This is a genomic window from Microbispora hainanensis (assembly GCF_006874475.1).
In the GTDB taxonomy this organism is placed as follows: Bacteria; Actinomycetota; Actinomycetes; order Streptosporangiales; family Streptosporangiaceae; genus Microbispora; species Microbispora hainanensis.
The window spans coordinates 1-56,520 of sequence record NZ_VIRM01000011.1 but is presented as its reverse complement, the minus strand read 5'-3'; the positions used below and the strand labels follow the sequence as shown (position 1 = coordinate 56,520).

Sequence of the window (56,520 nt, the reverse complement as noted above, 5' to 3'; positions counted from 1 at the left end):
GCCGCGTTCGAGGGCGGCCCGCACCAGCAGCCCGTGGGACCCCGGCGTGAGCACGATCAGCGCGTCGAACCCGCCCTTGTCGAGCATCGTCAGCGGATCGTCGTACGCCGGGACGCCCGCCTCCCGGCCGATCGTCTCGGCATGAGCGCGGTCGAGGTCGCACACGGCCGCGACCCGGAACAGGTCGCGCCGCCGTGCCAGCAGGGGCAGGTAGACGACCTGCGCGGCGACGCCCAGACCGGCGATCCCCACCTTCACCGTCTCCACGTCCTCACCCTCCTCCGCTCGGCGACCTGACCTGCACCTCCCCATCGGCGGCGGGGCGCAACCCCCGTCACGTGCACGGTGTCAGCTACACAGCGCGACCACCTCGTTGGCGGGCGTCTCCAGCCGGTGCACGCCGGGACCGGCGGGCAGGAGGACGAGGTCCCCCCGCACCACCCGCCGGCTCTGCGGCCCCCACAGCACGAGCCCGTCGGCGTCCACGGCGAGGAACTCGTCCTCCAGCCGCAGCAGCAGCGGCGCGCCGGGGGAGGCCGACACCGCCGTCCGGCCCTCCGCCACGGCCCGCACGATCGCTCCGGCCGCCTCCGGGCCGCGACCGTCTCCTTCGGCGAGCACCCACGTGGTCGGCGCGCCGGGCGGGTGACCCTCCTCGGGCCGGTGGTAGTCGCCGCCGCCCACCACCACGAGGTCGCCGGCCGGGTCTCCGCCCGAATCGCGCGCCCATGCCTGCGCCCAGGCCAGCGGCGCGCCCCAGGTGCGGTCCCACCAGCTCCAGTGCCACAGCTCGACGACGCGCGGCCGGTCGGCCATCGGGTGCCGCCAGGCGCAGTCGACCGCCACCGGGTGGTTGACCGACAGCACCCCGCCCCGGTCGCGTACGGCCTTCGCCCACTCGTCGGGCGGCTGCCGGAAGTCGATCCAGCCGACGTCCCCGAGAGCGCCGGCGTGCCCGAGATCGGTGGTCACCTCCTGCCCCGGCACGAGCACGACACCGGCCAGCGCCGAGGCCGCCGCCAGCTCCATGTGGTGGCTGACGGTGTTGTGGTCGGTCACCGCGAGGAAGTCCAGCCCGGCCGCCGACGCCACGCAGGCCAGCTCGTAGACGCTCAGCGTGCCGTCCGAGTGGTCGGTGTGCGCGTGCAGGTCCCCGGCGAGCCAGCGATATCCGGGCGGCGACGGCAGGCGGCGCCGTACGGCGGCGGGCTCGGGCGGGACGGGCCCGGGCACGCGGGAGAAGCGGGTGCGGCGCCGGCGCGGCCGGGCGGGCGGCCGCACGTGCCTGATCACCCGGATCTCGTACGGCAGGCCGCCGAGGGGCACCCGGTGCAGCCCGACGAGCACCCGCCACACGCCCGGCTCGATCACGCCGGGCAGATAGCCGGGGGTGGCCCAGGAGGGGGTGATGGTGTATTCGGAACGCGCGCCGCCCGACCAGCCGCGAAACCCGGTGGGCCCGGCGCAGCCGAGGTCGAGCACGCCGGCCGACCGGTCGTAGGACAGGCGCACCGTGAGGGCGGCCGTGCCGGGCCGCACCTCCACCGGAACCTCCGCCACCGGCCCGGCCAGCCGGTCGTCCAGCGTCCACGTCCCGTTGATCGCGGCCCTGGTCGTCACGCGTCACCCACCAGGGCGTCGTCGCGGTAGAGCAGCGCCCGGCCGGGGCGGGGCACCGCCCAGGCGGCCGTCCCGGGTGGGGGCTCGGCGCCCTCGGGGACCACCACCTGCAGCAGATGGCCGGTGCACTCCAGCGTGACGAGATGGGCCGTGCCGAGGTTCTCCACCACGGCCACCTTCCCCCGGAACGCCCCTTTCTCCCTGGGCTCCCGGGTGGTCAGGTCGGCGTATTCGGGCCGCAGGCCGTACAGGATCTCGCCGTCCGGGACGCCGTCCGGCAGGGGCAACTCGGCCCCGCCCACCCGCAGCACGCCGTCCTCCGCGACGCCGGGCAGCAGGTTCATCGGCGTGGACCCGATGAAGGAGGCCACGAACGTGGTGGCCGGCCGCCGGAACACCTCGGACGGCGTGCCGAGCTGCGTGATCCGCCCGGCCGACATGACGGCGATGCGGTCGGCCAGCGCGAGCGCCTCGCTCTGGTCGTGCGTGACGAAGACCGTGGTCACGCCCAGCTCGCGCTGCAGGCGTTTGAGGAACGTGCGGGCCTCCAGGCGCAGCCGCGCGTCCAGGTTCGACAGCGGCTCGTCGAACAGGAACGCCTTCGGACGGCAGGCGACCGCGCGGGCGAGCGCCACCCGCTGCTGCTGCCCGCCGGACAACTGGGCGGGCCTGCGGTCCAGCAGCTCCGACAGGCTGAGCCGGGACGCCGTCTCGGCGGCCTTCGCCGTGCGCTCGGCCCGCGGGACCTTCCTGATGCGCAGCGGATAGGCGATGTTCGCGGTCACGTCCATGTGCGGGAACAACGCGTAGTCCTGGAAGACCATCGCGACGTCCCGCCGTCCCGGAGGCGACCCCGTCACGTCCACGCCGCCGATCTCGATCCGCCCCGAGGTGGGGGTCTCCAGGCCGGCGATCGTCCGCAGCAGCGTCGTCTTGCCGCAGCCCGACGGGCCGAGCAGCGCGAAGAACTCGCCGTCGCCGATCTCCAGGTCGAGCGCGTCGACCGCCCGCACCCCGCCGGGAAACTCCTTGGTCAGGCCGCGCAACGCGATCACCGCTTGATCCCCCCGTGGAAGCGGAAGCCGTACCTCCGGCTGACGAACACGTACATCACCACCACCGGCAGCGAGTAGAGCAGCGAGAACGCCGAGATCACGTCGAGGCGCGGCGCGCCGCCCTCGGTATAGAGCGTGTAGAGGATGACCGCGCCGGGGGCCTTGTCCGGGTCGCGCAGCAGGATGAACGGCTGCAGGAAACTGCCCCAGACGTTGGCGACCGCCCACACCGCGATCGTCGCCAGGCCGGGCCGCACCAGCGGGATCACGACGTGCCGCAGCACCTGCCCCGCCGACGCGCCGAACACCCGCGCCGACTCCTCGTACGACGTGGGCGTGGCGTCCATGAAGTCCTTCAGGATGAAGATCGCGGCGGGCAGCAGGCCGCCCGACAGCGTGAGCACGACGCCGAGGTGGGTGTCGATCAGGTTCAGCCGGGTCGCCAGCTCGAACAGCGGCACCATCGCCGCCGTCCCGGTCACCACCGACGACAGGAGCAGCAGCACGTACAGCAGCGCGTCGCGGCCGGGCACCCGCGCCCGCGACAGCGCGTACGCCGCCAGCGCGGCCAGCGTCACGACCAGGGCCGCGCTGCCGCACGCCTGGATCAGCGAGTTGCGCAGCGAGCCCAGCGCGTACGGGTTGTCCAGCAGCGCCCGGAAGTTCGCCAGCGTGAACTCCGGCACCGATGTCGTGATCGACGGGTGCGCGTCGAACGGCGCCGAGGCGAGCCACAGCAGCGGCAGCGCGAAGAAGCCCAGCACCAGGGCCAGGAACGCGGCCCGCCCGATGGTCCCCAGCGCGTGGCGCACCGGCGTCACGACGGCCGCACCTCCCCCCGGGACCGCAGGAGACGCAGGTAGGCGAACGCCAGGACCAGGTTCACCACGAGGACCAGGAAGGACACCGCCGCGCCGAAGCCGAGCCTGCCGCCGCTCATCGCGACGTTGTAGATGTAGACGGGGAGGATCTCCGACCGCCCCTCGGGGCCTCCGGCGGTGAGCTGGAAGGCCGTGAAGTCGTTGAACGTCCACAGCGTGATCAGCAGCAGGTTCGTCAGCACATGCCCCTTGATGTGCGGGAAGACCACGTCCCTGAGCTGCTGGAGCGTCGAGGCCCCCGCGAGCCTGGCGGTCTCCAGCTGCGACGGCGGCACGTTCTCCAAGGCGGCGCCGTACAGCATCATCGAGAACGCCGTGCCGCGCCAGACGTTGAACACGATGATCGACATCATGGGGTGGTCGAGCAGCCAGGCGAAGCCGGGCGTGTGCAGGATCGCGTTCAGTGTCCCGCCGTCGCGGTCGAGCAGCGCGATCCACAGGAACGCGACGACCGACGACGGCAGGATCCACGCCAGCAGCACCAGCCCCTCGGTGACGCTCTTCAGCGGCCCGCGCCGGTCGCGCAGCACCCACGCGATCGCGAACCCGAGCACCGCCTGCCCGAGCACGGCCGAGCCGAGCACGAACTGCACGGTGAGCCACAGCGACGTGCGGAACCGCTCGTCGCCCAGCGCCTCGGCGTAGTTGGCCGCCCCCACCACCTGCGGATCGGCCGCCGCCAGGCCCGTGAGCCGATGGTCCGTGAGGCCCAGATAGACGGTCCACAGCGCGGGGAAGACCAGGAACACCCCGATCAGCACCAGCGCCGGCACCACGAACCCCAAGCTGTGCTTCCCGCTCACCATCGCCGCGCTGCGCGGCACCTCAGCCGGCGACATTGGCGGGGCCGCCGACGAGGGACTCGACCTTGCGCTGGTAGGCGGCGGCCGCCTCGTCCACGCTCGTGCCCGACACGACCGCGGCCGTGGCCTCCTGCAGGGCGACCGACACCTGCGGGTAGACGGCCAGCGGCGGCCGGTACGCCGTGAGGGGCAGCACCTCGTCGGAGACGAACTTCAGCATCGGGTCGGCCCCCAGCACCGCGTCGTTCACGTCGGTGCGCGACGTGATCCGCGCGGCCCCGGCGAGCTGCGACGTGGTGGCCTCGGCCGAGTGCATGAACGACAGCAGCTCCCAGGCCAGCTTCGGGTTCTTCGAGTTCGGGTTGAGCACCCGTACGGCGCCGCCGGACATGCTGACGAAGTCCTGGCCCCGGATGCCGGCGCCGGGGCGCTGGGCGGGGATCAGGGCGTATCCGACGACCGAGTCGCGGTCCTTCATCGGGGCGACCCCGGCCGTGGGCTCGATGACCGACCGCCAGAAGTAGTCGCCCTCCGCCAGGATCGCGATCCTGCCCTCGGCGAACTGGGCGAACGACTTGTCCCGCCCGCGCGCCTCCTGCTGGAGCCTGGGGTCGCCGAGGCCGCCGGAGTAGACCTGCCGATAGAAGCCGAGCATGTCCTTGAGCGCCTGGGAGGCGCCGGTCCACTTGCCGCCGGCGTGGATCTCCGCCCCCGCGCCCGCCAGCAGCGGCAGCGCGCCCTGCATGGTCGTCGCCTCGCCCATGGCGGTGCCGGCGTCGATCTGGATCGGGACGGGGACGCCGGCCTTCTTGAGCGCCGCGCCGGCGTCGAGGATCTCCTGCCAGCTCCGCGGCTGCCAGGGGTCGGGCAGGCCGGCCTTCCGGAACAGGGCCTTGTTGTAGAACAGCACCCGCCCGTCGGTGCCCTGCGGCAGGCCGTACCTCTTGCCCTCGAACGTGCCGAGGCCCTGCACGGCCTGCGGGATGCGGCTCCAGCCCTCCCAGGAGTCCGCCTCGGGACCGGCGGCCTCGGCGAGCGGCTTGATGTACCCGGCCTGGGCGAACTCGCCCACCCAGATGCCGTCGAGGTCGATGACGTCGGCGCCCGCCCGCGACTTGAGGTCGAGGGCGACCTTCGTCTTGTACTGCTCGTCGTCCACGCCGCTCGGCTGGAACACCACGCGGACGTCGCGGCCCTTGGCCTTCTGCGCGGCCTCGAACCGGGGGATGACCCACTCGGCCGTCCAGTCGGCGGTCTCGGCGTTCTTGCCGCCGGAGATCGAGTTGGAGGTGATGGTCAGGGTGACGCCCTCGCCCGCGGAGCCGCCGCCATCGCCGGAGCCGGTGCCGCATGCGCCCAGGGTCAGCAGGGCCGCCGCCGCCACCGCGAGTGCAGGTCTCATGATCGACCTCCCCGTAAGTCCTGACGTACGGACAAATCGACCCTCGCACGCGATTACCAACACGTAAAGAAACGGTTTGGTGAACGAGTAAGGGACGTGCGCCCGGCCTCTTGTGGGATGTCTGGTTCGCGCTGAGCTGATCGGGAAGAGTGCAACCAGTGCTGAGACCTGAGTATGGTCGGGCGTAACAACGCACGCTTGGAGGGAGTCGCGTGGCATCTCAGCCAGCCTGGATGAACAGCCTCTTCACACATACGGGATCGTCGTCGTTCTCGGAGTTCCTAGGCGTGCACGCGCCGAGCCTGCTGCCCGCCCGCAACGAGTCGCTGGCGGCGCCGGTGGGCGACGAGATCCCGCACGCGACCACCATCGTCGCGGCGACCTGCGCCGGCGGCGTGGTGATGGCGGGCGACAGGCGTGCGACCTCCGGGAACATCATCTCGCAGCGGGACATCGAGAAGGTGTTCCGCACCGACGACTACTCCTGCATGGGCATCGCGGGCACCGCCAGCACCGGCCTGGAGCTGGCCCGGCTCTACCGCGTCGAGCTGGAGCACTACGAGAAGACCGAAGGCCGCTCGCTGTCGACCGAGGGCAAGGCGCACCGCCTGGCCACCATGATCCGCGGAAACCTGCCCATGGCCATGCAGGGCCTCGTGGTCGTGCCCCTCTTCGCGGCCTACGACCCGGCCCACGAGGGCGGGCGGATCTTCAGCTACGACGTGGGCGGCGGGCCGTACGAGCAGAGGGAGTTCCACTCGATCGGCTCGGGTTCGATCTTCGCCCGGGGGTCGCTCAAGAAGCTCTACCGGGAGAACGCCAGCCCGCAGGACATCGTCCTGGCCTGTCTGCACGCCCTGTATGACGCCGCCGACGACGACTCGGCGACCGGCGGCCCCGACGTGATGCGGAAGATCTGGCCGATCGTGGCGGTCATCACCGCGGACGGCTACCGCCGCCTCCCGGACGACGAGGTCGCCGAGTTCGTGGAGTCCATGCTGGAGAGGCGGATGACCGCCCCCGAAGGCCCGATCGCGCCGCTGCGCTAACCCAAGAGAGGATCACCCCCGGTGTCCATCCCCTTCGGAGGATATGCCTCGCCCGAGCAGATCATGCGGGACAGGGCGGAGTATGCCCGCAAGGGCATCGCTCGCGGTCGCAGCGTGGTCGTGATGCAGTACGCCGACGGCATCCTGTTCGTGGCGCCCAACCCGTCCAAGGCGCTGCACAAGATCAGTGAGATCTACGACCGCATCGGCTTCGCCGCGGTGGGACGCTACAACGAGTTCGAGTCGCTGCGCCTGGCGGGCATCCGCTACGCGGACATCAACGGCTACACGTTCAACCGCACCGACGTCACCGGCCGCGGCCTGGCGAACCTGTACGCCCAGCACCTCGGCATGATCTTCACCGAGTCGATCAAGTCGTTCGAGGTGGAGATCGTCGTCGCGGAGGTCGGCGAGGCGCCCGAGGACGACCAGATCTACCGGATCACCTTCGACGGCTCCGTCTTCGACGAGCAGGGCATGGCCGTGATCGGCGGCCAGGCCGAGGCCGTCGGCGGACGCCTGAAGGAGCGTTACAGGGAGGGACTGCCGCTGCCGCAGGCCCTCGACGCCGCGCTGTCCGCCCTGACCGAGCCGGGCGGCGAGCGTCCTCCGGCGACCCAGATCGAGGTCGCCGTCCTCGACCGGAGCAGGGAGCATCGCAAGTTCCTGCGCCTGACCGGGCCCCGCCTGGAGAAGCTGCTGGAGGCCGCCAAGGAGAGCCAGGAGAGCGCGAAGCCCGCCGCCGAGGCCCAGACGGAGCAGGGCAACGGCGAGCAGGCACAGGGGGAGCGGGCGCAGGGCGAGCAGGCTCCCGGCACCGCCCCGCCGATCGCCCCCGAGGGCGACATCGACACGGGCTCCGGCGAGTAGTCCCCACCTCCCATCCCGTCCGTACGGCCGCGGCGCCGCGCCCTCGTCAGGGGGCGCGGCGCCGCCGCGTGGTGGGACCGGCCCGGGCACCCCGGGTCGGACAGGTCGGATCCGGGCACTCCGGATCGGCCTCCGGCGTGCTGAGGAGGCTCCGGCAACTCCGGCTTGAGCGCTTGGGCTCGGGCGTTTCGGCTCGGCCGACTCTTGACTTCGCTAGTCTCGTGCCGTTATGACGACTTTTGATCTCTTTCGGCGCGGGGCCGTTCCGGCCGTCGCCGTCACTCTCCTGTCGCTGACCGCGTGCTCCTCGGCCTCCGGCACCTCGGCCTCGCCCACCGTGACCGCCACCGTGACGGTGACGGCCCCGGCGTCGCCCGCGGAGCCGTCCGCCGACCCGGCGGCCTCCGAGACCCCGGCGGCCGACACACCCACCGACACGCCCACCGACTCGGCCACGGCCGCGCCGACGCGGAAGCCGGTCAAGGCCGGGCCGCCCATCACGGACAAGACGCCGGCTCCCTTCGGCGGGACCATCCAGTCGGACCCCAAGCACGACTTCACCAAGGGGCTCAGCCCCAGCAGCGACGGTGTCGTACGCGGTCAGCTCGTGGCCATGCACGACGAGAACGTGGCGGAGTACCGCCCCGTCAAGTTCGTGAAGGAGTACGGCGGCAGCACGACCGGCCACTTCGAGGGGCCGCCGGAGGGCGACGTGACGGCCTTCGCCGCGCCGATCGCCGGCAACGTCGTCTTCCTCAGCGCGGTCGGCTGCGACGGCAAGGACCAGACCATCGACGGCGCCTACCTCGGCACCGAGCGCTGTTCCCGGGACAAGCTGGTCCTGCGGGCCGACAAGGGCGACCTGCGGGCCCTCATCACGGTCAAGGGCGGGCAGATCGTCAAGGTGACGGAGATCTACGCCGCCTGAGCCCTTCTTCTCGGCATTCCACCGCCTGATCACTGTTCGGCCGCCGGTTTATGGGAATAGTGTGAGGTGATGGATCGACGCATATTCGGGCTGGAGAACGAGTACGGCGTCACCTGCACGTTTCGCGGGCAGCGGAGGCTGTCACCGGACGAGGTGGCGCGGTACCTGTTCCGGCGAGTGGTGTCCTGGGGCCGATCGAGCAACGTATTCCTGCGCAACGGCGCACGTCTCTACCTGGACGTGGGCAGCCATCCCGAGTACGCCACCCCTGAATGCGACAACGTCGTGGAGCTGGTCACGCACGACAAGGCGGGGGAGCGGATCCTGGAGGGCCTCCTCGTGGACGCCGAGAAGCGGCTCCGCGAGGAAGGCATCGCGGGCGACATCTACCTGTTCAAGAACAACACCGACTCGGCCGGCAACTCCTACGGCTGCCACGAGAACTACCTCGTGGGCCGGCACGGGGAGTTCGGGCGGCTGGCCGACGTACTGATCCCTTATCTGGTGACGCGGCAGATCATCTGCGGTGCGGGCAAGGTGCTGCAGACGCCGCGCGGAGCCGTCTACTGCGTCTCCCAGCGGGCCGAGCACATCTGGGAGGGCGTCTCCTCGGCGACCACCCGGTCCCGGCCGATCATCAACACCCGTGACGAGCCGCACGCGGACGCCGAGCGGTTCCGCCGGCTGCACGTCATCGTGGGCGACTCGAACATGAGCGAGACCACGATGCTGCTCAAGGTCGGCGCCACCGACCTGGTGCTGCGCATGATCGAGGCCGGCGTGGTGATGCGCGACCTGTCCCTGGAGAACCCCATCAGGGCCATCCGGGAGGTGTCCCACGACATGACGGGCAGGCGCAGGGTGCGCCTGGCCAACGGCCGCGAGGCCTCGTCGCTGGAGATCCAGCAGGAGTACCTGACCAAGGCGCAGGACTTCGTCGACAGGCGCGGCGGGGACGCCATCGCCAAGCGGGTGCTGGAGCTGTGGGAGCGCACGCTCCGGGCGGTCGACACGGGCGACCTCGACCTCGTCTCGCGGGAGATCGACTGGGTCACCAAATACCAGATGATTGAACGTTACAGGCAGAAGTACGACCTTCCGCTGTCGTCGCCGCGCGTCGCGCAGCTCGATCTGGCCTACCACGACGTCCACCGCAAGCGCGGGCTGTTCTATCTCCTGCAGAAGCGCGGGGCCGTCGAGAGGGTGGCCGACGACGTCCGCATCTTCGAGGCCAAGTCGGTTCCGCCGCAGACCACACGCGCCAAGCTGCGCGGAGAGTTCATCCGCAAGGCCCAGGAGAAGCGGCGCGACTTCACCGTCGACTGGGTTCACCTGAAGCTCAACGACCAGGCCCAGCGGACGGTGCTGTGCAAGGATCCGTTCCGCAGCGTGGACGAGCGAGTCGAGAAGCTCATCGCCGGCATGTGATCTCTTACACCGCTCTGACGGCGGGTTCGGGTAGCCTGGCCCGGACCCGCTGTCTGTTTGAGGATTCCCATATGCGCCGTCGTACGGCACTCGTCGCCGTCCTGCCCCTGCTGCTCGCCGCCGCGTGCGGCACCGCGCAGAAGAGCACGTCCAGTGCGAGCCCCGCCTCCAGTGGCCAGGCCGCCGCCTCGGCCATCAAGGTGACGGGAGAGGCCGGCAAGAAGCCCACCCTGACCTTCCCGGCGGGCAAGCCCTCGCTCACGTCCGCTTCCATCAAGGTCATCGAGGGCCAGGGCACCCCGGCGAAGGACGGCGACGTCCTCACCGCCAACGTCACCGTGTACAACTGGGACGGCAAGGAGAACAAGGCGGCCGGGTCCGACTACGACCAGGGCAAGTCGGAGTTCGTCTCGGTCAGCCCGCAGCTGCCCAAGGCGCTGCACGAGGCGCTGGTCGGCGCCAAGCCGGGCGGCCGGGTCATGGCCGTCGTCGCCAAGGACAACCTGAGCCCGGAGCAGGTCGACCAGGCCAAGCAGCAGGGCCAGGACTTCGACACCACGTCCCAGGTGCTCGTCATCGACGTGGTGTCGGCCGCGCTGAAGTCGGTCCAGGGCGCCGCCGTCGACCCCGGCGTCGACGGGGTGAAGCTGGAGAACACCGGTGGCGACAAGGCCCCGGCGCTGACCACCAAGACCAGCGAGAAGGCGCCCAAGAAGCTGGTGGTCAAGACCGTCATCAAGGGCGGCGGCCCGGAGGTGAAGGCCGATCAGACGGTCCTCGCCCACTACGTCGGCAAGATCTGGGGCACCGACAAGCAGTTCGACTCCAGCTGGGAGCGGGGCCAGCCCGCGACGTTCGCCCTCAACCAGGTCGTCAAGGGCTGGGCACAGGGCCTGACCGGCGTCCCGGTCGGCAGCCGCGTCCTGCTGACGATCCCGCCGGACCTCGGCTACGGCAAGGAGGGCAACGCGCAGGGCGGCATCAAGGGCACCGACACGCTCGTCTTCGTCGTGGACGTCCTCGGCGCGGCCTGACGGTCACCCGTACGGCAAGGGCCCCTCTCACCTGGTCGGTGGGAGGGGCCCTCGGCGTACGGGGGTCAGCTCAGGATCCGGTAGCCGTCCCCGTAGACCTTCCAGCGCAGCGGCGGGTCGAGATCGAGGTTGCCGTTCGTGAGGAACACCCGCTGGGCGGTGTCGACCCGGCTGGTGTCGCTGTGCGCCTCCTCGGTCTTCATCGCGGCCGTGCGGGCGTCGAGGAACGCGTTGAGGTAGGCGACCTCGTCGCCGCCCTGCGCCGGGGTCCTGGCCTTCTTCATGGCCGTCTTGCGGATGCCGCCGAAGCTGACCGGGTCGGAGCCGGGGCCGTGCATCACCATGGCGTCGTAGTAGACGAACTGCCCGAGAGCGCGCAGGCCGTCGGCCTTGGCCCGGGCCACGGCGGGATCGAAGTACACCCGGTCGCGCTCGTCGTTCTGCGCCTGCTCGAACACGGGGTCGGCGGCGGCGGCGCGCCAGTCCCCGGGGAAGTGTGGGTCCAGCCCCCGGTGCGAGCCGGTGCCGTTCACCTTCCGCAGCGCGGGCAGATACTTCGCCAGCACGTTGCCGGGCTTGCGCGCGGTGTAGAGCTCGACCAGGTCGAGCATGTCGCCGGTGCCCGAGCAGAAGCCGATGATGCCGGCGGTGTAGCCGCGCCCGTCGTCGATGTCCTCGATGTACTTGTACTGGGCCTTCCAGTCGAGGGTGGAGTTCTCCGCGCTGGAGACGAGCTCCATCGCGATCTCCTTCTTCTTCGGGTCGGTGAGGTCGACCGGCGCCGCCTTGACCGCCACCTTCACGTTCTCCCGGGCGGCGGCCGGGCCGCCGCCGGTCGCGGCCGCCGCCGCATTGGCGGGGAGCACGGCCGCGGCGGCCGCGAGCAGCAGAGCCGCGCGCCGGGGAGTGCGCCTGATCAGCGGGTCTTTCACGTGCGTCGCTCCGTTCTCCGCCCGCGGCCGTGCGACGTGGCGGGAAGGGGGCGCGGGCGGGGGTGAGCCCTCGTGAGGGGGTCTAGTTAGGAAGGTTTCCTAATAAAAGCAGCGGCGCACGGCCGCGTCAACGGCCCCGGCGGCGACACGACCTAGACTCCCGGCTGTGACGAGCGACGACCTGGAGTCGATGAGCGTGCTCGGCGATCCCGTACGGCGGGCGCTGTACCGGTTCGTGGCCGAGCAGGGGCGCGACGTGGGCCGCAACGAGGCGGCCGAGGCCACCGGCGTCCAGCGCACGCTGGCGGCCCATCATCTGGACAGACTGGTCGACGCGGGGTTGCTCGAGGCGAGTTTCCGGCGGCTCAGCGGCAGGGCCGGCCCCGGCGGCGGCCGCCCGGCGAAGGTCTACCGGCGGGTGCGCGAGGAGCGGACCGTGAGCCTGCCGCCCCGCGACTACCGCACGCTCGCGCTCGTGCTTGCGGAGACCGTCGACCTGCTGGGCGGCGAGGAGAAGGCCGAAGAGGCCGCCCGCCGGACCGGGGAGCGGCTGGCCGCCGGCGAGGCGGGCGGCGACCTCGTCGAGGTGCTGCGTGCGCGCGGCTACGAGCCGTACGAGGAGGACGGGCGGGTGCGATTGCGCAACTGCCCCTTCCACGTGCTGGCCGACACGCATCCGCTGCTCGTGTGCTCGATGAACCTCGCGCTCTGCGAGGGGATGCTGGCCGGTCTGGGAGAGACCGGGGTGGTCGCGACGCTCGACCCGCGACCGGAGGAGTGCTGTGTGGTCTTCGGGCCTTCTAAAAACAACGTAGATTGACATAGAATCGCGGCATGCATCTCGCCCAGCTCAACGTCGCCCATCTCAGGGAACCCCTCGACTCACCCGCACTGGCGAGCTTCCTCGCCGCCCTGGCGCCGATATACGAGGTGTCGGACGACGCGCCCGGCTTCGTCTGGCGCATGAAGGAGGGCGACGAGCCCACCGACCTGATCCAGCACGACTACGGACCGATGCTGGTCGTGAACGTCTCGGTCTGGGAGTCGCGCGAGACGTTGTGGAACTTCGTCTATCGCAGTGCCCACCTGGAGGTGATGCGGCGCCGCCGGCAGTGGTTCCTCCGGATGGCCGAGCCTTACACGGTGATGTGGTGGGTGCCCGAGGGTCACCGGCCGCCGCTCGACGAGGCCATCGCGCGCCTGGAGCTGCTCCGGGCCCAGGGGCCGGGTCCGGAGGCGTTCACGTTCAAGGACTTCTACGACAGCAGCGACGCCGCGTGCCTCCCCGCGGCGGCGGAGGTCACGAAGTAGGCCAGGTCCTCCTCCAGGCCGCGGCCCATCGTGGACAGCCGCACCGGGGACGCCTTGAGCGCCTCGTGCAGGCCGTCCACCGGCACGGTCACGATCTCGTGGCGCGTGGCCAGGGCCGCGGCCTGCTCGCGCACCGCCGCCCCGAACTCGCCGGGCAGATCCGGCACGACCACCTGGGCCGGGGCCAGTGCGACCCGGCCGTACGCCGTGAGGGAGTGGTGCGACACCCCGACGTGCCGCTCGCGGCGGTCGCCCTCGCTGACCCGCAGCGCGGCCACGGGCCGCCCGGCCAGCACGGCGGCGGCGTTGACCGCCTCGCCCGCGGCGACGCCGGAAAATCCCCAGCGGGTGCCGGTGCCGAGGTTGCCCGGCCCCTGGGCCACGACGGCGACGTCGGCCCCGAGCACGTGGCGCGCGGCCAGCAGGCCGGTGTGGAGGGTGACCACCTCGACGTCGCCGCCGAAGGACTGGCCGGTCGTCACCACCCCGCACAGCCAGTCGCGCTCGCGCAGGGTCGCGCACGACATCGAGAACCAGGCCGGCAGCGCCCCGCCGTCCTGCATCACGTACGCCACCCTGATCCCGGGGGCGTCCGCGTAGAGGCCGCAGAGGATCGCGGGCAGGGCGGAGTGCAGGTCGGCGACCACCACGGGCATCCCGTCGATCGAGTCGGCCTCCCGCAGCGCCTCGTGATGCGGGGAGCCCTGCTCGTCCGCGCCGAGCACGGTGGCCTGCAACGGCGTGTAGCGTGCCTTCACCAGGTGGCCGGGACCGGAAGGATCTTGCGGCAAACGGTCCGGGACGGCCACCACCATGGCGTACCCTCCCGTACCGAGACCCATGGCGAGGGCGGTCGTGTTGAGCAGCACGGTGTCGCCCACTTCAGGGCGTCCCACCAGCGGGGGATAGGCGAGCGCCCGGCACTCGCCCTCGGCGACGGCGACGTCGAGTTCCACCGCACCCGGCCACTCGCGCCGGACCCGCACCACTTCGCCCTTGCGCCATCTGATCACGCCGAAAAGGGTAGCGTTCTCCATCGGAAGGGAGGCCCGATGTCGCGGCGGAAGACCGAGCGGCTGCTCAATCTGGTTATCTGCCTGCTCGCGACGCGGCGGCCGCTGAGCGCGGAGCAGATCCGGCAGGCCGTCCCCGGTTACGACCCGGACAACGACGAGGCCTTCCAGCGCATGTTCGAGCGCGACAAGAACGAGCTGCGCGAGATCGGCATCCCCATCGAGGTCCACAAGGACCCCTGGGAGGACGACCCCGGCTACCGGATCGTGCGCGAGGCCTACGAGCTGCCCGAGATCACGCTGGAGCCCGACGAGGCCGCCGTCATCGGCCTGGCCGCGCAGGTGTGGCAGCGGGCGAGCCTCGCCGAGGCGGCCAGCGGGGCGCTGCTGAAGCTGACCGCGGGCGGCGTGTACGCCGACCTCGCGGAGAGCCCGCTGGAGCTGCGGGTCGACACCCGCGACCCCGCGTTCCCCGCGCTGTGGGAGGCCGTGCGCGACCGGCGCGCGGTCGCCTTCGACTACCGGTCGGCCGGCAGCGAGTCGGTGCTGCGGCGCACGGTCGAGCCGTGGGGGGTCGTCAGTCAGCGTGGCCGGTGGTATCTGGTCGGGCACGACCGCGACCGCGGCGCCGCCCGGGTCTTCCGGCTCAGCCGGATCGCCGGGGCCGTGTCCACGCTCGGGCGGCCGGGGGCGTTCACCGTGCCCGAGGGGCTGGACCTGCGGGCCATGGTGGGCTACCAGGAGCTGCCGAACGAGCGGGTCGCCCTGGTGCGCGTGCGCAAGGGCACCTGCCTCGGCCTGCGGCACGCCGCCCAGGCGGTGCGTCCCGGGCCGGAGGAGTGGGACGAGGCCGAGGTGACCTTCGCCGACGCGGAACGGCTCGCCGGGTGGCTGGCCAGCCTCGGCCCGGACGCCGTCGTGCTGGACCCGCCGGACGCGCGCGATGCCGTGATCCGCCGTCTGAAGGGAGCGTTGCAGTGAGCTCGGACCGGCTGCCGCGGCTGCTCGCGCTCGTGCCGTACCTCATGTCGCACCCGGGCGCGCAGGTGCCCGAGGTCGCGCGGCTGTTCGGCCTGTCGGAAAAGCAGCTCATCGACGACCTCCAGCTCGTCTGGATGTGCGGCCTGCCCGGGCACACGCCCGGCGACCTGATCGACGTCTCGTGGGACGGCGGCGAGATCCTCATCGACAACGCCGAGGCGATCGCCCGGCCCCTCAAGCTCGGCCTTGACGAGGCGAGCGCGCTGCTCGTCGCGCTGCGCATGCTCGACGAGCTGCCCGAGTTCCAGGGCCGCGACGTGCTCGGCCGGGTCATCGCCAAGCTGGAGCAGGCGGCGGGCGAGGGCGCGGCCACGGTGAGCAGCCAGGTCCAGGTGGAGATCGGCGCGGCCCCGGACGCCCACGCCGTGATCACCGACGCCGCGCGCCGGGGCCGCAGGCTGTCGCTGCGCTACTACGTGCCGGGGCGCGACGAGATCACCCCCAGGGAGGTCGACCCGCTGCGGGTCGTGCTCGTCGACGGGCGGCACTACCTGGAGGGCTGGTGCTACCGCGCCGAGGCGATGCGCATGTTCCGCCTCGACCGGATCATCGAGGTCGAGGTCCTCGACGTGCCGGCCGATCCGCCGGCCGAGGCCGAGCCGATGGACGTCGCCAAGGGTGTGTTCCGGCCGTCGGACAGCGACGAGCTGGTGGAGCTGGAGCTGACCCCGGCGGGCCGCTGGGTGGCGGAGTACTACCCCTGCGAGGAGGTCGCCGAGCTCGGGGAGGGCCGCCTGCGCGTCTCCCTGAGGGCCCGCGACCAGTCCTGGCTGGTGCGGCTCGCGCTCCGGCTGGGCGACAGCGGCCGGGTGCTGTCGCCGGCGTCCCTCGCCGAGCGGGTCACGGCCACCGCCAAGCAGGCGCTGGCCAACTACGAGACCGTGTGACCGGGCGGGTGACATGACCGTGCTCTTCGCCCTGGCGGCGGTGACCGTGGCCGGGCTCGCCGTCCTCGTGTGGCCGGCCGTCCGGGTGCTCGCCGCGGCGCGGGACCTGCACGCCGAGGTCCGCCGGGCAAAGGGACGGCTTGGGGTGCCGGAATAGTGGACTTTGCCCACGATTGATGTGATTTTGAGGCCCGAGGACAGGTGAACTTTGGCGCGTGGGGCGCGTACGATCGGGAGGTAGTACACGGCCCTCGCGGTAAGGACACGACATGCCCAACCTCGGACCCATGGAATGGATCCTGATCCTCCTGGTTCTGATCCTTCTCTTCGGCGCCAAGAAGCTCCCGGACACCGCGAAGGCCCTGGGGCAGTCGCTGCGCATGTTCAAGAAGGAAACCAGCAAGATGAGCGACGAGGACGAGGCGCGGCAGACGGTCAAGGCGCAGGCCGAGCCGGTCGCCCCGCCGGCGGCGCAGATCCCGCCCGCCACCCCGTCCGTCGAGGAGCGGCTGCGCCTCCTGGAGGAGGAGAACCGGAAGCTGCGTGAGAGCCAGCAGCCCGTGAGCTCGCAGAACGAGCAGCGCTCCAACTAGGCGCCGCATCCCCACCGATTTCAGGACGAGCTAGATGGCCCTGTTGAAACGCTCGACTCCCGCCACGGCGGACGACGGGCGGATGACGCTCATGGAGCACATCCGCGAGCTGCGCAACCGGCTGATCAAGGCCATTCTGGCGGTGGTCGTCGGAACCGCCGTCGGGTTCATCTACTTCGAGCCCATCTGGAACTTCCTCAAGCAGCCCTACTGCCGGCTGCCGCAGGCCCACCAGCTCAACGGCGACAAGTGCACGCTGGTGGTGAACGGGGTCTTCGACTCGTTCTTCGTCAACCTCAAGGTCGCCGTGATCTTCGGTGTGGTGGTCTCGGCGGTGTTCTGGATCTACCAGCTCTGGGCGTTCGTGACGCCCGGCCTCTACCAGAACGAGCGCCGCTACACCATGGCGTTCCTCGGGCTGTCGGTCCCGCTGTTCACGGCGGGCTCGGCCCTGGCCTACGTCACGATGGACAAGGGCCTGTCGCTGCTGCTCGGCTTCGCGCCCGAGGGCACGCTGACGCTGGTGAGCATCAGCGAGTACCTCAGCTTCGCGCTCGCGATGCTGATCATCTTCGGCGTCTCCTTCCTGATGCCGTTGCTGCTGGTGTTCCTCAACGTCATCGGGGTGCTCAGGTTCAAGACCGTGTCCAAGCACACCCGCATGGTCGTGTTCCTGATGTTCGTCTTCGCGGCCGTCGCGACGCCGAGCCAGGACCCCATCACCATGCTGGCGCTGGCACTGCCGATGGTCGCGCTGTTCTTCGTCGCGGAGGCGTTCATGTACTTCCACGACAAGAAGCGCGACGCCGCCGACGCGGCGCACGCCCGGGCCATCGAGGAGGAGCTCGACGGGCCGTCCGCCTCCGAGGGCACGGCGGGCTCGGTCGACGCGAGGGACTGACCGAATATCCCTCTGGTGTCGTCTGGTGGGCGGCGGTAGGTTCCCCATGTGGCCGATGAGATCACCGTCCTGGTGAACCCCGCCGCCCGCGGCGGTCGTACGCTGCGCCTGCTCGACCCGGTGTTACAGCGGTTGCGGGCGAGTGGCCGCCCGGTCTCGGTGATCGTCGGGACCTCGGCGGCGGACGCCCTGAGCCGGGCCCGCGAGGCCGTCGCCGCCGCACCGGCCGCGCTCGTCGCCTTCGGCGGCGACGGACTGGTCCACCTGGCCGTGCAGGCCCTGGCCGGGACGGCCGTGCCGCTCGGGATCGTGCCCGCCGGGACCGGCAACGACATCGCCGGCGCCCTCGGCATCCCGCGCAAGGATCCGCTCGCGGCCGCCGACGTCGTGACCGCGGGCGGCCTCCGGACGATCGACGCGGCCCGGCTGGGCACCGGCGAGTGGTTCGCCGGAGTCCTCGCCTGCGGGTTCGACTCCCGCGTCAACGAGCGGGCCAACGGCATGACGTGGCCGCCCGGCATGGCGAAATATCTGGTCGCGCTGGCGCGCGAGCTGCGCTCGTTCACGCCGATCCCGTTCCGGATCACCCTCGACGGGGAGGCGGTCGAGCGCGAGGCGATGCTGGTGGCGGTGGCCAACACCCGGTCGTACGGCGCGGGGATGCGGGTGTGCCCGGACGCCCGGCCGGACGACGGCCTGCTCGACGTGCTCGTGCTCGGGGCGATGCCGAAGGGCGAGTTCCTGCGCACCTTTCCCCGTGTCTACCTGGGCGGCCACACGGCCCACCCCGCCGTGACCCTCCGGCGCGCCCGGCGGGTCGAGATCGAGGCCCTGCACGGGGCCGGGGACGTCGTCGCGTACGCCGATGGGGAACGGGCCGGTCCGGTCCCGCTGACCTGCGTGGTCGAGCCGGGAGCGCTGCGCGTCCTGGTTCCGTGACCTGCGGAGTAAGGGCGTTCGCTGAGAAGGAACACCGATCGCGGACGCCCGGAATCCCGTTATCGGTAGGGTTGACGGTATGAGTACGCCAGCGGAACGCTATGCCGCCTTCCGCGAGGGGCAGTCCGGATCCGGACCCGCTCTCGCCTCGTTCCGCGCACTTTACGACTTCGAGCTCGACGAGTTCCAGATCGACGCCTGCCGGGCGCTGGAAGCGGGGGACGGCGTGCTGGTGGCCGCGCCGACCGGGTCGGGCAAGACGGTGGTGGGAGAGTTCGCCGTCCATCTTGCGCTGGAGCAGGGCCGCAAGTGCTTCTACACGACGCCGATCAAGGCGTTGTCCAACCAGAAGTACAACGACCTGGTCAGGCGCTATGGCGCGAGCAAGGTCGGCCTGCTGACCGGCGACAACAGCGTCAACGGCGACGCCCCGATCGTGGTGATGACCACCGAGGTCCTGCGCAACATGCTGTACGCGGGCTCGAACACCCTCACCGGCCTCGGCTACGTGGTCATGGACGAGGTCCACTACCTGGCCGACCGGTTCCGCGGCGCGGTCTGGGAAGAGGTCATCATCCACCTGCCGGAGTCGGTGCGGGTGGTGGCCCTGTCGGCGACGGTCAGCAACGCCGAGGAGTTCGGCGAATGGCTGGGCGAGGTGCGCGGCGACACCACGGTCATCGTGGACGAGCACCGGCCCGTCCCGCTGTGGCAGCACATGCTCGTCGGCAACAAGATGTACGACCTTTTCGTCGACGAGGGCGACGGCACCCTTCGGGTCAACCCGTCGCTCATGCGGATCTCCCGCGACGAGATGCGGCTGGCCCAGGCCAGGGGCAGGCGGGGCTACTCGCGGCCCGGCCGGGGCACGACCCCGAGCCGCTCGGACGTGATCGAGAAGCTCGACGCCGAGGGCCTGCTGCCGGCGATCACCTTCATCTTCTCCAGGAACGGCTGCGACGCCGCCGTCATGCAGTGCCTCTATTCGGGGCTGCGCCTCACGACCGAGGCCGAGAGCCACGAGATCCGCCAGATCGTGGACGAGCGCACCGCGCACCTGCCCGACGAGGACCTCGCGGTGCTCGGCTACCTGGAGTGGCGCGACTGCCTGGAGCGCGGGCTGGCCGCCCACCACGCGGGTATGCTCCCGGCGTTCAAGGAGGTCGTGGAGGAGCTGTTCACCAAGGGACTGGTGAAGGCGGTCTTCGCGACCGAGACGCTGGCGCTCGGCATCAACATGCCGGCCAGGTCCGTCGTGATCGAGAAGCTCGACAAGTGGAACGGCGAGACCCACGCCGACCTGACCCCGGGGGAGTACACCCAGCTCACCGGCCGGGCCGGGAGGCGCGGCATCGACATCGAGGGCCACGCGGTCGTGGTCTGGCAGCCGGGGATGGACCCGCTCGCGGTCGCCGGTCTCGCCGGCACCCGCACCTATCCGCTGCGCTCCAGCTTCAAGCCGTCGTACAACATGGCGGTCAACCTCGTCGGGCAGGTCGGCAGGGAACGGGCGCGGACCCTGCTGGAGGACTCCTTCGCCCAGTTCCAGGCCGATCGGGCCGTGGTCGGGCTGGCCCGCCAGCTCCGCAAGGCGGAGCAGGCCCTTGAGGGGTACGCCGAGGCGATGACGTGCCATCTGGGCGATTTCGAGGAGTACGCCGCGATGCGCAGGCGGCTGTCGGACCGCGAGGCCGAGCTGTCGCGCCAGCGGGGGGCGGCTCGCCGGGCCCAGGCCGTGCAGTCCCTCGAGGCGCTCAAGCCCGGCGACGTCATCCGGGTGCCGGGCGGGCGCCGCGCGGGCATCGCGGTCGTGCTCGACCCCGGTGTCAACGGCCGGGGTCACGACGGCCCCGCGCCGCTCGTGCTGACGGTCGGCAAGCAGGTCAAGCGCCTGTCGGCGGCGGACTTCCCGGTGCCGGTCGAGCCGGTCGACAAGATCAGGATCCCGAAGGGCTTCAATCCGCGCTCCCCGAAGGAGCGGGCCAACCTCGTCTCGACCGTGCACGCGAAGCTGGGCGACCGCGACCTCGGCAAGCCGCCGCGGGCGCGCGACCACGCCCAGGAGGACGAGGAGATCACGCGCCTGCGGCGGGAGCTGCGCCAGCACCCCTGCCACGGCTGCGACGAGCGCGAGGATCACGCCCGCTGGGCCGAGCGCTACTACAAGCTGCTCAGGGAGACCGAGGGGCTGCGCCGCCGGGTCGAGGGGCGTTCGCACGTCATCGCCCGCACCTTCGACCGGGTGTGCGGCGTGCTCGACCAGCTCGGCTACCTGGAGGGCGAGACCGTCACCGAGCAGGGCCGCAGGCTCGCCTCGCTCTACACAGAGCTGGACCTGCTCACGGCCGAGTGCCTGCGAGCGGGCGTGTGGGACCGCCTCGACCACGCCGAGCTGGCCGCGTGCGTGTCGTCGCTGGTGTACGAGTCGCGGCAGGCCGACGACGTCCGCAGTCCCAAGATCCCGGCCGGGGCGGCGCGCGACGCGCTCGGGGAGATGGCGCGGCTGTGGGGCGAGCTGGAGGGCATCGAGGAGGACCACGGCCTGTCGTTCGTCCGGGAGCCGGACGTGGGCTTCGCCTGGGCGGCCTTCCGCTGGGCCAAGGGCCACAGCCTCGACGCCGTGCTGACCGACTGCGACCTCGCGGCGGGCGACTTCGTCCGCTGGATCAAGCAGCTGCTCGACCTGCTGGGCCAGCTCAGGGACGCCGCGCCCAAGGGGAGCAAGGTCGCCGAGAACGCCGTCAAGGCCATCGACGCCATGCGCCGCGGTGTCGTCGCCTACTCGTCGGTGAGCTGACCCGGCTCAACGAGCCGACTCGATTTGCCCGGTTCACACGGCGGTGAAGCGGACCTCGCGGGTGGCGGGGTCCGCGCGCGTGAGCCGTACGGGGACGCGCTCGCCGAGCGGCAGGCGCTCGCCGTCGCAGCGGGCGATGACGGCGGGCTCGGTGACCTGCACCTGCCCGCCGGGCTTTCCGTCGGTGACGTCGACGACGACCGCCTCGAAGACCTCGCCGATCCTGGGGTGCAGCACCGCGGCCTCGACCAGGTCCACGCAGGCCCGCTCCACCGCGCCGGCCCTCCTGCCGCCCATGGCCATCTGCTCAGGCAGCTCGGGCAGCGCCTGGGCGACCTCCTCGGGGACCGGGCGGCCGGCGGCCACGGCCAGGCAGACCTCGGTGGCGAACCGGTCGACCAGCCGCCGCAGCGGCGCGGTGACGTGCGCGTACGGCGCCCCCATCGCGGCGTGCACCGCGTGGCCGGGCGGCGTGCCGTCGAACGCGACGTAGGCCGCGCCGCGCAGCAGCACCGTCGACTCGTGCAGGAAGGCGGCGTGGCCGGGGATCTTCGGGTCGAGCCCGTGCACGACCTCGGCGTACGACGTGCCGTCGGGCCAGGGCACGCCGAGCGCGTCGGCGACCCTGCGGACCTTGCCGACGTCCTGCGGGCCCGCCTCGGGGAGCACCCGCAGCACGCCGACGCCCGCGTCCAGCATCATCCGGGCCGCCCCCATGCCGGTGAGCAGCGAGATCTGGGCGTTCCACGCCTCGCAGGGGAGGTTGGTGCGGAACTCCACCCGATAGCCGCCGTCGCCGTCGTGGATCACCTGCTGCTCGGGGGTCGGCAGGGACAGCCCGCCCCTGGCCCGCTCCCGTTCCAGCCGCAGCGGCCCCACCTCGGCCAGCAGCGCGAGCGTCCCCTCCGCCCTGCCGGTGTCGACGGCGGCCTGGACCGTCTCGTAGTCGAGCCGTTCCCGGCTGCGCACCAGCGCCCGGCGCAGGTCCACCGCCTCGATCTCCCCGTCGGACCCGAGGTCGAGCCGCCACAGGGCCACGGGGCGGGTCCGCCCGGGCAGCAGGCTGGCCGCGCCCTCCGACAGGACCGGCGGGTGCAGCGGCACGCGGCCGTCGGCCATGTAGACGGTCTCGGCGCGCACCCGCGCCTCGGCGTCGATCGCCCCGCCGGGCCGGACGAACGCCGCGACATCCGCGATCGCGTACCACACGCGGTATCCCGTCCCGCGTCGCTCGATGCACAGCGCCTGGTCGAGGTCCATCGAGCCGGGCGGGTCGATGGTGACCAGCGGCAGGCCGGTGTGGTCCTCCCGCGGTGCGGCCGGGGCCGCCGCGGCCCGCTCGGCCTCCTCCCGTACGGAGGCGGGGAAGCCGTCCGGCAGGTGGAACTCGCTGCGGATCCGGGTGAACCCGTCGCGGAGCCCGTCCGCGGTGTCCGGGAGACGGATCGTCGTGTACGGCACGCGATCAACCTACCCGAGTGTGGACATATCGGGCTGTAAACGCCCTTACCGGGTCAGTGTGGCGAGCAGGCGGTTGAGCGGGCTGTCCAGGCCGTACTTCTCCGACAGCGCGACCAGCCGCTCGGGGTCGCGCGGCGCGGCGGGCAGCGTGATGTCGACGTCCGGGACGGGGGCGTCGTGGGCCACCCGGACCACGGCGGGGGCGACCTCCAGGTAGTCGCGGGCGGCGGCGAGCTTGTTGCGCGCGCCCGCGGGGAAGCCGTCGGCGCTCCCGTCGTCCAGCGCGGCGAGCAGCGCGGACAGCGACCCGAAGCGCGTGATGAGGGCCGCCGCCGTCTTCTCGCCGATGCCGGCGACACCGGGCAGGCCGTCGCTCGGGTCGCCGCGCAGCGTCGCGAAGTCGGCGTACGCCCGGCCCGGGATGCCGTACTTCGCCCGGACGAACGCCTCGTCGATGATCTGGAGGTTGCGGATTCCCCTTACTGTGTAAAGGGCGCGGCAGGGCTTCTCGTCGTCGACGAGCTGGAACAGGTCGCGGTCGCCGGTGACGATGTCCACGGCGCCGGTCGTGGCGGTCGCGTAGGTGCCGATCACGTCGTCGGCCTCGTATCCGGCGACGCCGACGCGGGCGATGCCGAGCGCGTCGAGCACCTCCTCGATGACCGGGACCTGCGGGGCCAGCGTGTCCGGCACCTCCTCCTCGTCGCCGCTCGCCACCCGATGCGCCTTGTAGGACGGGATCGCGGCCACCCGGAACGCCGGCCGCCAATCGGCGTCCATGCAGGCCACGACCTGGGCGGGGGAGTGCTGCCGGACCAGGGTGGCGATCATGTCGAGGAGCCCGCGCACCGCGTTGACCGGCATGCCGTCCGGCGAGGTCACCGACTCCGGGATCCCGTAGAAGGCGCGGAAATACAGCGACGGGGTGTCGAGAAGCATCAGCACCCTGCCATTGTCACGCCTGTCAGGCGCGCTGCGGACCCTCTTCGGTCACCGCCACGGCCAGCAGGCAGGTGTCGTCCTCGGGGTTGGGGCCGCCGATGGCCTCCAGCAGGCGGTCGAGGCCCGCGTCGAGGTCCGCTCCCGCCGTGCCGAGCCCGGTCGTCACGGCCGCGTCCAGGATCAGGGACACCCCGGCGCCGATGTCGCGCGAGCGGCGCTCGACCAGGCCGTCGGTGAACATCAGCAGCAGGTCGCCGGGCTCGAGGCGGACGTCGGCCACCCCGTACGGCAGGCTCGACGTCGCCCCGAGCACGACTCCCCGGGGCGCCCCGAGCTGGCGCGCGCCCCCGCGACGCACCAGGATCGGGGCGGGGTGGCCCGCCTGTGCCCACGTGAAAAGGCGGGTCGCCGGGTCGAAGTGGCCGCACACCGCCGTCGCCGTGGTGTCGTCCAGCCGGGTGAGGACGAGGGTGTTCAGCCACGTCAGCAGCCTGCCGGGGCAGGCGCCCGTCATGCTCAGGCCGAGCAGCGCGTGACGCAGCTGGGCCATCTCGGCGATCGCGGGCAGGCCGTGCCCCGACACGTCGCCCACCGCGAGGAACATGCGCCCGTCGGGCAGCGGCGCGGCGTCGTACCAGTCCCCGCCGAGGCTCGACGCACGGCCCGCCGGGACGTAGCGGACCGCGATCCGGGCGTAGGGCAGGTCGATCGACGCGCCGGGCTCGGGCAGGATCGCCTCCCGCAGCGCCAGGGTGACCCGGCGCTCCTCGGCCACGCGGTCCCGGCGCTCCGCCCACCGTCGTCCGGCGAGGTCCTGGACCATGCCCTTCTGGATCATGAGGGTGTCGGCGGGGACGGCGCCGGGCGTCGTGCCCGGGTCGCGGTCGTCCGCGGGGGGAAGGGCGGGCCTCGTGCCGCCCACTACGCCGACCATTTGTCTCGCTCTCGATGCCGCTCTTGCACTGCCGTACGGACGTTCTGTGATCGCCCTGACGCGGAGCGTAGCAGTCTGGCATCCACCCCGGGGTTGCTTTTCTTCTATGCCGTGGAATAAGCCAGAGCCCAGCGGAGCTCGCCCGCGTGGCGGCTGTGGTATGCGCACCTGCGTACGTCGTCTTGGGCGCTGCTGGTTAGATTAGGTCGCGTGACAACGACGTCCTTGGAGTCCTCCGACCTGTATCCCACGACCCGTCCCGCGGCGGTGAGCGAGGCCGTCGAACGCGCGGGCCTCGACGCGCTGCTGCTGACGCCGGGCCCCGACCTGCGCTATGTGACCGGCTATGACGCGCTGCCGCTGGAGCGGCTGACCTGCCTGGTCGTGCCGGCGTCCGGCGAGCCGTTCCTGGTGGTGCCGCGCCTGGAGCTGCCCGCCGCCGAGCACTCGCCCGCCTCCCGGCTCGGCATCGAGTTCGTCGCGTGGGACGAGACCGACGACCCGTACGCCGAGGTGGCCCGCCGCCTGGGCCCGGTGGCCCGGATCGGGCTCGCCGACCGCATGTGGGCGATGCAGTCGCTGCGGTTCCGCTCGGTCATGCCCGAGGCCGAGCAGGTGCTGGCCGGGAGCGTCCTGCGTGACCTGCGGATGCGCAAGTCGCCCGCGGAGAAGGCGGCGCTCGCGGAGGCGGGCGCGGCCATCGACGCCGTGCACAATCTGGTGCCCCGGTTTCTGAAGGCCGGGCGCACCGAGCGCGAGGTCGGCAAGGACATCGCGGAAGCGATCATCGACTCGGGACACGCCCGGGTCGACTTCGTGATCGTGGGCTCCGGTCCGAACGGCGCCAGCCCGCACGCCGAGCTGAGCGACCGCGTCATCCGGCCCGGGGAGCCCGTCGTGGTCGACATCGGCGGCGTCATGCCGAGCGGCTACTGCTCGGACTCCACGCGCAACTACTGCGTGGGCGAGCCCCCGGCCGACTACGTGGCCTACTACGAGGTGCTCAGGCGCGCCCAGGAGGCCGCCTGCGCCCACGTCAGGCCCGGCGTGACCTGCGAGTCGGTGGACGCCGCCGCCCGCGAGGTGATCGCCGAAGCGGGGTACGGCGAATACTTCGTCCACCGCACCGGGCACGGCATCGGCCTGGAGACCCACGAGGAGCCGTACATCGTCGCGGGCAACACCGAGGAGCTGCGACCCGGGTTCGCGTTCTCCGTCGAGCCGGGCATCTACCTGCCCGGACGGCACGGCGCCCGGATCGAGGACATCGTCGTCTGCGGCGAGACCGCCGGAGAGCGGGTGAACCACACGACCAGAGACCTCGTCGTCGTGGACTGATGCCCACGATCGCGCTCTGCGCCGCTCCGGCCCCCTCTGGCAGAGTGATGATCACGACTGCCGGATCGGAGGACGCATGACGCACGAGGGCATCGACGAGGGCATGGACGATCCCCGCGCCCAGGCCGAGGGCGAGGTCAGCATGGCGCGGCTGGCCCTGGCCGACGGGGAGACCGGGCACGCCGCCGCGCACGTCGCGGCGGCACTGGCCCACGACCCCGCCCTGCCCGAGGCGCACGAGATGCTGGCGCGGCTGCTGGCCGGGCCGGGCGGCGGGCCGGACCTGTTCCCGCTGGACGAGCCCGTCTTCCTCGGCACCGCGCTGGCGCGCGCCCACGCGCTGGCCGCGCGGGGCGAGCACGTGGCCGCGCTGCGCCTGCTGGTCTCGGTGCAGCGGCACGAGCCGGAGGGGCGCTGGGCGCACGTCCCCTGGGTGCTCGACCCCGAGCTGCCCGGGCGGATCCCGCCCGGCGACCTGTGCTCGCTCGTCTCGCTGCTGGCCTCCGGGCTGCCCGGCACCGTGCCGGAGGACGGCCGCGAGGCGCTGGCGCCGTACGTCGCCCTGGTGCGGGGCGGGCTGCGCGCCCACCCGGACGACGCGTCGCTGCTGTGGCTGGCCTCGCTCCTCCTGCGCCGGGTGGGGGAGGCCGAGGAGGCGGCGGAGCTGGCCGCCCGCTCCTACGCGCTCACGCCGTCCTTCCAGGCCGCCCTCGCCGAGGGGTACGCGTGCCGCGACCTGCAGCGGTGGCCCGAGGCCGAGCGGGCCATGGTGCGGGCGCTGGAGCACGACCCCGCCAACCTGGCCCTGTACACCGACATCGGCGAGATGCTGCACAGCAGCGGCCGCCCGGAGGAGGGCCTGGAGTGGGTGGAGCGCGCGCTGCGGCGTGAGCCCCGGCACCCGAACGCCTATCCGGCCGCCTGCGGCATGCGCTTCGAGCGCGACGGGGACGTCCGGCACCTGGTGGAGCTCGCCGACCACCTGCGCGACGACCCCGGCAACGAGCACGGCGACGCGGTGCTCGGCGAGCACTGCGGGCTGCGCCTGTGGCTGGGACGCGTCCCCGGTCCGACCGAGTCGGTGATCGACGTGCTTTACCAGGTGGTGGAGCAGGAGGACGTCCCGGCCGGCGGCGCGCTCACGGTCTCCGCCCCCGAGCCGCCCAGCGCGCTGCTCGCCTTCTCGCTGGTCGTGCCCGGCTTCGCGGTGACGGTCGCCGGCGCGCCGGACCCCGACGCGCGGCTGACCGTGCCCGAGGTGTACGGCCACGGCCCGGTGCGGAGTGTGGCCCGGCGGGTGTGGCGTTATCAGGACATGACGGCCGTGCCCGCCGTGCCGCCGCCGTCCGGGGAGGCGCAGGAGGCCGTCGCCGCCGTCGCGGCGCTGCGCTGGCCGCACCTGCCGGCCGCCTACGACCACGCCGTGCGCCTATCGGGCCTGTCTCTCGACGATCTGCTCGGCGTGCTCGCCCACCCGCCGCTGTCGCCGTACGGCGAGCCCGCGGCCGTGCCGCTGTGGATCAGGCAGGTCCAGGCGTGGGCCTGCCTGGGCATCGCCCACCACCGGGCCGGCCAGGCGTGGGCCGAATCCGCGCGCCGGAGCGTGCTGACCGACCTGGCGTACGGGCCGGAGGACTGGGTGACCGAGGCGGCCCTGCTGGCGATGATCGCCACGGCCTGGGTGGACCCGGACGCGCGTGGCGACGTGGCCGAGCTGGTGGCCTGGCGCTACCTGGCCGCCGTGGAGGCGTCGAGGACGCGGCCGGTGACGATCCTCGGCTCGCTCGCCGCGCTCGTGCTGGCGACCCCCGGCATGCACCCCGACGTGAGGGCGCTGGCCGCCGACGCGTGATCGCGGGCGCCTGCCGCCGGTCCTGGTTGGGCGGCATTTCGGTGGCTTCGGGACGAGACAGTCCTGGGCGGCGCTACCGTTGCTGGGGTGGAGGAGATCGATCGCCGAATCGTCACCCTGCTGGCGACTGACGGCCGGATGAGCTTCACCGATCTGGCCAAGGAGACCGGGCTGTCGGTCTCCGCAGTGCACCAGCGGGTCCGCAGGCTGGAAAAGCGTGGTGTCATCCGCGGATACGCCGCTCTCGTGGACTACGACGAGATCGGGCTTCCGATGACCGCGTTCGTCTCGATCAAGCCGATCGACCCTTCCGCCCCGGACGACGCGCCGGAGCGGCTGAGCCATCTGACCGCCATCGAGGCGTGTCACAGCGTCGCGGGTGATGAAAGTTACATTCTCAAGGTCCGCGTCGCGTCCCCGCTGGCACTGGAGGAGTTGCTCCAGCAGATCCGCGCGTCGGCCAACGTCAGCACGCGCACGACCGTCGTCCTGAGCACGCCGTACGACTACCGCTCGCCGGTGATCGAGAAGGAGCCGGAGGAGGACGCCGCCGAGGGCTGAGGGTCCCTGAGGAAGTGCGCACGCACCCGGGCGTGGGCCTCGGAGGGCGCGCCGAGGCGGTCGAGGCCGAGCAGGGCGGCGCCCACGATCGGCGGCACGTCGGCGATGACGAGCCGGGCGAGCGGCGCGCGTTCGGCGTAGTGCCGTTCGATCAGCGACGTCAGCAGGGGATGCCGGGCCGTCAGCACGCCGCCGCCGAGAACGACCTCGCAGGGCGCGGCGAGCAGGCCGAGCCGCCGCATGGCGACGACGCCGAGCAGCGCGACCTCCTCGGCCTGCCGCTCCACCAGCGAGCAGGCGACCGTGTCGCCGTCCGCGGCGGCCGCGAGCAGGGGCGGCACGAGGGCGTGCAGCCGGTCGGCCGGCAGGTCGCCGACGTGCAGGCCGATGACGGCCTCCTCGACCGTGGCGGTGCCGAAGCACGCGCGCACGACCTCGGTGAGCACGGTAGCGGCGCCGCGGCCGTCCTCGGCGCGCACGGCGTGCCAGAAGGCCTCCTCGGCCAGGTGGTGCCCGCCGCCCCAGTCGCCGCTGACGCGGCCGAGCGCCGGAAACCGGGCGATCCGCCCGGCAGCGGAGACCCCGACCGCGTTGATCCCCGCGCCGCAGACCACGGCCACGCCCCATCCGGTGGACGAGCCGGCCCGCAGCAGGGCGAACGTGTCGTTGCCCACGGCGACGTCGGCGGCGTAGCCGCGTGTGAGCAGCTCGGCCCGCAGCACCTCCTCCTCCACCGGCAGGTCCGCGCCCGCGAGGTAGGCCGCGACGTGGTCGGCGTACGGCGGCGAGGCGGTACCGCCGGCGAGGGCGCGCCGCACGGTCCGGCCGATCACCTCGACGGCGGCGGCGGCCCCGGCGCTCTGCGGCAGGAACGCGGGCCCGCGCGCCGTGGCGAGCACGGTCCCGTCCTCGCGGACGAGGGCGACGTCGGTCTTGCTGTTGCCGCCGTCCACCGCCAGCACCGTGCGCGCCGCGGTCACCGCGCCACCGCCCACGGCAGGAAGGCGCGGTTGGCCTCCACGAGGCGCGTGGCGAGGCCGTCGGCGAGGGACGCCTGCCCGACCAGCGGATGGGCCAGCAGCGCGTCCCTGACGCGGTCCTCGCCGCCGTCCAGGGCCGCCTCCAGGGCCAGCGACTCGTACGCCGACACGTGGGCGATCAGGCCCCGATAGAGCGGCTCCACGGGCTCGACGGGCAGCGGGGCGGCCCCGGCGGCTCCAACGGCGGCCGGCACCTCGATCACCGCGTCGTCGTCGAGGAACGGCAGCGTGCCGTTGTTGCGGGTGTTCACGACCTGCACGTCCCCGCGGTCGCCCATGAGCGAGGCGACCAGGGCGACGGCGGCCTCCGAGTAGAAGGCGCCGCCGCGCTTGTTCAGCAGGTCGGGCTTGGTGTCCACGGCCGGGTCGGCGTACATCTCCAGCAGCGCCGACTCCATCGCCGCGACCTCGGCCGCCCGGGACGGCGAGCTGCGCTGCTCGGCCACCACGCGGTCGTGCTCGTAGAAGTACCGCAAGTAGTACGACGGCACGGCGCGCAGGTGGCGGACCAGCTCCACCGGCAGGCCGACCGACTCGGCGATGCCCTCGCCGTGCTCGTCCAGCAGGCGGGGCAGCACGTCCACGCCGTCCAGCAGGACCGACCGCTCCCAGGTGAGGTGGTTGAGCCCGGCGTGACCGAGCGCGATCCGCTCGGGGGCCACGCCGAGCAGGGCGGCGAAGCGGCGCTGGAACCCGATGGCCACGTTGCACAGCCCGATGGCCCGGTGCCCGGCGTCGAGCAGCGCCCGGGTGACGATGCCGACGGGGTTGGTGAAGTCGACGATCCACGCGCCGGGCGCGTGCGCGCGCACCTTCTCGGCGATGTCGAGCACCACCGGCACGGTCCGCAGGGCCTTGGCGAGGCCCCCGGCGCCCGTGGTCTCCTGCCCGACGCAGCCGCACTCCAGCGGCAGGGTCTCGTCGACGTTCCTGGCGGCCTGGCCGCCCACGCGCAGCTGGAGCAGCACCGCCGCGGCCCCGGCGACGCCGTCCTCCACGCGGGTGGAGGTGGTCAGCGCGGCGGGATGCCCGGCGCGGGCGAGCATCCGCCGGGCCATCCCGGCGACCGTCGCGAGCCGGTGCTCGTCGGGGTCGACGAGCGCGATCTCCGACAGCGGCAGCTCACCGCGCAGGCGGGCGAAACCGTCGATCAGCTCCGGCGTGTACGTGGAACCGCCCCCGACAACGGCCAGCTTCATTTGACTCCCGTCAGCTTGACGCCCTCGATGAAGACCTTCTGGGCGAAGAAGAACACGATGATCACCGGGGCCATGGCCAGCAGCGTGGCGGCCATGGTGAGGTTCCACTGCACGCGGTGCACCGACCGGAACGCCGCCAGCCCCAGCGACAGCGTCCAGTTGTCCAGGTCGGTACCGGCGTACAGCAGAGGTCCGTAGTAGTCGTTCCAGCAGTAGAAGAACTGGAAGAGCGCCACCGCGGCGATGGCCGGGCGGGCCATCGGCAGGACCACCCGCACGAGCGTGCGGAACTCGCCGCAGCCGTCGACCTTCGCCGCGTCGGAGTACTCCCGCGGGATCGTCACGAGGAACTGGCGCAGCAGGAAGATCGAGAACGCGTCGCCGAGCAGCATCGGCAGGATCAGCGGCCACAGCGTGCCGGTCAGGTGGAAGCGGGCCCAGATCAGGTAGATCGGCACGGCCACGACCTGCGGCGGCAGCATCATCATCGTGATGACCAGCAGGAACGCCAGCCGCCGCCCGCGGAAGCGGAACCGCGCCAGCGCGTACGCCACGGGGATCGACGACACCAGCATGAACGCGGTGGCGAGCACCGAGTAGAGCAGCGTGTTGCGGATCCAGGTCAGCAGCGGCGCCTTCTCGAAGATCTCGGCGAAGTTGCCCCAGTTCCAGGTGTGCGGCCACAGGTCGGAGGTGAGCGCCTGCCGGTCGGTCATCAGGGCCGTGAGCGCGATGAACACCAGCGGGCCGAGGAACATCAGCGCGAGCGCGATGGCCGGCGCGTGCCGGGCGACCCACAGCAGCGCGGTCCGTCTCGCTGTCGGGGTCACGATTCCTCCTCGGTGAAGCGGAACTGCCGCAGCAGGATGAGCGTGAACACCATCGCCACCGCGAACAGCACCAGTGCGAGCACGCACGCGTAGCCCATCGCGTAGTCGCGGAAGCCCTGCTGGAACAGCCACTGGGGGAACGTCAGCGTGGACTGGTCGGGGTAGCCGGGGGTGAAGACCGACCCGGCCGAGTCGGTCGCCCCGGACGCGACCCGCGCGGCGACCTCGGCCTGGGTGAAGTACTGCAGCGTCTGGATCACCCCGGTGATGAAGGCGAACATCAGCACCGGCCGGATCACCGGCAGCGTGATCGAGGTGAACTGCCGCCAGCCGTTCGCGCCGTCGATGGCCGCGGCCTCGTAGAGCTGTTTCGGCACGTCGAGCAGGGCGGCCATGAAGATGACCATCAGGTCGCCGACCGACCAGAGGCCCAGCAGAGTGAGCCCCCACTTCGACCACGCGGGGTCGCCGAACCAGTCGGGCGCGGGCAGCCCGGCCGCCGAGAGGATCGCGTCCACCGGCCCGGTGCCGGGGTTGAGCAGGAACACGAACCCCAGCGTCCCGGCCACCAGCGGCACCAGGGCCGGCAGATAGAAGATCGTGCGGTAGACCCCGGCGCCGGCCTTGATCCTGGTCACGAGCTGGGCGACGCCGAGGCCGAACAGCACCCGCAGCGGGACCATCACCACGACGAGCCACAGCGTGTTGCGGATCGCCGTCCAGGCCGCCTGGTCCTTGAAGAAGTACTCCCAGTTGAGCAGCCCGACGGGCTCCAGAGTGAACAGGTCGTACCGCTGGAAGGAGAAGTAGACCGTGGACACCAGCGGGTAGACGAAGAAGATCGCGAACCCGGCGAGCCAGGGGGACAGGTAGAGCAGGGCGCGCAGATTGCCACGCATCGAGGCTCAGCCGCCCGCCGTCAGCTTGAGCTTCTCGTTGATCTTCTTGTCCACGTCGGCGAGCAGCGCGTCGAGGTCGGACGCCCGGCCCGACTCCCACTTGATCTGCGCCTCCTGCAGCGTCTGCTGGTTGAAGACGGAGTTGACGTGAGCCGGCACCGTCGTGCTGTTCGGGTTGGCGAAGACGTCGAGGAAGGTCTGGAAGTTCGGGTCCTTCTTCAGGCCGGGCGACTGGAGCGCGGGCAGTGTGCTCGGCACGTTCCTGATCGCGTTCGAGAGCGTCACCAGCGAGTCGGTGTCGGTGGTGAGGTATTTCACCAGCTCCCAGGCGGCCTCGGCGTGCTTGGCGCCGCGGGGGACGCCGATGACGGTGCCGGTGATGTAGCCCGCGCCGTACCGTTGCGCCTGGTCGTCGGCCACCGGCAGCGGCGCGGTGCCGTAGTCGAGGCCGGGCGCGTCGGCGGCGAGCATGGCGGTGCGCCACTCGCCGTCGATGGCCATGGCGACCTTGCCGGTGTTGAACGGGTTCTCGGCCGACCACTCGTCGCCGAAGCTCTTGCGGAACTTCTCAAGCTTGTCGTAGCCGTACCACTCGGTGAGGTCCTTCTGCCAGGTCATCAGCTTCTTCCACTGGGGGTCGGAGCCGATGGCCGAGGTGCCGTCGGGGTTGGTCCACTTCGCGCCGACCATCACGCCGGTGTGGATGGGGGCGTTCTCGTACATCTGGCTGGTCGGGACGAACCCGGCGACCTTGATGTCGCCCTTGTCGTCCTTGACCGTCAGCGTCTTGGCGAGGTCGGCCAGCTCGCTCATCGTCTTCGGCGGCTCGTGGCCCTTCATCAGCGCCTTGTTGTAGTAGAGGCCGTACGCGTCGGCCAGCATGGGCATCACGCAGCGCTTGCCCTGATACTCCGTGTATTCGGCGATCACCTTCGGGAACAGCGACGCCGGGTCGATGCCGCTCGCCTTCAGGTAGGGGTTGAGGTCCTGGAAGATCCCGGCCTTGCAGAACTCGGCGACGCTGTCGGTGGTGAACGACAGGGCCACGTCGGGCGGGTTGCCGCCGCGCACGGACTGCAGGATCTGGCTGTCCTGGACGGCCTTGGTCGCCTTGACCGTGATCCACGGGAACTTCTTCTGGAAACCGGCGAGGGTGTCGTCGAAGGCCTTGAGCTCGTTGTCGGCGCTGAAGCCGTGCCAGAACTCGATGGTGACCGGCTCGTGGCTCGCCCCGCTCTGGGCCACCTTGGGCGGCCCGCTCTCGGTGCCCGCCGTACAGGCGGTGAGCGCGGCCAGCCCGGCCCCGACGGAGAGTGCCACGGGGAGGGAGAGAAGGCGTTTCATGGGGGGTGCCTCCCTAACGGGTGGAAGGGGATGTGTTCACCGCGCCGCTCACAGGGCCGTTCCTAGGGCCGTTCACGGGCCCGTTGACGGGCCCGAACAGCTCCTCGCGTGCGGCCCCGAGGGCGAGGTCGAGGGCTCCGGCGATAACCGGGTTGCCCTCCAGGGTGGACAGCAGCACACGAGGCCTGGGGATGGTGAGCGCGTGCAGCTCCCGCTCGACCGCCTCCCGCAGGACCTCGCCGCCGGCGAGCAGCACGCCGCCCGACAGCACGACGATCTCGGGGTCGACCACGGCCGTGATCGCGGCCAGCCCCATCGCGAGACGGGCGGCGAGGTCGCGCAGGGCCTCGCGCGCGCTCTCGCCGTCCGGGCCGCCGCGAGCCGCCAGGGCGACCGCGTTGCGTACGGCGCCGCTCGGCGTGGAGCCGCGCACGCCGTGTGCCCGCATGAGGGCGAGCACGGCCGGGCCGCCCGACAGCGCCTGGAACCCGTGGTTGGCCCGCCTGCCGACGTCCCGCGCGGTGGGGGCGCCGACCACGGGCATGTAGCCCACCTCGCCCGCGCCGCCGGTCGCCCCGCGGTGGAGGCGGCCGCCGATGACCAGGGCCGCGCCGATGCCCTCGTCGGCCCACAGCAGCACGTAGTCCTGGTGGCCCCGGGCGCTGCCCCGGGACCGTTCGGCCTGCGCGACGAGGTTGACGTCGTTCTCCACGTCGATCGGCACGCCGATCCCGTCGCGCAGGGTCCCGATCAGGTCGGGGATGTGCCAGCCCGGGATGTGGGCGGCGTAGCCGAGCCTGCCGGTCGAGGGGTCGACGGCGCCGCCGATGCCGAGGACCACCCGGCTCAGCTCCGTCGGGTCGAGCCCGGCCGGGCCGCACGCCCCGGTGAGCGCGGCCCGGACCCGCTCGACCACGTCGCCGGCGGCGCGGCCCGGGGTGGCCAGCCGGTGCTCGGCGACGACCGCGCCGGTGACGTCCGCGACCGCCGCCGCGATGCGCGCCGGCGTGACGTCCAGCGCGGCCACGTGCGCCGCGCGGGGGTTGATCCGGTAGAGCTCGGCCGTACGGCCCGGCAGGCCCTCGCGGATGCCGTCCAGGACGACCAGGCCGGCCTCCTGGAGCCGGGCCAGGAGCTGGGAGGCGGTCGGCTTGGACAGGCCGGTGAGCGCCCCCAGCTCGGGCCGGGTCAGCGGGCCGCGTTCGAGCAGGACCATCAGCGCGGCGCGGTCGTTGATCGCGCGCAGCAGGCTGGGCGTCCCCGCGATGGGCCGGGTCATGCGTTCTCCCACGAAGCGGGTTAGGAAAGTTTCCTAACTATGGCTGCGACCGTACGAACGGGCCGGGACGCCGTCAAGGGCGTGATCCGCGCCGAGATCCATCTGTGACGCGTCCGTGAGCCGCCGCGCCCGATGCGGGAGAAGGGCGGCACGGCACGTAGAATCTGTCGGCCTATGCCAGAGTCTTCGACGGGCGAGCTGGCCCGGGAGCAGAAGTACGTCGCCGCGCTGTACGAGCGCCTCGACGTGCTGCGGGAGCGCACGCGCGGGCAGCTCGACGCCGTGCTCGCCCAGGGGGCCTTCGGCACCCACCAGAACCGCTCGGAGCGCGACAGCTTCGCCGTCATGTACACCCAGCGGCTGGCCCGCCTGTGGGCGGTGGAGAACGGCCTGTGCTTCGGCAGGCTCGACCACGCGGAGGGCGAGCGGCTCTACATCGGCCGCATCGGGCTGTCGGACGACGACCAGCACCGGCTGCTGATCGACTGGCGGGCCCCGGTGGCGCAGCCGTTCTACCGGGCCACCCCGGCCGCCCCGATGGGCGTCACCCGGCGGCGCCACCTGCACACGCGGGGCCGCAGGGTCACCGCGATCGACGACGACCTGCTCGACCTCGACAGCCTCACCGACGCCGACCGGGCCTCCCTGAACGGCGAGGCGGCGCTGCTGGCCGCACTCGGCGAGAAGCGCACCGGCCGCATGCGCGACATCGTGGCCACCATCCAGGCCGAGCAGGACAAGATCATCCGGAGTGACCTGAACGGCGTGCTCGTCGTCCAGGGCGGCCCCGGCACCGGCAAGACCGTGGTGGCCCTGCACCGCGCCGCCTACCTCCTGTACACCTACCGGGAGCGCCTGGAACGCCGGGGCGTGCTGATCCTCGGGCCCAACCCGACCTTCATGCGCTACATCGAGCAGGTGCTGCCGTCCCTCGGCGAGACCGACGTGCTGCTGTCCACCGTGGGCGAGCTGTACCCGGGCGTCACCGCCACCCGGGAGGAGCCGCCCGAGGCCGCGGCGGTCAAGGGCCGCATCGCGATGGCCGACGTGATCGCCCGGGCCGTACGGGAGCGGCAGCGGATGCCGCGCACACCCATCGAGATCAAGCTCGACAAGTTCACACTGAAGCTCGACCGGCAGACGCTGGAGGCGGCCCGGTCGAAGGCCGGCCGCTCGCGCCGCCCGCACAACCAGGCCAGGGCCGTCTTCGTGCGGCACCTGCTGACCGTGCTGACCCGGCAGGCCGCCCGCCACCTGGGCCGCGGCAACCTCGACGACGCCGACTTCGCCGATCTGCGCGAGGACCTGCGCACCGAGGAACCGGTGCGGGTGGCGCTCAACCGGCTGTGGCCCTACCTCACGCCGCAGCAACTGCTGATCGGCCTGTTCACCGACCGCGACCGCATGGCGGCGGCCGGGCTGGGCGCGCCGGAGCGCGACCTGCTGCTGCGCGAGCCGCCCAGACCGGGGGAGAAGGCGGGGGAGACCTGGTGGAGCCCAGCCGACGTGCCGCTGCTCGACGAGGCCGCCGAGCTGCTCGGGGACATCGACGAGGGGGTGCTGCGGGCCGCGCGCCGCGCCGAGCAGGAGCGCGAGGAGCGCATCGCCTACGCCCGCGAGGTGCTGGAGCTGACCGGCCTGGCCGACATCATGGACGCCGAGCGTTTCGCCGAACGGCAGCAGGCCGAGGAGACCTATCTCACCACCGCCGAGCGGGCCGCCAGGGACCGCACGTGGGCCTTCGGGCACGTGATCGTGGACGAGGCCCAGGAGCTGTCCGAGATGGCCTGGCGGATGGTCATGCGCCGCATCCCGAGCCGCTCCATGACGATCGTCGGCGACATCGCCCAGACCGGGTCGGCCGCGGGCGCGGCGAGCTGGGCCCGGGTGCTCGACCCGTACGTCACGGGCCGCTGGCGCGAGGAGCACCTCAGCGTCAACTACCGCACCCCCGCCGAGCTGATGGAGGTCGCCGCCCGCGTGCTCGAACTCGTCGGCCCCGACCTGAAGGCGCCGGAGTCGGTGCGGGAGACGGGCGAGCGGCCGTGGGCCCTGCGGGTCGCCGGCCTCGCGGAGGCGGGCCCGGTGGTCGCGGCGGAGGCCGCGTCGGGGGTCCTGGGGGAGGGCCGCCTGGTGGTCGTCGCCCCGGCGGGGATGACCGAGGAGATCGGGACGATCGTACGGGGTGCCGTTCCCGAGGCGGCCACCGGCCCCGGCCCGGCCGCGCTGGACGCGCCCGTGGCGGTGCTGTCGGTGACCGAGGCCAAGGGGCTGGAGTTCGACTCGGTGATCGTGGTCGAGCCCGGCCGGATCCTGCGCGAGTCGCCGCGCGGCCCGAGCGACCTCTACGTCGCGCTGACCCGGGCCACGAGCCGCCTCGGCGTCGTCCACGTGGACGAATTGCCCGAGGTTCTGAACGGTCTCGAACGTCGCTGAAGCGACACCGCTCCCACCTGCGGAAATGTGGTGTTTCCGCTGATCGGGACGCGGTTGACATCTGCGCTGAGGTCGGTAGTTTGCTGCGCAGTCCAGCACGGGACTGACCGGTTGGCCGTTCTATGGCGTCGCCGACCTCTGCGTCGATGACGGAGCGTGACTCCGTCAGCACACCAGGCGCAGGGTGGCGTCCCGCCGAGGCGGGGCACCCCATCCGGCCGGGGGGTTGGACCCAGGAGGGGCCCGGGCGCCCAGTAGACAACGGAGCTCCGCGCCCGCCGCCGACGGGACGGAACCGGTCCGAAGGGCCGCCCGGGCCTCCTTCCTTTTTTCGTCTCTTCGTCCGTGTGATCGCCCTTGGACGCCGCCCGTAAAGTGGCGGAGACGGTTTGGCGGGCTGCGCCGCCGTCTGCGACCCTGACCTGGAATGATTTTTGCGTCAGGACGACCGACACGCGAGGAGAGGCGAGCCCGTGGCACTGAAGACGGCACAGGACGCGGCTCCGCCCGCCGCCGGGGCGCCGAAGCCGCGGGTGCCGGGCGTGCTGATCCGCCTCGCCGCCTCCGTCGTGGGCGGCCTGGTGCTCTATCTCGCCTTCCCGCCCCTCGGGTGGTGGTTCTGCGCGCCGGTGGGCGTCGCGCTGCTCGCCCTCGCGCTGCATGGCCTGCGGCTGCGCCGGGCCGCGTGGATCGGGTACGCCGGGGCGCTCGCGTTCCTGCTGCCGACGCTGGCCTGGGTCCGCCCGATCGGGGACGACGCCTGGCTGGCCCTGTCGGGCATCGAGAGCCTGTTCTGGGCCGCCCTGGCCTGTCTGGCCGTCCTCGTCATGCGGCTGCGGCTGTGGCCGCTCTGGGTGGCCTGCCTGTGGGTCCTGCAGGAGTGGGCCCGCGGGCTGTTCCCCGTCGGGGGCTTCCCCTGGGCGCGGCTGGCCTTCAGCCAGGGCGAGTCGCCGTACACCGGCTTCGCCGCGCTGGGCGGCGCCCCGCTTGTAAGTTTCACGGTCGCCCTCACGGGGGCCCTGCTCGCGGCGCTGGTCACGCGGCGTCCGCCGAGGTGGCGGGCCGACCGGGTGCTTGCCGGAACGCTCCTCGCCGCGATAGCCGTACCGGTGTTGGGGCTGGTCGTGCCCCGGCCCGGCGACGAAGGCAGGACAGTGCGGATCGGTGTCATCCAGGGCAACGTCCCTGGGCGGGGGATGTACTTCCTCGGCGACGAGCCCGCCGTCGTGCTGCGCAACCACGCCGACGAGACGCACCGGATGGCCGAGGCCGTGCGTGCCGGGAAGCTGCAGCGGCCCGACATCGTGGTGTGGCCGGAGAACTCCACCGACATCGATCCCTACACCAGCGCGTACGCCCGGCAGGTGATCGACTCCGCGGCGAAGGACATCGGCGTGCCGATCCTCGTCGGCGCGGTGGTCAAGATCGGCACCGAGAACCGGGCCACCCGCGGCGTGGTCTGGGATCCGGTCACCGGCCCGGGCGTGTACTACGACAAGCGGCGGCTGGTGCCGTTCGGCGAGTACACCCCGATGAAGGACCTGTTCCTGGCGCTGTCGTCGCGGGCGCAGCTCGTCGGCCGGCAGTCGGTCGCCGGGGACAAGCCGGGCGCGTTGCGGATGGGGCCGGTGACGATCGGCACGGTGGAGTGCTACGAGGTGGCGTTCGACAGCACGGTGCGCGACACGGTGCTGGCCGGCGGCACGCCGCTGGTCGTGCAGACCAACAACGCCAGCTACGCCCTCACCAACCTGCCGCCGCAGCAGCTCGCGATGTCGCAGCTGCGGGCGGTGGAGTTCAACCGGGCCGTGGTCACCGCGGCGACCACGGGCATCTCCGCGTACGTCGGCCCCGACGGCCGGGTCGGCTGGCGTACCGGCGAGCTGGTGGCGGGGATGAACGTCCTGGACGTCCCCGTCAGGACGAAGAACACGGTGGCGGCGGAGGTAGGTGCGCTGCCGGAGTGGATCATGATACTCATGGGAGCCGGAGCGACGGTGGCGGCCATCTCTGGGCGGAGGAAGAGCTGATGGAGCGGACCCCCGGGCGGGTGCTCGTGATCGTCCCCACATACAACGAGAGGGAGAACCTCCCGTTGATCACCCGGCGCCTCCGTGAGGCGCTGCCCGACGTGCACCTCCTCGTGGCCGACGACAACAGCCCCGACGGCACCGGCCGGATCGCCGACGAGCTGGCCGAGGCGGACGACCACGTCCACGTCATGCACAGGACGAGCAAGCAGGGGCTGGGCGCCGCCTACATCGCCGGGTTCCACTGGGGCCTGGCCGAGGGCTACGACGTGCTGGTGGAGATGGACGCCGACGGCTCCCACCAGCCCGAGGAGCTGCACAAGCTGCTCGACGCGGTGGCCGGCGGCGCCGACCTGGCGATCGGCTCCCGGTGGGTGCCCGGCGGCAAGACCGTCAACTGGCCGGTCTCGCGCGAGCTGCTGTCGCGGGGGGCCAACACCTACGTCCGGCTGGTGCTCGGCATCCCGGTGCGCGACGCCACCGCGGGCTTCCGCGCCTACCGCGCGGCCACGCTGGAGAAGATCGGGCTGGACGACGTCGAGTCGCAGGGCTACTGCTTCCAGGTGGACCTCACGCTCCGCACCGTGCGGCAGGGCCTGCGGGTGACCGAGAGGCCCATCACGTTCGTGGAGCGTACCGTGGGCAGCAGCAAGATGAGCCGGAAGATCATCTTCGAGGCCTTCTGGCGCGTGGCCATCTGGGGGATCAGCGGGCTGGGGGAGCGGTTTCGCCCGCGGCGATAAACGCGATCCACAGGAACCCCCACGGCCGCGGGAGCGTTGACGCAGACGTACGAGTGCCGGGTGAGTGGGGCAAGACATGGTGCGGATCGGGCTGTTCCTCGCGTTCCTCGTGATTCCCGTCCTGGAGATCTGGTTCCTGATCCAGGTGGGATCCGTGATCGGGGGATGGGAGACCGTCGCCCTGCTCATCGCCGACAGCATCCTCGGCGCCTGGCTGGTGCGCCGTGAGGGCCGGAGGGCGTGGGCGGCGCTGCGCTCGGCCATCGAGTCGGGGCGCATGCCCGACAAGGAGCTCGCCGACGGCGCGTTGATCGTCGCCGGCGGCGCCCTCCTGATGACCCCCGGCTTCCTCAGCGACGTGTTCGGGTTCTTCATGATCCTGCCGTTCACCCGGCCGATCGCCCGGCGCTGGGTGTCGTGGTTCCTCGGCCGCCGGGTGCGCTCACTCGCCGCCCGATCGCCGTACGCGCCGCTGTTCGACGGGACTCCGGGGTTCGGCCGGGGCGCGGGGTTCGACGAGGCGGACGGCTTCCGCGGGCCGGCCGCGGCGGGCCGGGGCCGCGTGGTGCACGGCGAGGTCGTCGACGACGACTGAGCCGGTTCGGGTTCTTCCGGTCAGAGGCCCGGCTCGTCCCGTCCGGGGATGTCCCGGCGGCTGACGTCCAGATCACGGGCGTCCCGGTAGACGACGAACCGGTCACCGGCGTTCGTCATCGGATCGCCGGTGCCGAACCGTTCCTGTGATCGGGCGGCCGGGTCCTCCGTGCCATACCACTCGCTCGTCGTACGCGAGGGGTCGCCCGCGCCGAACAGCTGCTCGGGCAGCGTCTCGGGGTCTCGCGGCCCCAGCGGCTCACCCGGGCGGGTGCCGGGGATCTCGGCGTCCAGCCGGTCCCTGGAGCCGAGCGCCGGGTCGTCCACGCCGTACCGATCCCCGCCACGGGTCACGGCGTAGTCCGTGTAGGTCCGGGGTCCGTCCGTGTAGGTCCGGGGTCCGTCCGCGCCGATCCTCAGCCGTTCGCGTTCACGTCGCCCGGCGCTGTCGGCCCAGCCGGTGAGGCTGCCGGGCCTGTTGGCGCGTTCCCAGGCGGCGTCCCAGTCCATGTCGTAGTGACGGCAGAGCGCACGCTCCTGCTCTGCGGACAGGTGCCCGTCGGCGTCCAGGTCCACGTGGGGCGCGCTCTTGACGCGCTCCTTGTCGTACGGGACCTCGACGTGGCCGGCCGTCAGGTTCGCCTTGTGCAGTGGGACGAAGGTCTTCCTGGTGTGGAGAAGTCCGGTCTTGACGCAGAGCCACTTCGGCCGTCCGGTCGCGTCGTCGAGAAAGACCTGCGCGACCTCGCCGATCTTGTCGCCGTTCAGGTCGCGGACCGGGTTGCCGAGCACCATGGGGATCTGCTCGTGAGTGATCACGTGCTTCTCCTTGTCTCTCGCTTGGTCGGTCTCTTACTTCGCTACCGCCGTGGGGAGAGCGGAAACCACCTTTTCCGGAACGGATCCTTTCGAGGGCGCCTATCGCGTCCGAAGATGCCGCTATCTGTGCAGGTGGCGCCCTTGTTTTGCGATGTCCGCCGTTCGTCGTGAAAATCATCGCCGCCCTCGTGCAGGGCGGATGTCGAGCCCGGTCGCGGCTTCCGTGGTCGCGGACCCCCTCGAAAGCCGCATTAATAACGCGACAAACAAACGGGTGGCGGCGTCCGGCGCCTGTGTGTCGGCGTAAGCGCAGCAAATGAACGGATGCAAGATGATCCGTGCCGGGAGACCCGCGGTCGACGGGTGTCTTCGGGGAAATTCCGACGTCGCACACCTATGTGTGAAATCCCATTAAGAGGAGATCACGTTGCCCACGCTTGGCAGCCTGTTCAGGGTTTTCGCAATCGGCACGGTGCTGGCCGCAGGTGCCGTCTCCGTCAGTGACATTGCCGCCGTCGAATCTGTCAGTGCTGCACGTGAGGCCGCCTCCCCCGTTCGCAATGGACACCTTCGCCTGGCCGTTCGCTCCTCTCATCGTCAGACCCGAGTCAGAAGGACGAGAACAAGAGCAAGGACAAGCAGCGGCAACACGGGCGTCAGGGTGTGAATCAGAAGCAGAACATGCTGCGGGATCTCACCGAGGTGCTGACGCCGGTGCAGAAGACGCAGACGACATCGTCGGCGCTGCCGTACAACTGGCAGAACTCAGACGCGACGGCGCAGACCTTGAGCACGCGGCACGCGCTCCTGGCCTCGGACGGGGAGCCTCGGCAGAGCCAGGTGGCGGGGCCTCCCGGTCCTGCGGGCCCGGCGGGGCCTGCGGGTGCAGCCGATCGGGTGGGGCCTGCGGGAGTCTCGGGCTATGAGGTCGTCACCGGACCCGACATCACGGTGCGCGGAGGGGTGAATGTCGCGAGCGGAGGAGCTTTGTGCCCCGCCGGGACGGTGGTGATTTCCGGGGGATATCAGCTGTTGTCCGGTGGTATTTCGGCTGAAGACAGCGTCGTCTCTAACGTTACATCCGCACCGAACGCCACAAATACGGGGTGGAACCTGTTGTTCTTTAACAACAGCCAGTTCACTGCGGTTTTCCGCCCGTTCGCGATCTGCGCCAATGCATCCTGACCGGCCGAGCGGAGAGGCCGCGCCTTCGGCCGGCGTCCCATCGGTAACGGGCCTTGCCGGAGGCCGGACGCGGCCGTCGCCGCTCACGGCCTCTCGACGGTAAAGCGCCAGTGCGCCATAACACCCTTGCCCTTCCTGATGGTCGGGCAGCGGTGTCGGCGTTTCCCTCGCTCCGGAGTGTGAGGCGGGGGCGGCGGCCGGTCAGTGCTCTTCCCAGGGACCGACGTCGTCCTCCTTCCACTCCAGGCGGTCGCCGACCCCGATCACCCCGTTGGTCCGTTCGACCATCCGCGTGAGCACCCGCGCCTGCGAGCGGCGCTCCAGACTGCCGGTGAGCGTCACGACGCCTTCCGACACCGACACCTCGACGCCCGACAGGTCGGCCCACAGGCAGTTGCCGATGACGTCCTCGCGCACCTCGCGGGCGATGTCCGCGTCCGCGCGGGCGAGGACCTTGAGCAGGTCGTGGCGGCTGATGATGCCCACGAGCACGCCCTCGTCGTCCACGACGGGCAGGCGCTTGACCCCGTGCCGGGTCATCTCGCGAGCGGCGCTCACCACACTGGTGTACGGCCGCGTGGTGATCGCGGGGGCGGACATGAGCTCGGCGGCGGTCACCCCACGGGCCCGCTCCTGGACCCTGGCGGCCCGGTGCCCCATGGCCTCGCGCAGGCGGGCACGTAGCGGCGGGCGGTAGCCCTCGCGGTAGTACTGCTCGCGGAACTCCTCCTTGCGCAGCAGATCGGCCTCGGAGACCACACCGACCACGTGGCCCTCGCCGTCGACGACGGGCACCGCGCTGACCTCGTGCGCGATGAGAACCTCGGCCACGTCCCTGAACGGTGTGCTGCCGTTGACGGAGGCGACCTCGCTCGTCATGACGTCCCGCACCTTCATGTGCATGATCGGCTCCCCTCTACGGGCTCGCTGCCGGTCCCATACCCATCGCATCGCCGTACGAGCCGGAAACGAAGGGACGGAGGGCCCCGGCCGCAGGGCCCTTCGCCATGCCCTTCGCCATGCCCTGCCCCCGGGCGGCGCGACGGGTGGCCGAAAGTCCCAGGGGGTCGGGACCTTCACCGCTGACCTCGTAAGACGTGACGGAGGCACGCTGGGCACTGAGAGATGGGAGGCGTCGTCATGACGGCGAAGGTGAAGGATGTCATGGGCAAGGTCGCGATCGCGGTGCCGATGGACGCGTCGTTCGCGGACCTCGTCGCCACCATGCAGCGGTTCAAGGTGGGCGCGGTCACCGTGATCGACGCCGACCGGCGGCCGGTCGGGGTGGTGTCGGAGGACGACATCCTGCTGAAGGAGATCGATCCGGTCGAGAGCGTGCTCGACGGTCCCCGCAGGCGCGAGGAGCGCCGGAAGGCGGCGGGCACGACGGCCGGCCAGATCATGACGCGCCCCGCGATCACGGTCACGGGCGGCACGTCCGTGCGGGACGCGGCCCGGCTGATGCACCGCAACCGCATCAAGCAACTGCCCGTGATCGACGCCATGACCGGCCGCATCGTGGGGACGGTTCACCAGGGCGACCTGCTGCGGGTGTTCGTGCGCCCGGCGGAGGACATCCTGGCCGACATCGAGGAGATCGCCGCCCGGATGAACCTCGCCCCCGACGACCTCCAGATCAACGTCTCCGGCGGCGTGGTCACGATGAGCGGGCAGGTGCCCCGCAGGTCGGACATCAAGCCGTTGCTGCACGCCGTACGCCGGGTCGAGGGCGTCGTCGAGGTGGACGCCGACCTCGCCTTCCTCGTGGACGACCTGCTGATCGCCCCGCCGTTGCTCTGATCGAAGCCCGGGACCGCCAGGGGAGGGAACCGTGAACACTCGGATCGCTGAAGGGATCGCGCAGGCAGCGAGGACGGCGGTGGAGGGGGCGCTGTGGGCGCCTTCGATCCACAACACCCAGCCCTGGTCGTTCGGCGTCTCCGGCGACGAGATCTGCCTGCGCGCCGACCCCGACAGGAAGCTGCGGGTCTCCGACCCCGCCGGCCGGCAGATGACGATCAGTTGCGGCGCCGCGCTGTTGAACGTGCGGATCGCGCTGCAGGCCCTCGGATACGAGCCCCAGATGCGGCGCTTCCCCGACCCGGAGCGTCCGCTGCTGCTGGCCACCGTGCGGGTACGGCCGGGGCGGGAGCCGGGCGAGCACACCCGCCTGCTGCACGCGGAGATCGAGCGCCGCCGCACCCACCGGTCGGGGTTCACCGCCCTGCCGGTGCCCGACCCCCTGGTCGACACGCTCGTGACGGAGGCGGCGGCCGAGGGCGGCCACCTGATGCCGATCAGATCGGAGACGTCCGCGCGGGTGCTCGCCGCGCTCACCGGCGCGGCCCAGGACGTGCAGTCGCAGGACCGGTTGTTCGTCCTCGAACTCATGCGCTGGGCCCGGCCGCCCGGCAGCTCGCGCCGCGACGGCGTGCCCGCGGCGGGCTATCCGACCGATCCCCGGCGTACGTATCCTCAGCACTTCGCGCCACGGGACTACGCGCGGGGCCACGAATGGGGGATGGCGCCGGACGAGCGGGTGTCCGCATCGACGGGCCTCGTGGCGCTGCTCACCACCGCGGGCGACGACCGGGAGGACTGGCTGCGCGCGGGCGAGGCGCTGCAGCGGATGCTGCTGCACGCCTCCGCGTACGGGCTGAGCGTCGCGTTCCACACCCAGGCGCTGGAGATGCCGGAGTTGCGGGAGTTCATCCGCAGGCACCTGTGCTCGGGAGAGGCGCCGCAGATGATCATGCGGCTGGGGTTCGTCATCGACGAGAGCGAGAGCGTCCGCCGCGCCGCCTCCGACGTGATGGACTGACCCCCGCCGTCCTCGCCGCGGGACTCGTGAGCGCCTCCGTGACCCTCAAGCCGTCCGGCCTCGGCACGACCGGCAACAACGGGATCGGCACGTCGCGGTACGGCGACCGGCCCCTGAGCGTCGACGAGTTCCAGATCTACGACCGGGCGCTCACCGCGTCGGCGGGGGGCTTTCCCGGGCGGGCGTGGACGGGCCCGCCCGGGGAAGTGGGACCTCCTGTGGCCCGACAGGAGGTGCGCCATGAGGCCGATCACCCGATGGGTCGTGTCGCGGTTACGCCGCTACCGGCCCGATCACAACCCGCTGCGCCGCCGTTCCGACCGGATCGAGGCGGCGCTCGCGGCGGCGGCGCTGGCCGCCGTCCTGTTCGCCGCGTGGCCCGCGGCGCTGGCCGCTCACACCGTGTACGACGCCGGCGTCGCGGCCGAGCGGGTCGGGCCGGGGGCGCGGCACCTGGTCGAGGCCACGCTGGTCGAGGCCGCTCCCGTCCAGGAGGCCTCCCTCGAGACCGGTCCCGCCGAGGCGGCTTCCCTCGGGGCGGCGTCTGCCGGGGCCGCTTCCGGTGTCGTTTCAGCCGGGGAGGGCATTGCCGTCCGGGCAGGCGGGCGCGGCCTGCCGGTGACGAGCTCGGTGCGCTGGACGCTGCCGTCCGGGGAGGTCCGGGAGGGCGTGGTCCCGGCGGCGCTCCTCCTGTGGGACGGCCCGGCGAACGCGCGGCTGTGGGTGGACGCCGAGGGCAGGCCGGCCGCGCCGCCGCCGCATCGGGCCGAGACGGTGACGAGGGCGGGGCTGGCCGCCGCCGGCGTCGTCGCGAGCGTCGCCCTTCTGGCCTGGGCCAGCTTCGCGCTCGCGCGCCACCGGCTGGACCGCAGGCGCTACCGCGAATGGGAGGCCGCCTGGGTGGCGGCCGACCGGAGATGGCGCCGTCACCACATCTGAATCCGCCGGCTCGCGCGGGGATCAAGCCCGCGCTGCCGGAGGCGGTCGTCCCCCGCTTCTCACTCGGTCACCCGCCGGGAACGAAGCGTCCCGGCGCGCCGATCACCTCATGTTCTGCGAGACGTCGCACGACCGGCTGCCGGGGGCGCAGTAGGCGCCCTGGCTGGTGATCTTCCCGGCGGACGTGACGGTGGTCGACTGCGGGCCGCTCAGGAGCGAGGGCGTGCTGACGCCGTTGAGGTTCTGGATGTTCTTGCCGGTGCCCGACCTGAACTGCCGGCCGTCGGCCCGCGAGCCCCGCGCCGCCTGGTAACCGTACGGGCCGGGCTTGGGCTTGGCCCGCGCCTTCGCCTGTGCCTTAGCCTTCGCCTGTGCCTTAGCCTCGGCCGCAGCCTTGGCACGGGCCTGTGCACGGGCAGCGGCCTTCGGCGCCGCGGCCGAGTGGGGTTTGCGGCGCAACGGAGCCGAGGCCGCCTCCGCCGATTCCGCGACGACGAGGCCGGCCATCGAGACGACGAGCGCGGCCACCGCGAGCCGCCGCACCGCCGCGACGAGGTTGGTTCTGGAGACGTCCGCGCAGTGCCGAGACACCTGGCAACCACCCGCCCATGCGTTAGTGGATAAAAGCGACATAGGGCATATGCCCGGATCGCTGGGCCCGGCCGGCATCCTGGGGAAGTCCGGCGCGGATCATTACCCTGTCCCGGCGTGTCGTCCGGGTCCTGCGGGCCGAAGGTCCCGGGGGCCGGTGCCTTTCGCCCGGAGCCGCGGCCGGCGCCCGGGTGCTCTGCTGGGGGCATGGAGCGCAGTCTGCGCGCGGCCGGGCCGTGTGAGTGAGATGAAGCAGGAGATCGTGGTCGCCTACGACGGCACCCGGCAGAGCCGGGCCGCGATCGAGTGGGCGGCGGCGGAGTGCCGGGCCCGCCACCGTGCGGGTGTCACGGTGTGCCATGTGTGGGACGGCGCCGACCCGGAGCGCGCGGAGGCCGTCGCCGCCGAGGAGCGTCGCCTGGCGGGGCTGCGGCTGTTCGAGGGGGTGCGGCTGGCCGAGCGCCTGCTGCCGGGCCGCGAGGTCCGTCCTGTGCTCGTGCGGGGAGACCCCAGGGACACGCTGGTCGGCCTCAGCGGGAACGCCGCGATGCTGGTGCTGGGCCGCCGGAGCGTGGGCGGGCTGGCCAGGCTGGCCGGGCTGCTGCACGGCTCGGTCAGCGCGTACGCGGCGGCCCACGCCGCCTGCCCGGTCGTCGTGGTGGGCGCGCCGGCGTCCGGGCCGCCCGCCGGAGGGGTGGTGGCGGGCATCGACGCAGTGCCGGAGGCCGGTCCCGAGGCGGAGTCCGTCCTGCGCTTCGCCGTGGAGGTCGCCCGCGGCAGGTCGCTGCCGCTGACCGCGGTGTACGCCACGAGAGGGCGCGCGGCGGAGGGCGAGCGGGCGCTGGCGCGGATCGTCGAGCCGTGGCGGCTACGCTGCCGGGCCCGACTCGCGATCGAGACCAGGGTCGTCCAGGGGCCGGCGCTGCCCGCCCTGGCGGCGTGTGCCCGGGAGAGGTGGCTGCTGGTCGTGGGGGCACACAGAACGGGAGCCCGGTGGCTCGGGTCGGTCGGGCAGGGCCTGCTGCGGCGCGCCCCCTGCCCGGTGGCGGTCGTCCCTCCGGGCCCCGCCTGGCCGATAACATGCGATATCCCAACGTTTTGATCCTTTGGAGGGCGAATGTCCCGACCCGGTCTGGTGATCGGTGGATACACCCCCGACACGGAGGGGTCGGGCCCCGGCCTGACGGTGGCCCGGCAGCACGCGGACGGGCGGCTGGAGGCGGTGGCCGAGACGGCCGTCTCCGGGCCGTCGTTCGTCATCGCGCACCCGCGGCTGCCGCTGCTGTACGCCGTGCTCGAACGCGCCGAGGACGGCGGGCTCGCGGTCTTCGCCGACGAGGACCCCGCCCCCCGGCTGCTGGCCGAGCATCCCAGTGGCGGCTCGCTGCCGTGCCACCTGGCGCTCGACCCGGAGGGCCGGTGGCTGGTGATCGCCAACTACGGCGACGGGACCGTCACGGCCTACCGGCTGGGCGAGGACGGGATGCCCGAGCCCGAGCCGCTGACGTTCCGGCACGAGGGCCACGGCCCGAACCCCGACCGGCAGGAGTGCCCGCACGCGCACGAGGCCGTCTTCGGGCCCGACGGCGTGCTGTACGTGACCGACCTCGGCACCGACGAGGTGCGCCGCTTCCTGCCCGGCATGCGCCCGCACCCCGACGGGCCCGTACGGCTGGCCCCCGGCAGCGGCCCCCGGCACTTCCTGCACCACGAGGGCTACTGGTACGTCACCGGCGAGCTCGACGGCACCGTGCGCGTCTACGACAGCGAGTGGCGGGAGGCGGGCGCGGTGCGGGCGAGCGACGCCGTGCTGGAGGGCGAGGAGAACCTGCCCTCCCACATCGCGCTGTCCGCCGACGGCCGTCACCTCTACGTCGCCAACCGCGGGCCGGACACCATCAGCGTCTTCGAGGTCGACGGGCCGCGCCTCAGGATGGTGGTCGAAGTGCCCTCGGGCGGAAGCTGGCCGCGCCACTTCGCGATCGACGGCGACCGCCTCTACGTCGCCAACCAGCGGTCCGATTCCATCGCCCTGCTGGCGCTCAAGGACGGGCTGCCCGAGCCGGCCGGTCAGGCGCTGGCGGTGGGCACCCCCTCGTGCGTGCTCATCCGGTAGAGATCCGGTAGGTCGTCAGAGCACCCGGCCGACGCCGCCGACGATCCACACCCGCTGGGCCCGGCCGGTGCTCTGCGGGATGTCCGGCCGCCACTGGCGGATGTAGACCAGGCCGGGATCGACGAGCTCGGTGCCGTCGAAGAAGCGAAGCACCTTCTCCCGGTCGCGCGGCGCGTCGTGGGCCTGCGGCACGATGTGCCGGAACAGCTCGACGATCGGCGCGGCCAGTTCGGGACGGCTGTCGAAGACGGCGTGACCGATGGCGAGGTAGCTGCCCGGGGCGAGGTGGTCGCGCACCTGGGCCACGCACTTGTACGGCTCGGCCGCGTCGGGAAGATACTGCAGCCGGGCCGGGATCAGCACGGCCACCGGCTGCTCGAAGTCGATGAGCCGGAGCATCTCGGGGTCGGCCAGCATCTCCGCCGGGCGCAGGATCGAGCCGTCGACCACCCCGGTGCCGGGGTCGCGGGCGAGCATGGCCCGCGCGTGGTTGAGCACCACCGGGTCGTCGTCGACGTACACCACGCGGGCGTCGGGCGCGAGCTCCTGGGCGACCTCGTGGGTGTTGCGCCGGGTCGGCAGCCCGGACGCGATGTTGAGGAACTGCCGCACGCCCTGCCCGATGAGGAAGCCCACGACCCGTTCGAGGAACTCCCGGGTGTCCACGGCCATCGTCTTGACCTCGGGAGCTATGGCCATCAGCCGCTCGGCGAACTCCCGGTCGGCCGCGAAGTTGTCCTTGCCGCCGAGCAGGTAGTCGCTCATCCTGGCGATGTTCGCGGTGCCGGTGCTCAGACCCGCCGCCTTCGCGGGCCGTTCACCCCCGCCCGGCTCCGTGCCGCTCAAACCGCCTCCCCTCGATCACCAACAGTCCGCGGGTAATTATCGCCCTAATCCCACCAGAACGACCAGGCGTTCTGGCCCACGATCTGCTCGGCGTAGTCGGCGAGCGTGCCGGGGCCCTGAAGGATGCTGTCGGGGCAGAACGTCCAGTGCTCGGCCGCCACGTGCAGCGCGTGCGCGGGCGTGGCGGGCGGCGCGGCGACGCTGAGCTCCAGCGTGTTGAACCCCATGCCGACCACCCGCGCCCCGAACCGTTCCTCCCAGCTGCGTACGACGGCCGCCAGCGGCACGGTCCATTCGTTGTGGTGCAGCGCCCCCTGCCAGCCCATGGCGACCATGGCGTCGGCGCCGCGGTTCACCGCGGCGAGCCCCAGCGGCGTCATCCGCTCGGCCACCACGTCGGCGTACCAGTCGGCGACCACCTCAGGGTCGGCCACGAGCGCGGCGGGCGGCGCGATCCCGGGGCACTCGGCCCCGAACGGCGCGAGGTAGGCCTCGTGGCCCAGCAGCAGGTCCTGCCAGGTCTCGGCCATGAACCCGGCCGCGCTGTAGTAGTCGACCTGGGCGGGCGAGTCCGGCGCGATCTGCCCGGCCGACCAGGGCTGCACGCCGTCCTCCAGCAGCACCGGCCACAGGCCCGACCGGGGGTGCTCGGCGCGCAGCCGGGCCCACAGCCCGGCCGGCACCGGCTCGTCGCTCAGCCAGAAGGAGGGGCGGTGATGGGTGCGCAGCTTGTCGTAGTCGGGGTCAGGCCACACGAGGGACCCGGACGGCAGCTCGACGGACAGCACCCGGCCGTCGCCACCGTCGCCGAACAGCAGCTCCAGACCCGTGGGGAGCCGCCGACGCTCGTGAACCGACATGCGCCAATAATGTCGGACCCGGCCTCGGCGCGTCCCGCGAGGGCGATCATTACGGGGTCACGGGATGTCGAGCCGGCACAATCCCTCGGCCAGCACCTTCGTGGTCAGGCGCGTACGGCTGTCGCAGCCCAGCTTGGCGAAGATGTGCTCCAGATGGGTGGTCACGGTGCGCACGCTCAGCACGAGCGCGGCGGCGATCTGCGGGTTGGAGTCGCCCTGCGCGACCCGGGTGAGCACCTCGATCTCCCGCGAGGTCAGGTCGTAGGGGAGGGCGCACGGGCGCTCGGCGATGACCGCGCCCTGGATGGAGCCGTGGAAGCCCACACCGGCCCGGTGGAGGCGCAGCTCGCGCCACTGGCCGGTGCCGTCGAGCCACAGGCCCCGGCGCGACAGCTCGCGGGAGTCGATGAACGCCTTGGCCAGCTCCGCCATCGCCGGCTCGGCCGCGAGCGCCTCCGACGCGGGCCATCCCGCCACGTCCCTGCGCCGCCCGCCCCGTTCGTACGCCACGGCGTGGAAGCCGGGCGGCAGGCCGAGCGGGTCGATGACGCAGCGGGTCACGTCGGTGAGGTGGGCCAGGGCGGGGGAGACCGCGCTGATCACCGCGGGCGCCTCGGGCGGCAGGTCCGCGCGGGAGCTCACGTGCAGCAGCCCGGTGTAGCGCCCGCCGGTCAGGAACAGCGGCGTCGTGATCCCCGCGCGCCAGCCGTACGGCTCCAGGTGGCGGCGGAAGTAGCGCTCGGTGCCGGGGGAGCCCATGACGACGGGCGTGCGCAGCGACATCGCGCGGCGGTACGCGTCGAGCCGGGCGTACTCCTCCGCGGCGTCGTCGTCCACCCGCGCGTACCCCGCCGCCACCAGCGAACGGTGCCGGCCGGTCGCCGGGTCGAACGCGACGAACTCGTAGGCCTCCACGGGGATGACCTCGCCCAGCGCGGTCATCGCCCCGTGCGCCCCCTGCCGGGCCACCTGGAAACCCAGTTCGGCGACGGCGTGCAGGCTCCGCGCGCTGAGGCTGATTGCATCCATGGATCCTCCATGCTCAGCCTGCCCGGTAAAGGTTGTGCAAGGAATACGTAAAGTCTCCGATGCAGTCGGCGGCCCCGTTTCCTACCCTCACCCGCAACACGACGGATGAGGTGGAGGACCAGTGAGGGTCACGAGAAGCCGGGCGGCCGCCCTCGCTGCGGCGGCCATCATGCTGAGCGGTGGGTGCGGGGGAGGGTCGTCGTCCGACGGCGGCGGCGGTGGTGGCAAGGCGGCGAACGCGTTCTCGGTCGCGCTGACCGAGCCCGACCATCTCACTCCCGGCAACACGTCGAGCAGCTACTCGATCACCGTGCTCGACGCGTTGTTCGACACGCCGGTCGCCATCGACCCCGCGACGGGCAAGCCGCAGATGCGGGCGGCCGAGTCGATCACCAGCACCGACCAGAAGGTCTGGACGATCAAGTTCAAGCCGGGGCGGAAGTTCAGCAACGGCGAGCCGGTGACCGCGCAGAGCTTCGCCGACTCGTGGAACGCGGCCGCGTACGGGCCGAACGGATGGACCAACAACTACTACTTCGACAAGATCGAGGGCTACGACAAGCTCAACCCCGAAAGCGGGGAGCCCTCCACCGACAAGCTGAGCGGTCTCAAGGTCGTCGACGACACCACCCTTGAGGTCACGCTCACCGCGCCGTTCAGCCAGTTCCCGATCACGCTGGCGTGGATCGCGTTCGCGCCGATGCCGAAGGCCGCGTTCGACGACCTCAAGGCGTACGACCAGGCGCCGATCGGCAACGGGCCGTTCGTCCTCGACGGCGCCTGGGAGCACGACAAGCAGATCAAGGTCAAGCGGTCGCCGTCCTACAGCGGCGAGCGCGCGGCCAAGGCCGACGAGGTGACCTTCAAGATCTACGCCAGCCGCGACACCGCCTACACCGACCTGCGGGCCGGCCGGGTGGACCTGCAGCTCACGATCCCTCCGGCGAGCGCGCCGGAGGCCAAGAAGCTGCTCGGCGACCGGTTCGTGGCGACGGCCGGCGGCACGATGGACTACCTCGGCTTCCCCGTATTCGACAAGCGGTTCGCCAACCCCGACCTGCGCAAGGCCGTCTCCATGGCGATCGACCGGCAGGCCATCGTGGACGCGGTCTACAACGGCACGTTCAAGCCGATGGCGTCGCTGCTGGCCCCGCTGGTGCCCGGCTATCGCGAGAACGCCTGCGGCGAGGCGTGCACGTACGACCCGGCCAAGGCCAAGGCGCTGTTCGACCAGGCCGGCGGCTTCAGCGGCACGCTGAACCTGTGGTTCTCCAACGCCGACCCGAGCTACGAGCAGTGGATGACCGCCGTCGCCAACCAGCTCAAGCAGAACCTCGGCATCGCCGACATCAAGTTCCGCAAGATCCCGGCGTCCGACTACCTGTCGACGCTCCGCGCCCACAAGCAGGACGGGCCCTACCGCAACAACTGGGTCATGGACTACCCGAGCCCGCAGAACTACCTGGAGTCCATGTGGGGCGAGGGCAACCGGATGGGCTGGGAGAACAAGGAGTTCCTCGACCTCATCCACCAGGCCAACATCGCCCCGACCTTCGACGAGAGCCTCCCGCTCTACCAGAAGGCCGAGGACATCGCGCTGGCCGAGATGCCGATGATCCCCCTGTGGAACTGGCAGGACCAGATCGGCTACTCCAACCGGCTCAGCGGAGTGAACGTCACGCCGTACAGCGCCAACCTCGACGCCATCAGCGTCAAGCAGGGGTGACCCGAGGGTGAGGTACGCCGCGCAGCGCCTGGCGCAGGCGGTTCCGGTGTTCTTCGCGACCACCTTCCTGATCTACGCGATGGTGTTCGCGCTGCCGGGCGACCCGATCCTGGCGCTCGCGGGTGACAAGCCGGTGCCCGAGCAGGTGCTCGCCGTGATGCGGGCGCGCTACCACCTCGACGAGCCGCTGCTCGTGCAGTACGGGCACTACATGCTCGGGGTGTTCCGGGGCGACCTGGGGGAGACGTTCACCGGCCAGCCGGTGAGCGAGCTCCTCCAGGACCGGTGGGCGGTCACCGCGCAGCTCGCGCTGACCGCCTGGATCTTCGAGCTCGTCGTCGGCATCGGCCTCGGCGTCCTGGCCGGGCTGCGCCGTGGCGGGGCCGCCGACACGGCGGTCCTCGCCGGCACCACGTTCGTCATCGCGGTCCCGGTGTTCGTCGTCGGGTACACGGCCCAGATCGTGCTGGGCCTCAATCTCGGGCTGTTCCCGACCGCGGGGACCGACGAGGGCTGGCCGGGGAGCTACCTGCTGCCCGGCATGGTCCTCGGCTCGTTCGGCCTGGCGTACGTCGCCAGGCTCACCCGCACCTCCCTCGTGGAGAACCTGCGCGCCGACTACGTGCGTACGGCGACCGCGAAGGGCCTGTCCCGGCGCCGGGTGGTGGGGCTGCACGCGCTGCGCAACTCGCTCATCCCGGTCGTGACCTACCTCGGCGTCGACTTCGGCAACCTGATGGCCGGGGCGGTCGTCACCGAGGGCATCTTCAACCTGCCCGGCATCGGCCAGCAGGTGTTCCAGTCCATCCAGCTCCAGGAGGGTCCCGTCGTCGTCGGCGTCGTCACCCTGCTCGTCATGATCTTCATTCTCGCCAACCTTGCCGTCGACCTGCTGTACGGCGTGCTCGACCCGAGGATCCGCCGTGCTCGCGCGTGACGCCTGGGGAGAGCTGCGCGGCCGGGTGGTCTTCTGGTTCTCGGCCGCCGTCCTGCTGGTGGCCCTGGCGATGGCGGCCTTCCCCGGGCTGTTCGCCCGCCTCGGCCCCAATGAGGCCTGCAACCTGCGCATGTCGAAACACGGCCCGGCCGACGGCGCCCTGTTCGGGTATGACCTGCAGGGCTGCGACTACTGGTCGCAGGTCGTGCACGGCACCCGGGCCTCCATCGTGGTCGGCGTCGCGGTCACCGTCTTCGCCCTGCTGATCTCCATCCTGCTGGGGCTGGTGGGCGGCTACTACGGGGGCCTCGTCGACGCGCTCATCTCCCGGCTCACCGACGTGTTCTTCGGCATCCCGTTCGTGCTGGGCGCGACCGTCGTGCTGGTCGCCTTCCCCGACCACGGGATATGGGCGATGACACTGGTCCTCGTGCTGCTCGGCTGGACGACCATGACCCGGCTGATGCGCGGGCAGGTCATCGCCGTCAAGGACATGGACTTCGTCGCCGCCGCCCGCATGCTGGGCGCGAGCGACCGCAGGCTGATGTTCCGGCACATCCTGCCCAACGCGATCGCGCCGGTCATCGTCGTGGCCATGCTGAACGTCGGCAACGTCATCGCCGGTGAGGCGACCCTCGACTACCTCGGTGTCGGCCTGCAGTACCCCGAGGTGTCGTGGGGCCTGCAGCTGAACATCGCCCAGACGTTCTTCGCCGACCACCCCCACCTGCTGGTCTTCCCCGCGCTGTTCCTCACCGCCACGGTGCTGAGCTTCCTCCTGCTCGGCGACGTCGTCCGCGACGCCCTCGATCCCCGCCTGCGCTGACTCCGCGCGCCGCATAAGCCTGCCCGCAGGGAGTCTGCCCGGAATGACCCGTACGGCTGATCGGCCGGCCGGGGAACAAATCTGGTACGCCCGGGGGCCTCGTTGCCGGCTGGCTCACCCTGCCTCGGCTGCGCCGGTTGCGTACCGGCGGGGGAGGACTGGACGCGGGCCGAGTGAGAGGCGCTGTACGGGAGGCCGCCCGTGCCCGTTTGGGCTCCGGCCCACGACGCGCGCTTGCTCGGGGAAGCCGACCTGCTCGACGTCGGCAGGATGTCGGCAAGGATGTCGGCAAGGATGTCGGCGGGATATGGAGCGAGGCCGTGCCGCACGTGGCCGACGACCCCACCACCAAGTCGGCCGTACAAAAGTGCGAGGAGCGGCTGCGCACGCTGCACCCGTATGTCATGGCGGACTATGACTGGCTGTACGCGGACGGGATGAGCCGCCTGGAGGCGATGTGCCAGGCTGCGCCGTCGTTCTCCCGGGACGCCCGCGGCCTGGCCCCGCGCCGCACGGCGGTGAGCGGCGGCGTGGGCCAAGAGGCGGTGTTCGACAGCTGCACTGCACCACCATGAGGCCAGCCCCATAGGGGCCAGTGCCGTGCGTGGCGCCGGACCTGGGCTAAGCGCCTGAACGGGATGCGGAGCCGAGTGTCGACACTGCCTCTCCCCCGAACACTGCCTCTCCCTCGAACACTGCCTCTCCCCCGGACGGTGTCAGGGACGAGGAGGCGTCAAAAGGGCGGTACTTCGAGGTCGCGTTGGATGAGGGTTGCTCCTGATTCGTCCGGTGATGTGCCGTTGTCGTGTTCTTCCGTGCCGACGCTGTTCGCATCGGCTGTCTGCGTGGTGTGCCTGTG

The 56,520-nt window shown here is 71.9% G+C and carries 54 protein-coding genes (1 of these 54 only partly in view); 31 read left to right on the top strand and 23 right to left on the bottom strand.

Annotation, left to right across the window (positions count from 1 at the left end; all coding sequences use genetic code 11):
- The 6 genes from FLX08_RS11585 to FLX08_RS11560 all read right to left on the bottom strand — a co-directional run.
- Positions 1–267 carry the beginning of a Gfo/Idh/MocA family protein gene (locus tag FLX08_RS11585; RefSeq protein ID WP_244312559.1) on the bottom strand. 945 nt of this gene lie to the left of the window's left edge, so the window shows 267 of its 1,212 coding nt (coding positions 1–267); it begins with the start codon at positions 265–267; its stop codon lies off the left edge, out of view.
- A gap of 81 nt (positions 268–348) precedes the next feature.
- Entirely contained in the window at positions 349–1,620 is a 1,272-nt protein-coding gene (locus FLX08_RS11580; RefSeq protein ID WP_142618746.1) for a CehA/McbA family metallohydrolase, read from the bottom strand.
- On the bottom strand, positions 1,617–2,675 hold the full coding sequence (locus FLX08_RS11575; protein WP_142618744.1) for an ABC transporter ATP-binding protein: 1,059 nt from the start codon (positions 2,673–2,675) through the stop codon (positions 1,617–1,619). Before FLX08_RS11575 ends, FLX08_RS11580 begins: the two co-directional genes overlap by 4 nt.
- On the bottom strand, positions 2,672–3,496 hold the full coding sequence (locus FLX08_RS11570; protein ID WP_142618742.1) for a carbohydrate ABC transporter permease: 825 nt from the start codon (positions 3,494–3,496) through the stop codon (positions 2,672–2,674). Before FLX08_RS11570 ends, FLX08_RS11575 begins: the two co-directional genes overlap by 4 nt.
- Complete coding sequence (locus tag FLX08_RS11565; RefSeq protein WP_142618740.1) at positions 3,493–4,395, bottom strand: carbohydrate ABC transporter permease; 903 nt, start codon at positions 4,393–4,395, stop codon at positions 3,493–3,495. Before FLX08_RS11565 ends, FLX08_RS11570 begins: the two co-directional genes overlap by 4 nt.
- Entirely contained in the window at positions 4,382–5,761 is a 1,380-nt protein-coding gene (locus FLX08_RS11560; protein ID WP_142618738.1) for an extracellular solute-binding protein, read from the bottom strand. The genes FLX08_RS11565 and FLX08_RS11560 overlap by 14 nt, the downstream gene beginning before the upstream one ends.
- 233 nt (positions 5,762–5,994) lie before the next feature.
- On the opposite strand from FLX08_RS11560, the gene prcB reads away from it, so the two are divergent.
- The 5 genes from prcB to FLX08_RS11535 all read left to right on the top strand — a co-directional run bounded on the left by prcB (position 5,995) and on the right by FLX08_RS11535 (position 11,070).
- Positions 5,995–6,810 carry a proteasome subunit beta gene (prcB, locus tag FLX08_RS11555; protein WP_142618919.1) on the top strand — a complete coding sequence of 272 codons (816 nt, stop codon included), beginning with the start codon at positions 5,995–5,997 and terminating at the stop codon, positions 6,808–6,810.
- Between the two features lie 21 nt (positions 6,811–6,831).
- Positions 6,832–7,680, top strand: a complete 849-nt coding sequence (prcA, locus tag FLX08_RS11550) for a proteasome subunit alpha (RefSeq protein ID WP_142618736.1) — start codon at positions 6,832–6,834, stop codon at positions 7,678–7,680.
- A gap of 229 nt (positions 7,681–7,909) precedes the next feature.
- The gene (locus FLX08_RS11545; RefSeq protein ID WP_142618734.1) at positions 7,910–8,608 is read left to right on the top strand and encodes a hypothetical protein; all 699 of its coding nucleotides are present in this window, start codon (positions 7,910–7,912) and stop codon (positions 8,606–8,608) included.
- 69 nt (positions 8,609–8,677) lie between these two features.
- On the top strand, positions 8,678–10,036 hold the full coding sequence (gene pafA, locus FLX08_RS11540) for a Pup--protein ligase (protein WP_030507137.1): 1,359 nt from the start codon (positions 8,678–8,680) through the stop codon (positions 10,034–10,036).
- A gap of 71 nt (positions 10,037–10,107) precedes the next feature.
- A complete protein-coding gene (locus FLX08_RS11535; RefSeq protein WP_167530366.1) occupies positions 10,108–11,070 on the top strand; it encodes an FKBP-type peptidyl-prolyl cis-trans isomerase in 963 nt (320 codons plus the stop codon).
- A 65-nt stretch (positions 11,071–11,135) separates the two neighbouring features.
- Here the strand turns inward: FLX08_RS11535 and FLX08_RS11530 are convergent, their stop codons facing one another.
- Positions 11,136–12,002: a chitosanase gene (locus FLX08_RS11530; protein WP_280117092.1), complete on the bottom strand. Its 867-nt coding sequence runs from the start codon at positions 12,000–12,002 to the stop codon at positions 11,136–11,138.
- A 166-nt stretch (positions 12,003–12,168) separates the two neighbouring features.
- On the opposite strand from FLX08_RS11530, the gene FLX08_RS11525 reads away from it, so the two are divergent.
- Positions 12,169–12,822 (top strand): helix-turn-helix transcriptional regulator, encoded by a 654-nt coding sequence (locus FLX08_RS11525; protein WP_244312558.1) that lies wholly within the window; start codon positions 12,169–12,171, stop codon positions 12,820–12,822.
- Positions 12,823–12,836: 14 nt separating this feature from the next.
- Complete coding sequence (locus tag FLX08_RS11520) at positions 12,837–13,313, top strand: DUF3291 domain-containing protein (protein ID WP_142618730.1); 477 nt, start codon at positions 12,837–12,839, stop codon at positions 13,311–13,313.
- On the opposite strand, the gene FLX08_RS11515 is transcribed toward FLX08_RS11520, so the two are convergent.
- Positions 13,259–14,326 (bottom strand): DUF3866 family protein, encoded by a 1,068-nt coding sequence (locus tag FLX08_RS11515; RefSeq protein ID WP_142618728.1) that lies wholly within the window; start codon positions 14,324–14,326, stop codon positions 13,259–13,261. The two genes, FLX08_RS11520 and FLX08_RS11515, sit on opposite strands and share 55 nt — an antisense overlap.
- Positions 14,327–14,365: 39 nt before the next feature.
- Between FLX08_RS11515 and FLX08_RS11510 the strand changes: the two genes are divergently transcribed.
- From FLX08_RS11510 to FLX08_RS11485, 7 genes are all read left to right on the top strand, one after another.
- Positions 14,366–15,307: a helix-turn-helix transcriptional regulator gene (locus FLX08_RS11510; protein ID WP_142618726.1), complete on the top strand. Its 942-nt coding sequence runs from the start codon at positions 14,366–14,368 to the stop codon at positions 15,305–15,307.
- On the top strand, positions 15,304–16,254 hold the full coding sequence (locus FLX08_RS11505; RefSeq protein ID WP_244312557.1) for a helix-turn-helix transcriptional regulator: 951 nt from the start codon (positions 15,304–15,306) through the stop codon (positions 16,252–16,254). Before FLX08_RS11510 ends, FLX08_RS11505 begins: the two co-directional genes overlap by 4 nt.
- Before the next feature lie 13 nt (positions 16,255–16,267).
- Entirely contained in the window at positions 16,268–16,411 is a 144-nt protein-coding gene (locus tag FLX08_RS40510) for a hypothetical protein (protein WP_167530365.1), read from the top strand.
- Positions 16,412–16,523: 112 nt separating this feature from the next.
- Complete coding sequence (tatA, locus tag FLX08_RS11500; RefSeq protein ID WP_142618724.1) at positions 16,524–16,847, top strand: Sec-independent protein translocase subunit TatA; 324 nt, start codon at positions 16,524–16,526, stop codon at positions 16,845–16,847.
- 34 nt (positions 16,848–16,881) lie between these two features.
- Complete coding sequence (gene tatC / locus FLX08_RS11495; protein WP_142618722.1) at positions 16,882–17,748, top strand: twin-arginine translocase subunit TatC; 867 nt, start codon at positions 16,882–16,884, stop codon at positions 17,746–17,748.
- Positions 17,749–17,796: 48 nt separating this feature from the next.
- Positions 17,797–18,687 (top strand): diacylglycerol/lipid kinase family protein, encoded by an 891-nt coding sequence (locus FLX08_RS11490; protein ID WP_142618720.1) that lies wholly within the window; start codon positions 17,797–17,799, stop codon positions 18,685–18,687.
- 79 nt (positions 18,688–18,766) lie between these two features.
- Positions 18,767–21,484: a DEAD/DEAH box helicase gene (locus FLX08_RS11485; RefSeq protein ID WP_142618718.1), complete on the top strand. Its 2,718-nt coding sequence runs from the start codon at positions 18,767–18,769 to the stop codon at positions 21,482–21,484.
- A gap of 33 nt (positions 21,485–21,517) precedes the next feature.
- Here FLX08_RS11485 and FLX08_RS11480 read toward each other — a convergent pair whose 3' ends face one another.
- Genes FLX08_RS11480 through FLX08_RS11470 form a run of 3 tightly spaced genes read right to left on the bottom strand, consistent with a single transcriptional unit; the run spans position 21,518 to position 24,821 of the window.
- Positions 21,518–22,945 carry an RNB domain-containing ribonuclease gene (locus FLX08_RS11480; RefSeq protein WP_142618716.1) on the bottom strand — a complete coding sequence of 476 codons (1,428 nt, stop codon included), beginning with the start codon at positions 22,943–22,945 and terminating at the stop codon, positions 21,518–21,520.
- A gap of 45 nt (positions 22,946–22,990) precedes the next feature.
- On the bottom strand, positions 22,991–23,884 hold the full coding sequence (locus tag FLX08_RS11475) for a 5'-3' exonuclease (protein WP_142618915.1): 894 nt from the start codon (positions 23,882–23,884) through the stop codon (positions 22,991–22,993).
- Positions 23,885–23,909: 25 nt separating this feature from the next.
- On the bottom strand, positions 23,910–24,821 hold the full coding sequence (locus FLX08_RS11470; protein WP_142618714.1) for a PP2C family protein-serine/threonine phosphatase: 912 nt from the start codon (positions 24,819–24,821) through the stop codon (positions 23,910–23,912).
- Positions 24,822–25,031: 210 nt separating this feature from the next.
- Here FLX08_RS11470 and FLX08_RS11465 point away from each other — a divergent pair, with 210 nt between their 5' ends.
- The 3 genes from FLX08_RS11465 (at position 25,032) to FLX08_RS11455 (ending at position 28,572) form a co-directional block, all read left to right on the top strand.
- Positions 25,032–26,159, top strand: a complete 1,128-nt coding sequence (locus FLX08_RS11465) for a M24 family metallopeptidase (RefSeq protein ID WP_244312555.1) — start codon at positions 25,032–25,034, stop codon at positions 26,157–26,159.
- 76 nt (positions 26,160–26,235) lie between these two features.
- Positions 26,236–28,011, top strand: coding sequence for a tetratricopeptide repeat protein (locus tag FLX08_RS11460; RefSeq protein ID WP_142618712.1), 1,776 nt, complete (start codon positions 26,236–26,238; stop codon positions 28,009–28,011).
- Between the two features lie 87 nt (positions 28,012–28,098).
- The gene (locus FLX08_RS11455) at positions 28,099–28,572 is read left to right on the top strand and encodes an Lrp/AsnC family transcriptional regulator (RefSeq protein WP_030507112.1); all 474 of its coding nucleotides are present in this window, start codon (positions 28,099–28,101) and stop codon (positions 28,570–28,572) included.
- Here the strand turns inward: FLX08_RS11455 and FLX08_RS11450 are convergent.
- The 6 genes from FLX08_RS11450 to FLX08_RS11425 are packed head-to-tail and all read right to left on the bottom strand — an operon-like array spanning position 28,518 to position 35,163.
- On the bottom strand, positions 28,518–29,552 hold the full coding sequence (locus FLX08_RS11450; RefSeq protein WP_208761398.1) for an N-acetylglucosamine kinase: 1,035 nt from the start codon (positions 29,550–29,552) through the stop codon (positions 28,518–28,520). The two genes, FLX08_RS11455 and FLX08_RS11450, sit on opposite strands and share 55 nt — an antisense overlap.
- The gene (locus FLX08_RS11445; RefSeq protein WP_142618710.1) at positions 29,549–30,811 is read right to left on the bottom strand and encodes a 6-phospho-beta-glucosidase; all 1,263 of its coding nucleotides are present in this window, start codon (positions 30,809–30,811) and stop codon (positions 29,549–29,551) included. The genes FLX08_RS11450 and FLX08_RS11445 overlap by 4 nt, the downstream gene beginning before the upstream one ends.
- Complete coding sequence (locus FLX08_RS11440) at positions 30,808–31,641, bottom strand: carbohydrate ABC transporter permease (protein WP_142618708.1); 834 nt, start codon at positions 31,639–31,641, stop codon at positions 30,808–30,810. The genes FLX08_RS11445 and FLX08_RS11440 overlap by 4 nt, the downstream gene beginning before the upstream one ends.
- Positions 31,638–32,540, bottom strand: a complete 903-nt coding sequence (locus FLX08_RS11435) for a carbohydrate ABC transporter permease (protein WP_142618706.1) — start codon at positions 32,538–32,540, stop codon at positions 31,638–31,640. The genes FLX08_RS11440 and FLX08_RS11435 overlap by 4 nt, the downstream gene beginning before the upstream one ends.
- A 6-nt stretch (positions 32,541–32,546) precedes the next feature.
- Complete coding sequence (locus FLX08_RS11430) at positions 32,547–33,884, bottom strand: ABC transporter substrate-binding protein (protein ID WP_142618704.1); 1,338 nt, start codon at positions 33,882–33,884, stop codon at positions 32,547–32,549.
- A 13-nt stretch (positions 33,885–33,897) separates the two neighbouring features.
- A complete protein-coding gene (locus FLX08_RS11425) occupies positions 33,898–35,163 on the bottom strand; it encodes an ROK family transcriptional regulator (protein ID WP_142618702.1) in 1,266 nt (421 codons plus the stop codon).
- A gap of 174 nt (positions 35,164–35,337) precedes the next feature.
- Here FLX08_RS11425 and FLX08_RS11420 point away from each other — a divergent pair, with 174 nt between their 5' ends.
- The 4 genes from FLX08_RS11420 to FLX08_RS11405 all read left to right on the top strand — a co-directional run bounded on the left by FLX08_RS11420 (position 35,338) and on the right by FLX08_RS11405 (position 40,967).
- Positions 35,338–37,599 (top strand): HelD family protein, encoded by a 2,262-nt coding sequence (locus FLX08_RS11420; RefSeq protein WP_142618699.1) that lies wholly within the window; start codon positions 35,338–35,340, stop codon positions 37,597–37,599.
- Positions 37,600–38,072: 473 nt separating this feature from the next.
- Positions 38,073–39,629, top strand: a complete 1,557-nt coding sequence (lnt, locus tag FLX08_RS11415) for an apolipoprotein N-acyltransferase (protein WP_244312554.1) — start codon at positions 38,073–38,075, stop codon at positions 39,627–39,629.
- On the top strand, positions 39,629–40,372 hold the full coding sequence (locus tag FLX08_RS11410) for a polyprenol monophosphomannose synthase (protein ID WP_142618698.1): 744 nt from the start codon (positions 39,629–39,631) through the stop codon (positions 40,370–40,372). Before lnt ends, FLX08_RS11410 begins: the two co-directional genes overlap by 1 nt.
- Before the next feature lie 76 nt (positions 40,373–40,448).
- Positions 40,449–40,967, top strand: a complete 519-nt coding sequence (locus FLX08_RS11405; RefSeq protein WP_142618696.1) for an FxsA family protein — start codon at positions 40,449–40,451, stop codon at positions 40,965–40,967.
- A 20-nt stretch (positions 40,968–40,987) separates the two neighbouring features.
- Here FLX08_RS11405 and FLX08_RS11400 read toward each other — a convergent pair whose 3' ends face one another.
- A complete protein-coding gene (locus tag FLX08_RS11400) occupies positions 40,988–41,785 on the bottom strand; it encodes a PRC-barrel domain-containing protein (protein WP_142618694.1) in 798 nt (265 codons plus the stop codon).
- Positions 41,786–42,448: 663 nt separating this feature from the next.
- On the opposite strand from FLX08_RS11400, the gene FLX08_RS11395 reads away from it, so the two are divergent.
- Positions 42,449–42,970, top strand: a complete 522-nt coding sequence (locus tag FLX08_RS11395; RefSeq protein ID WP_142618692.1) for a hypothetical protein — start codon at positions 42,449–42,451, stop codon at positions 42,968–42,970.
- 201 nt (positions 42,971–43,171) lie between these two features.
- Here FLX08_RS11395 and FLX08_RS11390 read toward each other — a convergent pair whose 3' ends face one another.
- On the bottom strand, positions 43,172–43,873 hold the full coding sequence (locus FLX08_RS11390) for a CBS domain-containing protein (protein WP_142618690.1): 702 nt from the start codon (positions 43,871–43,873) through the stop codon (positions 43,172–43,174).
- Positions 43,874–44,110: 237 nt separating this feature from the next.
- On the opposite strand from FLX08_RS11390, the gene FLX08_RS11385 reads away from it, so the two are divergent.
- From FLX08_RS11385 to FLX08_RS11375, 3 genes are all read left to right on the top strand, one after another.
- Positions 44,111–44,770, top strand: coding sequence for a CBS domain-containing protein (locus tag FLX08_RS11385; protein WP_142618688.1), 660 nt, complete (start codon positions 44,111–44,113; stop codon positions 44,768–44,770).
- A gap of 31 nt (positions 44,771–44,801) precedes the next feature.
- Positions 44,802–45,791: an Acg family FMN-binding oxidoreductase gene (locus tag FLX08_RS11380; protein WP_244312553.1), complete on the top strand. Its 990-nt coding sequence runs from the start codon at positions 44,802–44,804 to the stop codon at positions 45,789–45,791.
- A 240-nt stretch (positions 45,792–46,031) separates the two neighbouring features.
- Positions 46,032–46,730 (top strand): hypothetical protein, encoded by a 699-nt coding sequence (locus FLX08_RS11375; protein WP_142618686.1) that lies wholly within the window; start codon positions 46,032–46,034, stop codon positions 46,728–46,730.
- A 102-nt stretch (positions 46,731–46,832) separates the two neighbouring features.
- Here FLX08_RS11375 and FLX08_RS11370 read toward each other — a convergent pair whose 3' ends face one another.
- Positions 46,833–47,321, bottom strand: coding sequence for a hypothetical protein (locus FLX08_RS11370; protein ID WP_142618684.1), 489 nt, complete (start codon positions 47,319–47,321; stop codon positions 46,833–46,835).
- A gap of 247 nt (positions 47,322–47,568) precedes the next feature.
- On the opposite strand from FLX08_RS11370, the gene FLX08_RS11365 reads away from it, so the two are divergent.
- Positions 47,569–48,423, top strand: a complete 855-nt coding sequence (locus FLX08_RS11365; RefSeq protein ID WP_167530364.1) for a universal stress protein — start codon at positions 47,569–47,571, stop codon at positions 48,421–48,423.
- Between the two features lie 15 nt (positions 48,424–48,438).
- Positions 48,439–49,437 (top strand): lactonase family protein, encoded by a 999-nt coding sequence (locus FLX08_RS11360; RefSeq protein ID WP_142618680.1) that lies wholly within the window; start codon positions 48,439–48,441, stop codon positions 49,435–49,437.
- A 15-nt stretch (positions 49,438–49,452) separates the two neighbouring features.
- Here FLX08_RS11360 and FLX08_RS11355 read toward each other — a convergent pair whose 3' ends face one another.
- The 3 genes from FLX08_RS11355 to FLX08_RS11345 are packed head-to-tail and all read right to left on the bottom strand — an operon-like array spanning position 49,453 to position 52,172.
- Positions 49,453–50,283: an SAM-dependent methyltransferase gene (locus FLX08_RS11355; RefSeq protein ID WP_244312552.1), complete on the bottom strand. Its 831-nt coding sequence runs from the start codon at positions 50,281–50,283 to the stop codon at positions 49,453–49,455.
- A gap of 44 nt (positions 50,284–50,327) precedes the next feature.
- Positions 50,328–51,143 carry a DUF4253 domain-containing protein gene (locus FLX08_RS11350; RefSeq protein WP_142618678.1) on the bottom strand — a complete coding sequence of 272 codons (816 nt, stop codon included), beginning with the start codon at positions 51,141–51,143 and terminating at the stop codon, positions 50,328–50,330.
- 57 nt (positions 51,144–51,200) lie between these two features.
- The gene (locus FLX08_RS11345) at positions 51,201–52,172 is read right to left on the bottom strand and encodes a LuxR C-terminal-related transcriptional regulator (protein WP_142618676.1); all 972 of its coding nucleotides are present in this window, start codon (positions 52,170–52,172) and stop codon (positions 51,201–51,203) included.
- Between the two features lie 121 nt (positions 52,173–52,293).
- On the opposite strand from FLX08_RS11345, the gene FLX08_RS11340 reads away from it, so the two are divergent.
- The 4 genes from FLX08_RS11340 (at position 52,294) to FLX08_RS11325 (ending at position 56,236) form a co-directional block, all read left to right on the top strand.
- Complete coding sequence (locus FLX08_RS11340; protein WP_142618673.1) at positions 52,294–53,898, top strand: peptide ABC transporter substrate-binding protein; 1,605 nt, start codon at positions 52,294–52,296, stop codon at positions 53,896–53,898.
- A 7-nt stretch (positions 53,899–53,905) separates the two neighbouring features.
- Complete coding sequence (locus FLX08_RS11335; RefSeq protein ID WP_142618671.1) at positions 53,906–54,835, top strand: ABC transporter permease; 930 nt, start codon at positions 53,906–53,908, stop codon at positions 54,833–54,835.
- Positions 54,822–55,661 (top strand): ABC transporter permease, encoded by an 840-nt coding sequence (locus tag FLX08_RS11330; RefSeq protein ID WP_244312551.1) that lies wholly within the window; start codon positions 54,822–54,824, stop codon positions 55,659–55,661. Before FLX08_RS11335 ends, FLX08_RS11330 begins: the two co-directional genes overlap by 14 nt.
- A gap of 320 nt (positions 55,662–55,981) precedes the next feature.
- Positions 55,982–56,236: a hypothetical protein gene (locus FLX08_RS11325; RefSeq protein WP_142618667.1), complete on the top strand. Its 255-nt coding sequence runs from the start codon at positions 55,982–55,984 to the stop codon at positions 56,234–56,236.
- Positions 56,237–56,520: the final 284 nt, after the last annotated feature.

What these genes read in the sequence shown, in the direction of transcription:
- FLX08_RS11470 (WP_142618714.1), bottom strand. Translation starts at nt 24,821, where the DNA reads ATGGTCGGCGTAGTGGGCGGCACGAGGCCCGCCCTTCCCCCCGCGGAC.
- FLX08_RS11430 (WP_142618704.1), bottom strand. Translation starts at nt 33,884, where the DNA reads ATGAAACGCCTTCTCTCCCTCCCCGTGGCACTCTCCGTCGGGGCCGGG.
- FLX08_RS11475 (WP_142618915.1), bottom strand. Translation starts at nt 23,884, where the DNA reads ATGCTTCTCGACACCCCGTCGCTGTATTTCCGCGCCTTCTACGGGATC.
- FLX08_RS11360 (WP_142618680.1), top strand. Translation starts at nt 48,439, where the DNA reads ATGTCCCGACCCGGTCTGGTGATCGGTGGATACACCCCCGACACGGAG.
- FLX08_RS11560 (WP_142618738.1), bottom strand. Translation starts at nt 5,761, where the DNA reads ATGAGACCTGCACTCGCGGTGGCGGCGGCGGCCCTGCTGACCCTGGGC.
- FLX08_RS11425 (WP_142618702.1), bottom strand. Translation starts at nt 35,163, where the DNA reads ATGACCCGGCCCATCGCGGGGACGCCCAGCCTGCTGCGCGCGATCAAC.
- FLX08_RS11510 (WP_142618726.1), top strand. Translation starts at nt 14,366, where the DNA reads ATGTCGCGGCGGAAGACCGAGCGGCTGCTCAATCTGGTTATCTGCCTG.
- FLX08_RS11345 (WP_142618676.1), bottom strand. Translation starts at nt 52,172, where the DNA reads ATGGATGCAATCAGCCTCAGCGCGCGGAGCCTGCACGCCGTCGCCGAA.
- FLX08_RS11390 (WP_142618690.1), bottom strand. Translation starts at nt 43,873, where the DNA reads ATGCACATGAAGGTGCGGGACGTCATGACGAGCGAGGTCGCCTCCGTC.
- FLX08_RS40510 (WP_167530365.1), top strand. Translation starts at nt 16,268, where the DNA reads ATGACCGTGCTCTTCGCCCTGGCGGCGGTGACCGTGGCCGGGCTCGCC.
- FLX08_RS11350 (WP_142618678.1), bottom strand. Translation starts at nt 51,143, where the DNA reads ATGTCGGTTCACGAGCGTCGGCGGCTCCCCACGGGTCTGGAGCTGCTG.
- FLX08_RS11520 (WP_142618730.1), top strand. Translation starts at nt 12,837, where the DNA reads ATGCATCTCGCCCAGCTCAACGTCGCCCATCTCAGGGAACCCCTCGAC.
- FLX08_RS11435 (WP_142618706.1), bottom strand. Translation starts at nt 32,540, where the DNA reads ATGCGTGGCAATCTGCGCGCCCTGCTCTACCTGTCCCCCTGGCTCGCC.
- tatA (WP_142618724.1), top strand. Translation starts at nt 16,524, where the DNA reads ATGCCCAACCTCGGACCCATGGAATGGATCCTGATCCTCCTGGTTCTG.
- FLX08_RS11545 (WP_142618734.1), top strand. Translation starts at nt 7,910, where the DNA reads ATGACGACTTTTGATCTCTTTCGGCGCGGGGCCGTTCCGGCCGTCGCC.
- FLX08_RS11365 (WP_167530364.1), top strand. Translation starts at nt 47,569, where the DNA reads ATGAAGCAGGAGATCGTGGTCGCCTACGACGGCACCCGGCAGAGCCGG.
- FLX08_RS11535 (WP_167530366.1), top strand. Translation starts at nt 10,108, where the DNA reads ATGCGCCGTCGTACGGCACTCGTCGCCGTCCTGCCCCTGCTGCTCGCC.
- FLX08_RS11445 (WP_142618710.1), bottom strand. Translation starts at nt 30,811, where the DNA reads ATGAAGCTGGCCGTTGTCGGGGGCGGTTCCACGTACACGCCGGAGCTG.
- FLX08_RS11405 (WP_142618696.1), top strand. Translation starts at nt 40,449, where the DNA reads ATGGTGCGGATCGGGCTGTTCCTCGCGTTCCTCGTGATTCCCGTCCTG.
- pafA (WP_030507137.1), top strand. Translation starts at nt 8,678, where the DNA reads ATGGATCGACGCATATTCGGGCTGGAGAACGAGTACGGCGTCACCTGC.
- FLX08_RS11565 (WP_142618740.1), bottom strand. Translation starts at nt 4,395, where the DNA reads ATGTCGCCGGCTGAGGTGCCGCGCAGCGCGGCGATGGTGAGCGGGAAG.
- FLX08_RS11485 (WP_142618718.1), top strand. Translation starts at nt 18,767, where the DNA reads ATGAGTACGCCAGCGGAACGCTATGCCGCCTTCCGCGAGGGGCAGTCC.
- FLX08_RS11420 (WP_142618699.1), top strand. Translation starts at nt 35,338, where the DNA reads ATGCCAGAGTCTTCGACGGGCGAGCTGGCCCGGGAGCAGAAGTACGTC.
- FLX08_RS11460 (WP_142618712.1), top strand. Translation starts at nt 26,236, where the DNA reads ATGACGCACGAGGGCATCGACGAGGGCATGGACGATCCCCGCGCCCAG.
- FLX08_RS11375 (WP_142618686.1), top strand. Translation starts at nt 46,032, where the DNA reads ATGAGGCCGATCACCCGATGGGTCGTGTCGCGGTTACGCCGCTACCGG.
- prcB (WP_142618919.1), top strand. Translation starts at nt 5,995, where the DNA reads ATGAACAGCCTCTTCACACATACGGGATCGTCGTCGTTCTCGGAGTTC.
- FLX08_RS11410 (WP_142618698.1), top strand. Translation starts at nt 39,629, where the DNA reads ATGGAGCGGACCCCCGGGCGGGTGCTCGTGATCGTCCCCACATACAAC.
- FLX08_RS11385 (WP_142618688.1), top strand. Translation starts at nt 44,111, where the DNA reads ATGACGGCGAAGGTGAAGGATGTCATGGGCAAGGTCGCGATCGCGGTG.
- tatC (WP_142618722.1), top strand. Translation starts at nt 16,882, where the DNA reads ATGGCCCTGTTGAAACGCTCGACTCCCGCCACGGCGGACGACGGGCGG.